The 57,671-nt window shown below is 40.6% G+C and carries 52 protein-coding genes, 1 other RNA gene and 1 pseudogene (1 of these 54 cut by a window edge); 26 read left to right on the top strand and 28 right to left on the bottom strand.

Annotation, left to right across the window (positions count from 1 at the left end):
* Nucleotides 1-16 precede the first annotated feature (16 nt).
* Nucleotides 17-2,002, bottom strand: a complete 1,986-nt coding sequence (locus tag WKR92_RS12530; protein ID WP_375558173.1) for a TonB-dependent receptor plug domain-containing protein — start codon at nucleotides 2,000-2,002, stop codon at nucleotides 17-19.
* Between the two features lie 240 nt (nucleotides 2,003-2,242).
* On the opposite strand from WKR92_RS12530, the gene clpB reads away from it, so the two are divergent.
* The 4 genes from clpB to WKR92_RS12510 all read left to right on the top strand — a co-directional run bounded on the left by clpB (nucleotide 2,243) and on the right by WKR92_RS12510 (nucleotide 10,607).
* Nucleotides 2,243-4,837: an ATP-dependent chaperone ClpB gene (gene clpB, locus WKR92_RS12525; RefSeq protein ID WP_375558172.1), complete on the top strand. Its 2,595-nt coding sequence runs from the start codon at nucleotides 2,243-2,245 to the stop codon at nucleotides 4,835-4,837.
* Between the two features lie 75 nt (nucleotides 4,838-4,912).
* A complete protein-coding gene (locus tag WKR92_RS12520) occupies nucleotides 4,913-7,402 on the top strand; it encodes an ATP-binding protein (RefSeq protein ID WP_375558171.1) in 2,490 nt (829 codons plus the stop codon).
* Nucleotides 7,403-7,483: 81 nt separating this feature from the next.
* Nucleotides 7,484-9,604, top strand: coding sequence for a ribonuclease R (rnr, locus tag WKR92_RS12515; protein ID WP_375558170.1), 2,121 nt, complete (start codon nucleotides 7,484-7,486; stop codon nucleotides 9,602-9,604).
* Nucleotides 9,605-9,632: 28 nt separating this feature from the next.
* Entirely contained in the window at nucleotides 9,633-10,607 is a 975-nt protein-coding gene (locus tag WKR92_RS12510; RefSeq protein WP_375558169.1) for a polyprenyl synthetase family protein, read from the top strand.
* Nucleotides 10,608-10,679: 72 nt separating this feature from the next.
* On the opposite strand, the gene rpmA is transcribed toward WKR92_RS12510, so the two are convergent.
* A complete protein-coding gene (rpmA, locus tag WKR92_RS12505) occupies nucleotides 10,680-11,090 on the bottom strand; it encodes a 50S ribosomal protein L27 (protein ID WP_375558168.1) in 411 nt (136 codons plus the stop codon).
* 42 nt (nucleotides 11,091-11,132) lie between these two features.
* Nucleotides 11,133-11,444 carry a 50S ribosomal protein L21 gene (gene rplU / locus WKR92_RS12500; protein WP_118194585.1) on the bottom strand — a complete coding sequence of 104 codons (312 nt, stop codon included), beginning with the start codon at nucleotides 11,442-11,444 and terminating at the stop codon, nucleotides 11,133-11,135.
* Nucleotides 11,445-11,613: 169 nt separating this feature from the next.
* Between rplU and hutH the strand changes: the two genes are divergently transcribed.
* Nucleotides 11,614-13,152 (top strand): histidine ammonia-lyase, encoded by a 1,539-nt coding sequence (gene hutH, locus WKR92_RS12495; protein ID WP_375558167.1) that lies wholly within the window; start codon nucleotides 11,614-11,616, stop codon nucleotides 13,150-13,152.
* Between the two features lie 19 nt (nucleotides 13,153-13,171).
* On the opposite strand, the gene WKR92_RS12490 is transcribed toward hutH, so the two are convergent.
* A complete protein-coding gene (locus WKR92_RS12490) occupies nucleotides 13,172-13,585 on the bottom strand; it encodes a hypothetical protein (RefSeq protein WP_375558166.1) in 414 nt (137 codons plus the stop codon).
* A gap of 170 nt (nucleotides 13,586-13,755) precedes the next feature.
* On the opposite strand from WKR92_RS12490, the gene rnpB reads away from it, so the two are divergent.
* Both rnpB and WKR92_RS12480 read left to right on the top strand, forming a co-directional pair.
* Nucleotides 13,756-14,126: RNase P RNA component class A (gene rnpB / locus WKR92_RS12485), an RNA gene on the top strand.
* Between the two features lie 76 nt (nucleotides 14,127-14,202).
* The gene (locus WKR92_RS12480) at nucleotides 14,203-15,636 is read left to right on the top strand and encodes a sigma-54-dependent transcriptional regulator (protein WP_375558165.1); all 1,434 of its coding nucleotides are present in this window, start codon (nucleotides 14,203-14,205) and stop codon (nucleotides 15,634-15,636) included.
* Nucleotides 15,637-15,648: 12 nt separating this feature from the next.
* On the opposite strand, the gene WKR92_RS12475 is transcribed toward WKR92_RS12480, so the two are convergent.
* The 3 genes from WKR92_RS12475 to WKR92_RS12465 form a co-directional block, all read right to left on the bottom strand.
* Nucleotides 15,649-16,212, bottom strand: a complete 564-nt coding sequence (locus WKR92_RS12475; RefSeq protein ID WP_375558164.1) for a YqgE/AlgH family protein — start codon at nucleotides 16,210-16,212, stop codon at nucleotides 15,649-15,651.
* An 89-nt stretch (nucleotides 16,213-16,301) separates the two neighbouring features.
* Entirely contained in the window at nucleotides 16,302-17,393 is a 1,092-nt protein-coding gene (locus tag WKR92_RS12470) for a dipeptide epimerase (protein WP_375558163.1), read from the bottom strand.
* A gap of 2 nt (nucleotides 17,394-17,395) precedes the next feature.
* On the bottom strand, nucleotides 17,396-18,613 hold the full coding sequence (locus tag WKR92_RS12465) for a C40 family peptidase (protein ID WP_375558162.1): 1,218 nt from the start codon (nucleotides 18,611-18,613) through the stop codon (nucleotides 17,396-17,398).
* Between the two features lie 54 nt (nucleotides 18,614-18,667).
* On the opposite strand from WKR92_RS12465, the gene WKR92_RS12460 reads away from it, so the two are divergent.
* Both WKR92_RS12460 and WKR92_RS12455 read left to right on the top strand, forming a co-directional pair.
* Complete coding sequence (locus tag WKR92_RS12460) at nucleotides 18,668-19,696, top strand: glycosylasparaginase (RefSeq protein WP_375558161.1); 1,029 nt, start codon at nucleotides 18,668-18,670, stop codon at nucleotides 19,694-19,696.
* Nucleotides 19,697-19,728: 32 nt separating this feature from the next.
* Nucleotides 19,729-20,451, top strand: coding sequence for a copper homeostasis protein CutC (locus WKR92_RS12455; protein ID WP_375558160.1), 723 nt, complete (start codon nucleotides 19,729-19,731; stop codon nucleotides 20,449-20,451).
* 67 nt (nucleotides 20,452-20,518) lie between these two features.
* On the opposite strand, the gene gap is transcribed toward WKR92_RS12455, so the two are convergent.
* The 3 genes from gap to pfkA are packed head-to-tail and all read right to left on the bottom strand — an operon-like array spanning nucleotide 20,519 to nucleotide 23,365.
* Complete coding sequence (gene gap, locus WKR92_RS12450) at nucleotides 20,519-21,517, bottom strand: type I glyceraldehyde-3-phosphate dehydrogenase (protein ID WP_375558159.1); 999 nt, start codon at nucleotides 21,515-21,517, stop codon at nucleotides 20,519-20,521.
* A 2-nt stretch (nucleotides 21,518-21,519) separates the two neighbouring features.
* Nucleotides 21,520-22,371, bottom strand: coding sequence for a hypothetical protein (locus WKR92_RS12445; RefSeq protein ID WP_375558158.1), 852 nt, complete (start codon nucleotides 22,369-22,371; stop codon nucleotides 21,520-21,522).
* Between the two features lie 7 nt (nucleotides 22,372-22,378).
* Nucleotides 22,379-23,365 carry a 6-phosphofructokinase gene (gene pfkA, locus WKR92_RS12440; RefSeq protein ID WP_375558157.1) on the bottom strand — a complete coding sequence of 329 codons (987 nt, stop codon included), beginning with the start codon at nucleotides 23,363-23,365 and terminating at the stop codon, nucleotides 22,379-22,381.
* A 167-nt stretch (nucleotides 23,366-23,532) separates the two neighbouring features.
* Here pfkA and WKR92_RS12435 point away from each other — a divergent pair, with 167 nt between their 5' ends.
* Nucleotides 23,533-24,228 carry an NUDIX hydrolase gene (locus WKR92_RS12435; RefSeq protein WP_375558156.1) on the top strand — a complete coding sequence of 232 codons (696 nt, stop codon included), beginning with the start codon at nucleotides 23,533-23,535 and terminating at the stop codon, nucleotides 24,226-24,228.
* Between the two features lie 118 nt (nucleotides 24,229-24,346).
* On the opposite strand, the gene WKR92_RS12430 is transcribed toward WKR92_RS12435, so the two are convergent.
* Nucleotides 24,347-25,210 (bottom strand): N-acetylglucosamine kinase, encoded by an 864-nt coding sequence (locus WKR92_RS12430; protein ID WP_375558155.1) that lies wholly within the window; start codon nucleotides 25,208-25,210, stop codon nucleotides 24,347-24,349.
* A 295-nt stretch (nucleotides 25,211-25,505) separates the two neighbouring features.
* Here WKR92_RS12430 and WKR92_RS12425 point away from each other — a divergent pair, with 295 nt between their 5' ends.
* The 6 genes from WKR92_RS12425 (at nucleotide 25,506) to WKR92_RS12400 (ending at nucleotide 31,970) form a co-directional block, all read left to right on the top strand.
* On the top strand, nucleotides 25,506-26,993 hold the full coding sequence (locus WKR92_RS12425; protein ID WP_375558154.1) for an acetyl-CoA carboxylase biotin carboxylase subunit: 1,488 nt from the start codon (nucleotides 25,506-25,508) through the stop codon (nucleotides 26,991-26,993).
* Nucleotides 26,994-27,000: 7 nt separating this feature from the next.
* Nucleotides 27,001-27,591 carry a riboflavin synthase gene (locus WKR92_RS12420; protein ID WP_375558153.1) on the top strand — a complete coding sequence of 197 codons (591 nt, stop codon included), beginning with the start codon at nucleotides 27,001-27,003 and terminating at the stop codon, nucleotides 27,589-27,591.
* 74 nt (nucleotides 27,592-27,665) lie between these two features.
* Complete coding sequence (locus WKR92_RS12415) at nucleotides 27,666-27,974, top strand: hypothetical protein (protein WP_375558152.1); 309 nt, start codon at nucleotides 27,666-27,668, stop codon at nucleotides 27,972-27,974.
* A 140-nt stretch (nucleotides 27,975-28,114) separates the two neighbouring features.
* Nucleotides 28,115-30,613, top strand: a complete 2,499-nt coding sequence (locus tag WKR92_RS12410; protein WP_375558151.1) for a penicillin acylase family protein — start codon at nucleotides 28,115-28,117, stop codon at nucleotides 30,611-30,613.
* A 4-nt stretch (nucleotides 30,614-30,617) separates the two neighbouring features.
* Nucleotides 30,618-30,974, top strand: coding sequence for a hypothetical protein (locus tag WKR92_RS12405; RefSeq protein WP_375558150.1), 357 nt, complete (start codon nucleotides 30,618-30,620; stop codon nucleotides 30,972-30,974).
* 15 nt (nucleotides 30,975-30,989) lie between these two features.
* A complete protein-coding gene (locus tag WKR92_RS12400; RefSeq protein ID WP_375558149.1) occupies nucleotides 30,990-31,970 on the top strand; it encodes a LuxE/PaaK family acyltransferase in 981 nt (326 codons plus the stop codon).
* Nucleotides 31,971-31,973: 3 nt separating this feature from the next.
* Here WKR92_RS12400 and tyrS read toward each other — a convergent pair whose 3' ends face one another.
* The 10 genes from tyrS to WKR92_RS12350 all read right to left on the bottom strand — a co-directional run bounded on the left by tyrS (nucleotide 31,974) and on the right by WKR92_RS12350 (nucleotide 42,676).
* The gene (tyrS, locus tag WKR92_RS12395; RefSeq protein WP_375558148.1) at nucleotides 31,974-33,257 is read right to left on the bottom strand and encodes a tyrosine--tRNA ligase; all 1,284 of its coding nucleotides are present in this window, start codon (nucleotides 33,255-33,257) and stop codon (nucleotides 31,974-31,976) included.
* 6 nt (nucleotides 33,258-33,263) lie between these two features.
* Nucleotides 33,264-35,216: a DNA topoisomerase (ATP-hydrolyzing) subunit B gene (gene gyrB / locus WKR92_RS12390; RefSeq protein ID WP_375558147.1), complete on the bottom strand. Its 1,953-nt coding sequence runs from the start codon at nucleotides 35,214-35,216 to the stop codon at nucleotides 33,264-33,266.
* A gap of 94 nt (nucleotides 35,217-35,310) precedes the next feature.
* Entirely contained in the window at nucleotides 35,311-35,730 is a 420-nt protein-coding gene (locus WKR92_RS12385; RefSeq protein WP_375558146.1) for a soluble adenylyl cyclase-like protein, read from the bottom strand.
* A gap of 153 nt (nucleotides 35,731-35,883) precedes the next feature.
* Entirely contained in the window at nucleotides 35,884-36,117 is a 234-nt protein-coding gene (locus WKR92_RS12380; RefSeq protein ID WP_375558145.1) for a glycosyltransferase, read from the bottom strand.
* Between the two features lie 12 nt (nucleotides 36,118-36,129).
* Nucleotides 36,130-38,928 (bottom strand): TonB-dependent receptor, encoded by a 2,799-nt coding sequence (locus tag WKR92_RS12375; RefSeq protein WP_375558144.1) that lies wholly within the window; start codon nucleotides 38,926-38,928, stop codon nucleotides 36,130-36,132.
* A 3-nt stretch (nucleotides 38,929-38,931) separates the two neighbouring features.
* The gene (locus tag WKR92_RS12370) at nucleotides 38,932-40,146 is read right to left on the bottom strand and encodes a DUF4934 domain-containing protein (RefSeq protein ID WP_375558143.1); all 1,215 of its coding nucleotides are present in this window, start codon (nucleotides 40,144-40,146) and stop codon (nucleotides 38,932-38,934) included.
* Nucleotides 40,147-40,154: 8 nt separating this feature from the next.
* Nucleotides 40,155-40,835 carry a hypothetical protein gene (locus WKR92_RS12365; RefSeq protein WP_375558142.1) on the bottom strand — a complete coding sequence of 227 codons (681 nt, stop codon included), beginning with the start codon at nucleotides 40,833-40,835 and terminating at the stop codon, nucleotides 40,155-40,157.
* Between the two features lie 272 nt (nucleotides 40,836-41,107).
* Entirely contained in the window at nucleotides 41,108-41,716 is a 609-nt protein-coding gene (locus tag WKR92_RS12360) for a hypothetical protein (protein WP_375558141.1), read from the bottom strand.
* Between the two features lie 327 nt (nucleotides 41,717-42,043).
* Nucleotides 42,044-42,280: a HigA family addiction module antitoxin gene (locus WKR92_RS12355; RefSeq protein ID WP_375558579.1), complete on the bottom strand. Its 237-nt coding sequence runs from the start codon at nucleotides 42,278-42,280 to the stop codon at nucleotides 42,044-42,046.
* Between the two features lie 6 nt (nucleotides 42,281-42,286).
* Entirely contained in the window at nucleotides 42,287-42,676 is a 390-nt protein-coding gene (locus tag WKR92_RS12350; protein ID WP_375558140.1) for a hypothetical protein, read from the bottom strand.
* A 358-nt stretch (nucleotides 42,677-43,034) separates the two neighbouring features.
* Here WKR92_RS12350 and WKR92_RS12345 point away from each other — a divergent pair, with 358 nt between their 5' ends.
* From WKR92_RS12345 to WKR92_RS12315, 7 genes and pseudogenes are all read left to right on the top strand, one after another.
* Nucleotides 43,035-43,283, top strand: a complete 249-nt coding sequence (locus tag WKR92_RS12345) for a hypothetical protein (RefSeq protein WP_375558139.1) — start codon at nucleotides 43,035-43,037, stop codon at nucleotides 43,281-43,283.
* Nucleotides 43,283-43,555, top strand: coding sequence for a type II toxin-antitoxin system RelE family toxin (locus tag WKR92_RS12340; protein ID WP_375558138.1), 273 nt, complete (start codon nucleotides 43,283-43,285; stop codon nucleotides 43,553-43,555). Before WKR92_RS12345 ends, WKR92_RS12340 begins: the two co-directional genes overlap by 1 nt.
* Nucleotides 43,556-43,647: 92 nt before the next feature.
* A complete protein-coding gene (locus WKR92_RS12335) occupies nucleotides 43,648-43,818 on the top strand; it encodes a hypothetical protein (protein ID WP_375558137.1) in 171 nt (56 codons plus the stop codon).
* A gap of 151 nt (nucleotides 43,819-43,969) precedes the next feature.
* A pseudogene (locus tag WKR92_RS12330) lies at nucleotides 43,970-44,230 on the top strand (DUF1016 N-terminal domain-containing protein); the annotation flags it as partial.
* Nucleotides 44,231-44,271: 41 nt separating this feature from the next.
* On the top strand, nucleotides 44,272-45,003 hold the full coding sequence (locus WKR92_RS12325; RefSeq protein WP_375558136.1) for an RpnC/YadD family protein: 732 nt from the start codon (nucleotides 44,272-44,274) through the stop codon (nucleotides 45,001-45,003).
* A 26-nt stretch (nucleotides 45,004-45,029) separates the two neighbouring features.
* Complete coding sequence (locus WKR92_RS12320) at nucleotides 45,030-45,203, top strand: hypothetical protein (protein WP_375558135.1); 174 nt, start codon at nucleotides 45,030-45,032, stop codon at nucleotides 45,201-45,203.
* 498 nt (nucleotides 45,204-45,701) lie between these two features.
* On the top strand, nucleotides 45,702-46,061 hold the full coding sequence (locus tag WKR92_RS12315) for a VOC family protein (protein ID WP_375558134.1): 360 nt from the start codon (nucleotides 45,702-45,704) through the stop codon (nucleotides 46,059-46,061).
* Between the two features lie 28 nt (nucleotides 46,062-46,089).
* On the opposite strand, the gene WKR92_RS12310 is transcribed toward WKR92_RS12315, so the two are convergent.
* The 3 genes from WKR92_RS12310 to WKR92_RS12300 form a co-directional block, all read right to left on the bottom strand.
* Nucleotides 46,090-46,530, bottom strand: coding sequence for a carboxymuconolactone decarboxylase family protein (locus tag WKR92_RS12310; RefSeq protein WP_375558133.1), 441 nt, complete (start codon nucleotides 46,528-46,530; stop codon nucleotides 46,090-46,092).
* Between the two features lie 85 nt (nucleotides 46,531-46,615).
* Nucleotides 46,616-47,188: a Crp/Fnr family transcriptional regulator gene (locus WKR92_RS12305; protein WP_375558132.1), complete on the bottom strand. Its 573-nt coding sequence runs from the start codon at nucleotides 47,186-47,188 to the stop codon at nucleotides 46,616-46,618.
* 524 nt (nucleotides 47,189-47,712) lie between these two features.
* Nucleotides 47,713-48,111: a hypothetical protein gene (locus WKR92_RS12300; RefSeq protein WP_375558131.1), complete on the bottom strand. Its 399-nt coding sequence runs from the start codon at nucleotides 48,109-48,111 to the stop codon at nucleotides 47,713-47,715.
* A gap of 178 nt (nucleotides 48,112-48,289) precedes the next feature.
* Between WKR92_RS12300 and WKR92_RS12295 the strand changes: the two genes are divergently transcribed.
* Entirely contained in the window at nucleotides 48,290-49,405 is a 1,116-nt protein-coding gene (locus WKR92_RS12295) for a Fic family protein (RefSeq protein ID WP_375558130.1), read from the top strand.
* Between the two features lie 146 nt (nucleotides 49,406-49,551).
* Here the strand turns inward: WKR92_RS12295 and WKR92_RS12290 are convergent, their stop codons facing one another.
* Together WKR92_RS12290 and WKR92_RS12285 are read right to left on the bottom strand one after the other, a co-directional pair.
* Nucleotides 49,552-52,131 carry a tetratricopeptide repeat protein gene (locus tag WKR92_RS12290; protein ID WP_375558129.1) on the bottom strand — a complete coding sequence of 860 codons (2,580 nt, stop codon included), beginning with the start codon at nucleotides 52,129-52,131 and terminating at the stop codon, nucleotides 49,552-49,554.
* An 83-nt stretch (nucleotides 52,132-52,214) separates the two neighbouring features.
* Nucleotides 52,215-53,141 (bottom strand): mechanosensitive ion channel family protein, encoded by a 927-nt coding sequence (locus WKR92_RS12285; protein ID WP_375558128.1) that lies wholly within the window; start codon nucleotides 53,139-53,141, stop codon nucleotides 52,215-52,217.
* Between the two features lie 96 nt (nucleotides 53,142-53,237).
* Between WKR92_RS12285 and WKR92_RS12280 the strand changes: the two genes are divergently transcribed.
* Nucleotides 53,238-53,855 (top strand): class I SAM-dependent methyltransferase, encoded by a 618-nt coding sequence (locus WKR92_RS12280; RefSeq protein ID WP_375558127.1) that lies wholly within the window; start codon nucleotides 53,238-53,240, stop codon nucleotides 53,853-53,855.
* Nucleotides 53,856-54,287: 432 nt separating this feature from the next.
* Here the strand turns inward: WKR92_RS12280 and WKR92_RS12275 are convergent, their stop codons facing one another.
* Both WKR92_RS12275 and WKR92_RS12270 read right to left on the bottom strand, forming a co-directional pair.
* Nucleotides 54,288-54,815: a DUF922 domain-containing protein gene (locus tag WKR92_RS12275; RefSeq protein ID WP_375558126.1), complete on the bottom strand. Its 528-nt coding sequence runs from the start codon at nucleotides 54,813-54,815 to the stop codon at nucleotides 54,288-54,290.
* A 1,482-nt stretch (nucleotides 54,816-56,297) separates the two neighbouring features.
* A complete protein-coding gene (locus tag WKR92_RS12270) occupies nucleotides 56,298-56,960 on the bottom strand; it encodes a tetratricopeptide repeat protein (protein WP_375558125.1) in 663 nt (220 codons plus the stop codon).
* A gap of 582 nt (nucleotides 56,961-57,542) precedes the next feature.
* Here WKR92_RS12270 and WKR92_RS12265 point away from each other — a divergent pair.
* Nucleotides 57,543-57,671: the 5' portion of a hypothetical protein gene (locus WKR92_RS12265; RefSeq protein ID WP_375558124.1), read on the top strand. Its footprint extends 78 nt past the window's final position; the window shows 129 of its 207 coding nt (coding positions 1-129); the start codon lies at nucleotides 57,543-57,545; the stop codon falls past the right edge of the window.

The following is a 57,671-nucleotide window of genomic DNA, read 5'->3' as shown; positions in this document are numbered from 1 at the left end:
TGATTATATATAGTGATTAATAAGCAATTTGTAAACCAACACGATAATGCAAGCCCGGCATCGGGTATGAACGGATAATCTGGTAATTTGTATCTGCCAGATTATTAAGTTCTAGTTGGATACGATATGTTTGTTCTCTTTTTTTCAGAGAGTAAGATGCTGCAATATTTTGGACCAGCCAATCGGTCATCAAGTTTTCCATGGTATTTGAACGTAAGCTATAACGCTCGCCAACGTATAAAACATTGTAACTAAGTGAAAAGCCTTTGTAATTGCCAGTTGCAAAAAACGCGCCACTATGTTGTGGAGTATAAGGTACCAACTGATCATAATTGGCGCCATCTGGGGTTTTATCAACGGCTTTTTGATAGGTGTAATTGACTCTGGTGTCTAAGGTTGATTTGGTACCTAACCGTACTCTGCCCAAAAAGCCAACATCCAGTCCGTCGATATCAACTTGCCCCAAGTTGACCATCGACCAACGAAATAGGCTATTGAGAGGAATGGCTGTAATCCGATCTTTGATTGCGTTGTGATACGCATCTACATTAAATTGTATCTGTTCAATAGTCCCCGGCAGTGCTTTCTGCCATGTGAGACCTATATTGTACTCATCAACAAACTCAGGCCTCAACGATGTTGAGCCGACCAGTGTATAGTACATATCATTGAATGTAGGAGCTCTGAAGATCGATTTGTGGAATACCCTTAGATATAGGTTGTTATTTGCTAATGGTTTCCAAGAAGCCGATACTGAATATCCCAGATTTTCCTTGTGCAAACTCTCCTCATGAATTTCGGTTTTCTCAGTCCAGAAGGTCGCCAACGCATTTGCATCAAGTTGTACATTTTTCCATTTCCAACGTAGAGCTGTATTCAATAGAACGGTATTTCTCGTTGGGTATGCAAAATCCCGCAGGTTGGCGTCAAGTGTCTGGCGCGTATAGTCAGCAGCAAAAGACGCCTGAAGCTGTTTAGAAAGCGTGAAGAGATTGGCGACTGATATAAAGTTTTCATGCTGCTTATATGTATTTTCTAGATAGCCATCTGAAGTTAGAAAATTAGGATCAGCGTAGTGCAGATAACTATATTGGTGTTTTGCATTTAGCAAAATTTCATATCGTGGACTGATTATTTTCTTCCATCTTCCTTGAATAAAATAATCACGCTCTTTTTGTCGCTCTTCCGAGAAGAAGCGATTATCGACCGCAGCACCAGGAAGCCCGCGATCTGCAAGATAGTGGTAAAGACTCACCTTCCATGAACTACTGTCCGCTAAAGCACCTTGCACGGCGAACTCCAGTCGCAGGGCTTCTATATCAGAATTTTCCCGTCGTACTAATGTGTCGACAATCCCACGTTGGAAATAAAAATCATACTCTCCATGAGCACTCGTATATTCGGCGTTGAAATTCGTGCTCGTCTGGGACCCCAACTTTTGTTGCCAACGAAACGATGGATTAAGCAACCCGAAACTTCCGGTTTCCAAACCCAATTTCAAATTGGTCTTGCACCCCGGTTTAAAGACAGGATCAGTCGTTACCAACTGCAAGACAGATGCTGCGGAAAAAGCCTTCGCAGGTAGCAACAAGTTATTAGGCTGGCCATGGAACAGACTAATAACTTCTATATTTTCAAGAGTAAGGCGACCGAGATCAATTTGGCCATTCTGTGCATTATTCATGCTTATTCCGTCGTACAGTATTGCAGTGTGATTAGCACCTAGGCTGCGTACATCCACAGTTTTAAGACCACCAATACCACCATAGTCTCGTACCTGTACACCTGAAAGATATTTCACAGCATCTGCGACGGTGGTACTGTTAAGATTTGACCAATCATCCGGACGAAGCGTCTGAGATGGCATAGGCGATTGTTCGGCATTTGAAAGTTGAGTCCGGTTAACATCAACCCGATTAAGCGTGTCTGCAACCTTCAACGTATCTTGCGCAAACAAGTTAAGGGTCGATATTATAAAGAATATAGATAGTATGCTCTTCAACACCATGCGGTCTGATAACGATTAAACACTTCGCCAAACTTAGATAAATCTTCCTTTATTTAGGAATTAAAATTCTCTAATGATAGCGAGTCAAAAAGAAACACTTCGTATAACAAGTACCATAGTATTGTTTATCACGACATTATTTCATGTAAAATGCTATCCAACACGTCATTTTTTCCGATTTTATAGAACATTCTACAATGGTATTTGTTTTGAAATAGATAGGAAAAAACGAATATGAACTTCAATAATTTTACTATAAAAGCACAGGAGGCTATTCAGAAAGCCTCAGAAATAACAGTCGGCAACCAACAACAAGCTATTGAACCCGCACATCTATTGAAAGCGCTATTAGTAGTCGATGAAAATGTTGTTAGTCACCTGCTAAAAAAACTTAACGCTAACATTCCACTTTTGAATGAATCCCTGGATTCATTGATTGCAGGATTTCCAAAAGTTAGTGGAAGCAATATCTATCTTGCTAACGACACGAACGCGATTATTCAAAAAGCACAATCATATTTAAAGGACTTCAATGACGAATTCGTTTCCGTAGAACATCTTCTATTGGCAATATTGAATGGCAGTAGCAAAGCATCAAGCCTTTTAAAAGATCATGGGCTGACCGACAAAGATCTAAGGAAAGCTATATCGGAACTACGTGGCAACAGTCGCGTTACGGACCAAAACGCTGAAGCGACATATAATGCTTTAAATAAATATGCACGGAACTTAAATGAATTTGCAGAGTCTGGGAAACTGGATCCAGTAATCGGTCGCGATGAGGAAATCCGACGTGTAATGCAAATCCTCTCTCGGCGGACGAAAAACAACCCGATCCTCGTGGGAGAACCGGGTGTGGGTAAAACGGCTATTGCCGAAGGAATTGCTCATCGTATCATTAAAGGCGATGTTCCTGAAAATTTAAAGAGCAAAACGGTTTACTCGCTAGATATGGGAGCTTTAATCGCTGGAGCTAAGTACAAAGGCGAATTCGAGGAACGTTTAAAATCTGTTGTAAAAGAGGTAACCAGCAGTGACGGATCAATTATCCTCTTTATTGACGAAATCCACACACTTGTAGGAGCCGGTGGTGGCGAAGGCGCCATGGATGCTGCTAATATCTTAAAACCAGCGTTGGCACGAGGTGAACTACGTGCTATTGGAGCGACTACACTCGATGAATATCAAAAATACTTTGAAAAGGACAAAGCCTTGGAACGTCGATTCCAAATTGTAATGGTTGAAGAACCGGACACTCAGGATGCCATCTCTATTCTGAGAGGCTTAAAAGAGCGCTACGAAACCCACCATAAAGTACGCATACTTGATAGTGCAATTATTGCGGCCGTGGAATTATCTCAGCGCTATATTGCCGACCGCTTTTTGCCAGATAAGGCAATTGACTTGATGGACGAGGCAGCCTCCAAGTTGAGATTAGAAATGGATTCAGTGCCGGAGGCTGTGGACGAAATAGAACGAAAAATCATGCAATTGGAGATCGAACGGGAGGCGATTAAACGCGAAAAAGATCAACACAAAGTAGAATCTTTAAGTGAAGAGATTGCTAAGTTAACGAGCGAAAGAGATTCAATTAGAGCATCTTGGCAAAGCGAGAAAAGTTTGGTTGACAGTATAAATCAAGAAATGCAAAGAATTGAAGACTATAAGCTAGAGGCCTCACAGGCTGAACGTGCGGGCGACTATGGCAAGGTTGCCGAACTACGCTATGGCCGCATTAAAGAAGCGCAAGACAACGTAACGAAGCTGAAAGCTGATCTTGAAGAATTCCAAAGCGACCATCGAATGCTAAAAGAAGAGGTCACGGCTGAAGACATCGCTAGCATAGTTGCCAGATGGACCGGCATTCCAGTTGCAAAAATGGTTGAAAGCGAGCGCGAGAAACTATTGAAACTTGAAGAAGAACTTCATAAACGAGTTGCCGGTCAGTCGGAGGCAATTGAAGCTGTCTCAGATGCGATCAGACGATCGAGGGCGGGATTAAGTGACAAAAACCGCCCAATCGGTTCGTTTATCTTTCTAGGAACTACGGGTGTGGGAAAAACTGAATTGGCGAAAGCACTCGCGGATTTTCTTTTTAACGATGAACACATGATGGTCCGAATTGACATGAGCGAATATCAGGAACGCCATTCAGTCTCTCGACTTATAGGTGCCCCTCCAGGATACGTGGGTTACGAAGAAGGCGGCCAACTTACTGAAGCTGTGCGCAGACACCCCTATTCGGTTGTACTTCTAGACGAGATTGAAAAAGCTCATCCAGATGTTTTCAATATCTTACTGCAAGTACTGGACGATGGTCATTTGACTGATAATAAAGGAAGAGTCGTTAATTTTAAAAACACGATCATCATCATGACATCTAATATTGGTTCTCACTTGATCCAAGAGAGCTTTTCGGATTTACACGAAGGTAATCGTGCTGAGGTCATCGCCAAAACACGGATGGACGTATTTGAACTTTTAAAAAAGTCGATACGACCAGAGTTTTTAAACCGTATCGATGAGGTTATCATGTTCACACCATTATCTCGGGACGAAATTGGTGAAATCGTCAAATTGCAATTTGAGAAACTTCAAAAGCAGTTAGCAGAAATGGATATCACAATAACAGCCAGCCCCGAAGCCTTAGATTGGCTTGCACAGCTAGGCTATGACCCTCAGTTTGGAGCGAGACCGCTCAAGCGTGTAATGCAGAAACGAGTACTTAATGAGTTATCAAAGGAAATTTTAGCTGGAAAGGTATCAAAGGATAGTACGATTAAATTAGACATGTTTGACCAAAAGTTTGTCTTCTTAAATGAGAGTTAAGAATATATCTATTTGTCGTAAATAGAAGCAATTAGAAAAAGGCACATTATTTGTGCCTTTTTTGGTTACCTGAGGATGAAAAATACACTAGAAAAACAGAAAACAGGCTCAAAAGTTTATTACAAAATATTCTTTATTTTTATGGCATCGGCGGTTGCTCTAGGGCTCGCCTATGTCATAAGTCGGGTTGCCTTTGACGAAATGCTCGTCAAAGTGGATAAGGTGTCGACACCTAACGAGAAACTGAGGCTAGTGAGTCGGATCTCTAGAGACATTCTTCAAGTTGACCAACTTCAGCGTGCACAAGTCTTAAATACAACTAATTATACTGGTTATGCTAAAGAATCAAATGATATACTACGTGCTCTTGATACCCTGGAAAATCTTTATTCGAGTCATGATGTGCAATCTCAAAGGATCGACTCCATTAGAATTCTGCTCAAAGAACGAGATCAATTGTTTAATTCATATGTACAGGTTCGAAAAAACTTAGTAGACAATCAGGCATTTTCTTCACAAATAAAGAACATATCATCATTAATCCAGTCAGCGCCGCAAAGTGACAGCACCATTGTAACCACAGAAAAGAAGATTACTACCCGAACTGTGGAGCCCGCGGAACAAGAAGAAGATAAATCAAACAGGGGCTTCTTGTCTAGGATCTTCGGCGGTCGGAATAAAGAGGCACCCACAACTCCTTCGGCTCCGAGAACGATTCAGGAAGAACTGGACATTCAAGTAGATACCATTAAGAATGTTCGTGCTGATAGCGCCGAAAAGAAGATAGATCAAGCAATTCAAAGTTTAGCACAACGGCAGATACAGCGAAGTTCAAATTTCGTCAATCAGGAAGCCGAACTTACAATTGCAGGAAATATCCTAGTCAGCAACATGTTCAGCATTCTTCATGAAGTGGAGAAGGAAGCCATGCTTCAAATGGAACTCGAAAATCTTGATGCAAGAAATGTAGTTAACCAAAGCGTTCAGCGGATAGCATATATCTTACTGACATTCTTTATCATATCGGTTATTCTAATTTATTTTATTTTAGATGATATGCGAAAGGGCGCAGCCTATCGTACAGAATTAGAAAGAGCAAAAAATGAGGCTGAGTATCACAGCGTCGCTAAGCAGCGTTTTCTTTCGAATATGAGTCATGAGCTGCGCACTCCCCTTCAGTCAATCATTGGTTACACCGAGCAACTAAGAAATCAACATTCAAACAATGAGAAAGTCAACGTAATCCACCAATCGTCTGAACATTTATTGCAGATTGTAAACGAAATACTGGATTACAATATGCTGAATTCAGGGAAATTTGCTTTCCAAGAAGAGGTGGTCAATATCAAAAAACTCGGACAAGAGCTAATCGACATCATGAAACCTCAAGCTGACAGGAAGAATATCGACTTGGTATTAAGCGCACAAACATTTGGAGATGGGCTTGTTATAGGTGACGCATTCCGAATTAAACAGATACTTTTCAACCTAGTGGGGAACGCAGTAAAATTCACCGACGTCGGCCAGGTTCTACTACAAATTGTTGCAACAGATTACGGTGATAAAACCGATATAAGTTTCCGTATCCAAGACACAGGGCCGGGGATTATGGAGTCAGATTTAAAAAAGATTTTCAACGAATTCGAACAGTCAACAAATGCGGGCTCTGGCGTACACTTTGGTAATGGTTTAGGGCTTACGATCGTTAAAACTCTAGTAGAAGCTATGGGTGGTGACATTAAAATAAAAAGCATTGTAGGTAAAGGCTCTGTATTTACGGTTTCCTTCAGTCTTCCTACAATGCAAGAGGCTCTTGAGACCGACCAAAAGGGACCGCTATTAACTCCGGTGTCAGCCTTTTCAGGCAACGTATGGGTTGTTGATGACGATAATTATATTTTAGACCTGTGTGATACTATCCTTCAGAAGTACGGTATCAATCATCAAGTTTTTCACTCTCCGATTGACGCCTTAGCAATGCCCAACAATGAACGGCCTGATTTCATATTAACTGACATGAGAATGCCAGGCATGACAGGCAAAGATCTTTACAAAGAGTTTAGAGAGCGTTACGGGTCTAGTGTCAAAATCATAGCGTTTACGGCTCAGGCTTTGCCAGAAGAACGAAAAGAGATCCTATCATTTGGCTTTGACGGCTTATTATTGAAACCCTTCAAGGAACTGGACTTATTGACCATTCTTGGGCTGGAGGCTGACACCGACCCGGTAAACAATGCAGCCAGTGAGCTGATCGAGACGATATTATCAAACACAGATGAACACATACGACCCAAAGTCATTAAACTATTTAAGGACGGAACAAAAAAAGACTTGGCTGAGCTGAAATCAAACGTCCTGTCAGACAATATCTATCAAACAGAGTTTTTGTTACACCGACTAGCGGGCAGAACAGCTCAAATGGGAGAAGAATCAATCGCTTTCGTGTTGAGAAAAATGGAGATAGATGCAAGAAGCGGTGAGCAACCGGGCGTTGACGAGATTGAAGAGATCGAACATAGACTTAAACAATTTATAGAGCTTTTGAACAAAGAAGAAGCTCTATAAATTTTCAAGAAAAAAAACTTTAAGAAGTGTTTGTTTTCATAACTTAGTGACCGGACGCTCTTATCATTTAATTCCCATCAAATGGCAAAAAACAACACATTTAAAAATATATTATCGCAATTAGTTACCGATGTTTTACGAACAGCTGGAAACCAAGCATTAAACTACAAACAAGTTAGCGGTAAACTCAATATCACTGACCAAGAATCAAGGCTGGGAATTCAAGACATACTTAAAGAAGGGACTAGATCTGGCCGATTCAAAGAAGTGTCAAAAGGCAAGTATATCCTCAAAGAACTACGTACAATTGTTGTTGGGAGAGTTGATATGACGAGTGATGGATCAGCTTATATAGTCACCGAAGAGTTTGACGAAGACATTTATGTACCTCCTCGCAAGGTACGAAACGCGCTAAATGGCGACATAGTTAAAATCCACGCATACGAAAGTAAGCGCGAAGGAAAAAAAGAGGGTGAAGTAATTGAAATACTTGAACGATCCAGAACAAATTTCACGGGTGTATTAAAAGTATCACCACGATTCGCATTTCTGATTACTGACGACCGAAAAATGCTTCACGATATTTTTGTTCCACTTGAAGATCTGAATGGCGCAAAGGACAACGAGAAGGTTGTGGTAAGCATAACAGACTGGCCACCAGGCAGTAAAAACCCTGTTGGTAAAGTAGAACATGTCCTCGGTTTTCAAGGTGAGAACGACGCCGAGATGAATGCCATCCTAGCTGACTTTGGTTTTCCATTGTCCTTCCCTAAAAACGTTGAAGAAGAGTCGAACGCCCTACCTGCAGAGTTGCCTAGTAAAGAAATTAAGAAAAGGAAAGACTTCAGAGATAAACTAACCTTTACTATCGACCCTTTCGATGCAAAAGATTTTGACGATGCGATCTCGTTCGATAGACTAGAGAATGGAAATTATGAAATTGGTGTTCATATCGCCGATGTAACTTATTACGTGCAACCAGACACGGCACTAGACCATGAGGCTTTTGAAAGAGGAACATCAGTATATTTGGTTGACCGGGTGATTCCTATGCTCCCAGAACGTTTATCAAACAACCTCTGCTCGCTTCGCCCTAATGAGGATAAATTTTGTTTCTCAGCAGTATTTGAGCTGGATGAAAAAGCGAATGTTCGTTCCGAATGGTTTGGAAAAACTATCATTCATTCCGACAAGCGAATGAGTTACGAAGATGCTCAAGAAGTTATTGAAGGTGGCGACAGCGACGTAAAAGAACAACTTCTCACCTTGAACCAATTGGCTCATACAATGAGGGCTAAGCGATTTAAAAACGGCGCAATCAGTTTTGAAAGTGTTGAAACTAAATTTCACTTGGATGAAAACGGCAAACCAATTGGTGTGTATGTAAGAGAAAGAAAAGACGCTCATAAACTCATCGAAGACTTTATGCTATTAGCAAATAAGCGCGTAGCTGAATTCATTGGAAAGAAAGGAAAAGGTAAAAAGAAACTCCCGTTTGTATACCGATCGCATGATGTTCCAAATGAAAGTAGCTTGAGTAATTTCACCCAATTTGCATCTCGTTTTGGTTACAAAATAAACACCAACACAAGTAAGGAGACTGCTCATTCGCTGAACAAACTCATGTCAGACATTGAAGGTAAAAAAGAGCAAAATGTATTGACGCAACTGGCAATTCGCTCTATGGCCAAAGCCGTCTATACCACAAAGTCGAGCAGCCACTATGGTTTAGGATTTGATTATTATACACATTTCACTTCGCCTATCCGCCGTTATCCCGACATGATGGTCCACAGACTCTTAGAGCACTACCTCGCTGATGGAGCAGCGGTAAATGAAGAAGCGTATGAAAAAATGGCTACCCACGCTTCACAAATGGAGAAACGGGCGGCTGACGCAGAACGGGCTTCAGTAAAATATAAACAAGCTGAATACTTACAAGATCAGATTGGAACAGAGTACATGGGCATTGTTTCGGGCGTTACCGAATGGGGCATGTATGTTGAGATCGAAGAGAATAAATGTGAAGGGATGATTAGACTGCGTGACATGCGGGATGATTTCTATTCGCTTGATGAGAAAAACTACGCAATTATTGGCCAGAGAAAGAAAAAGAAATATCAACTTGGAGATGAAGTTCGGGTGAAAGTGAAACACGTTGATCTCATGAAAAGACAGATTGACTTTATCTTACTATCATAAAATCAGTAATTTTACAACAAGAAACAACATGCAGTCTATCAAAGCATATCAAGATATAATTCACGACGGTCTCACTTCGTTTCAATTTCCAGAAAAACCCAAAGATTTATATGAGCCGATAAGTTATTTGCTGTCGATCGGCGGTAAGCGAATCCGACCAACACTAACGCTCCTGGCCGCTGAGATGTTTGGAGCTCACTCCACTCAAGCCCTATCCTCCGCCTTAGCGGTTGAGGTGTTTCATAATTTTAGCTTAATGCATGATGATATTATGGATAAAGCACCGTTGCGACGTGGTCAGGACACAGTTCATATTAAGTGGAACGCCAACACTGCTATCCTGTCAGGCGACTTTATGCTGATCCACTCATATACCCTCTTAGCGAAGAACCCGCCAGAATTGATTCCACCCTTGCTTGAAGTATTTAACAAGACAGCTGCCGAGGTTTGTATCGGGCAGCAGTTGGATATGGATTTCGAAAGAACATTACAGGTCGAAATCAAAGACTATATAGAAATGATTCGCTTGAAAACGGCTGTCTTGATTGGTGCTTCTTTGCAGCTCGGAGCTATAACAGCGAATGCGGAACCAGAGCAGGCCATGCTCTTATACGAATTTGGCGTTAACTTAGGTATTGCGTTTCAGTTACAAGATGACTTTTTAGATGCTTACGGCGACCCGCAGCACTTTGGAAAACAATTGGGTGGAGACATTTTAGAAAACAAGAAGACCTATTTGCTTTTAAAAGCTTTAGAACTGGCGACGGATGAAGATCGAGACGAAATAGTATCGTGGTTACAGAAAATCGAATATGATCCTGATCAAAAGATTAATACAATCATGAGAATCTTTAATAAATTGGAGGTTCAGAACAACATAAAGGACGAAATACAGCAGTACACACAACTAGCCTATCAAGCTTTGGAGAGAGTCGACATAGATACCGGGAAAAAGGCTCCTCTATTGAAGCTTAGTGAAGAACTACTAAATAGAACTAAATAGAAAACAAGGACACAAAATAGAAAAGGCACAATCTCATATGAAATTGTGCCTTTTTACTTATATCGGTCAAACTTATTCTGCTTTTGCCTCGGCTTCAGCAGATTCAGCTTTTTTCTTTTCTGCTTTTGGAGCTTTTGGCTTAGCTTCTGCTTTTGCTTCTTTCTCCTTTGCTTTTACTTCTTTCTTTTCTGCTTTTGGTTTTTCAGGAGTTTCAGCAACTACTTCACTCTCAAAAGGGATAACAGAAACATATGATTTATTGTCGGCTTTCTTTTTAAAGACAACTGTCCCGTCAACCATTGCAAAGATAGTATGATCCTTACCTAGTCCAACGTTTTTATCTGGATGGTGTTTAGTACCACGTTGACGTACAATGATATTACCTGCAGTCGCGTCTTGTCCGCCAAAAATTTTAATTCCTAATCTTTTACTATGCGATTCACGTCCGTTTTTAGAACTACCCGCACCTTTCTTATGTGCCATTTTCTATTTCTTTAATGGTAAAATTACCTGTTATACAATCAATTACAAAGAAATACCAGTGATTTCTATCTTAGTGAATTGTTGGCGGTGACCATTTTTCTTTTTATAACCTTTACGGCGTTTCTTTTTGAAAACGATTACCTTATCTCCCTTTAAATGTGACAAAATCTTAGCTGAAACCTTAGCACCTTTTAACGAAGGAGTTCCTACGCTAAATTTGCCACCATCTTCTGCTAACAATACATTGTCAAATTCAATACTAGCGCCCTCTTCTCCTTGTAAACGGTGTACAAAGATTTGCTGGTCTTTTGCAACTTTAAATTGCTTTCCTGCTATATCTACTATTGCGTACATTGTTAAATAATTTGATTTTTATTAATAAATTTTGAAGCGCAAAGCTATGAATAATTTAATTCTAGTCAAAATAATATTTCCTTGTTTTTTATTTAACACCTTAGCTATTGCCCCATATTCGGCATACTCATTATTTTTTTTTAATATTGAACGGATTAAATCTTGACTTATGGCCACCGATTTTAAATTTGGAATTGATACATTAACGATCGCAGACGTTGACGCATTAACCGAAGGGCGCTTACAGGGCAGCATCGACAAACAAGCTATGAGTAACATTCATGCTAGCTGTCGCTATGTAGACGAAATTGTAGATGACAGAAGTGTTGTATATGGTATAAATACGGGTTTTGGGCCACTTTGTGATACTTTAATCTCGCCGTCGGAGACAACACAGCTACAACATAATCTTTTAATGAGCCATTCTGTTGGGGTCGGAGAATTGCTTTCTTCTAAGCTATCGAAGACCATGCTCATTCTCAAGCTGCACGCTTTATGCTTGGGCTATTCAGGCATCCGACCACAGACGGTTGAACGGATCTTGTGGATGATCAATAATGACATCTGTCCGTGTGTGCCCGAAAAAGGTTCAGTAGGCGCATCAGGAGACCTCGCCCCTTTGGCACATCTATTTTTACCACTTATTGGCTTAGGAGAAGTGTTTTATAAAGGAGACAAGATCCCAACGGATAAACTTTTGAAAAACCTGAATGTCGAAGCTTTACGCCTTCACCCCAAAGAAGGTCTCGCATTGATAAACGGAACCCAATTTATCGCGGCACATGCTGTTGTCGGACTGAACAGATTAAAAAACATTCTAGATTCAGCCGATATAATTGGAGCAATGTCCCTCGATGGTCTCATGGGATCAATAAGACCCTTAGATGCGCGTTTGCATGCAATTCGACCTTTTAAGGGCAATCAAAAAGTTGCTCAACGACTCAGAAACATTTTACAGGGCTCTGATATAAACAATGCACATCTAGATTGCAGCCGCGTACAAGACCCCTACTCTATTAGATGTATGCCTCAGGTGCATGGTGCTTCCCGAACTGCTTATATGCATCTCCTCGAACTCACAGAAATCGAAATCAACTCTGTAACTGATAATCCCATTATTCTTGGCTCGCACGATACGATCAGCGGTGGGAATTTCCATGGACAGCCACTAGCGGTACCACTAGATTATGCTTCGGTCGCCGCTGCTGAATTAGGAAATATCTCAGATCGGCGCAGCTACTTGATCATTGAAGGCCGGTACGGGTTACCAAAATTACTCATTGAAGACGCAGGATTAAATTCCGGCTTTATGATTCCTCAATATAGCTCGGCGGCTTTAGTTTCAGAAAACAAAGGCCTCTGTTTTCCTGCGAGTGCAGACAGCATCCCCACGTCACTGGGGCAAGAAGACCATGTATCCATGGGCTCCATCGGAGGACGCAAGTTTAACCAAATCATTAGTAATGTAGAATTCATTCTAGCAATTGAACTATTATATGCGGCCCAATCTATTGACTTTAGGAGACCATTGCGTTCTTCGAAAATCCTTGAAGCCTGCCATCACGAAATCAGGAAAATCGTGCCATTTGCAACTGAAGATCGAGTATACGCAAACGACATCAACGCCTTACACGAATTAATTTCAAGCAAAAAACTGGTTATGACCAGCCAACAAGCGGCCGAAACTGCCGGCATTACCTTAGATTAAGATTTTGATGGGGTTATCGCTAGCGGTCCTGTGCGTCGTTAATTAGACGCTGAACCTCTTCTATGAAGGTCTTAGCTGCATCGTGGAGTTTGGGGTTACCGTTATAGTTTACATCAAGAAGCAACGTTTTAGTCTTTTCTTTATAATTGAACTCGACGTAATAATGAACTGAATTCTGTGCATCGCTCGGATTATTGGTTTGTGTCATATCATCTGGGAAGTTCCAAAAACCCAATGATGCAGCTTTATGATGGATATAAATGAAGTCGTCTTTATTCAAATGAACTTTAGATGTCACTAGGGAATCGTGCGTATTAACATATTTATAAATACCCGTCCGAGAATCAAATTCATTTACTAAGTCATCTCCGATTCCATACTTAAAAACAATTGATTCCAACTCGTATGAACGATATGGAGCATTTTTAATCATATTGCTGTAGTAGTAAACACAGTAAATAAGGAAAGATCCAAAGATTGACAGACCCAGAAAAATAACCTTCGCTCGCTTGCTCATATTACTAAAGAAATTAACGTTTGCGCAAAAGTACTTATTTATTAGATAATTTTAATAATTCGTATCTTTGCATCTGTAAATAATAAAAAGCAAGCCATACTGTCGCCATAATAACTTTATGGAGGAAAGTCCGGGCAACATAGGGTATCTCGCTTCCTAACGGGAAGACAATTATTATTGATGGAAAGTGCCACAGAAAATAAACCGTCTTGGAAACAAGATAAGGGTGAAAACGAGAGGTAAGAGCTCCCGGCTTTGTATGGTGACATGCATCGCGGTAAACCCCGAGAGTTGAAAGACCAAATAGGTTTCGAAATGAGAGTTGCCCGCTCTCTTTGTTTAAGACAAATTTGAAACGGGTAGGTCGTTTGAGCTCATCAGCAATGGTGAGTCTAGATAAATGACAGTAATGAATTTAACTTCATCACAGAATCCGGCTTATCGGTTTGCTTTTTATTTTTACATGTTAGTTGTAATAGTTACCTATTATCTTTATTCTTGTATAGATTTGAACGACACAATTATTCACATAAATGCCAAGCAAGAAAAACAGTACTAAGATTTTAATCATCGATGATGAAAGAGCTATCCGCAGCACTTTACGAGAAATATTAGAATACGAAAACTACGTTGTCATTGACGTAGACAATGGAATCGATGGTTTAGAGATCATTAAGAAGGATACTATTAATTTAGTATTATGTGACATAAAAATGAGTCGAATGGACGGCATGGAAGTGCTATCTGATGCACTCAAAATCAAACCCGATCTTCCGTTTATTATGATTTCTGGTCATGGCACGGTCGAAACTGCCGTGGAAGCTAGTAAAAAGGGTGCTTTTGACTTCATATCTAAACCACCTGATTTAAATCGTTTGTTGATCACGGTTCGGAATGCGCTAGAGAGAAGCACCTTAGTCACTGAAACGAAAGTTTTAAAACGTAAGGCTAGTAAAACTCGCGAAATTCTTGGTGACTCAGAGCCGATTACCCGTATTAAGGAAACCATTGAAAGAGTAGCTCCTACCGATGCCCGTGTACTGATAACAGGTGCCAATGGTAGCGGTAAAGAATTAGTAGCCCGCTGGTTACATGAAAAATCTAACCGTGCCAATGCACCGCTTATTGAAGTTAACTGTGCAGCAATACCGTCTGAGCTAATTGAAAGTGAACTCTTTGGTCATGAAAAAGGCTCCTTTACATCGGCCGTAAAACAACGTATCGGGAAATTCGAACAAGCTGACAATGGAACCTTGTTTCTCGACGAAATCGGGGATATGAGCCTATCAGCACAAGCAAAAGTTCTTCGCGCTTTACAGGAAAATAAAATAACTCGAGTTGGTGGTGAGAAGGAAATCGAAGTAAATGTACGTGTTATCGCTGCTACGAACAAGGATTTATTAGCCGAGATCGAGAACAATACATTTCGGATGGATTTATACCATAGGTTAAGTGTCATATTGATACATGTTCCCCCTTTGATAGAACGTAGTGATGATATACCCATTATCGCCAAAGAATTTTGTGCAGAAATATGTGCAGAGTATGGCATGCCCGAAAAAAAGTTTGAACCGGCTGCAATCAACGCGCTAAAAACCATGCCTTGGACGGGTAATATCCGCGAATTGAGAAATATGGTTGAACGGCTGATCATATTAAGCGACAAGGTAATAACACACAAAGACATTGTTACGTATGCGAATCCGGCCGCGATAAGCAGTTCGAATGGTCACAACGGAAACAATCGTGCAGAAGAATCACAAAATGGACATCCGGTATCAGCAGAATTAGATTATGACCGTTTTGAATCGTTTCAAGACTACAAAGATCAAACCGAGAAAAATTTCATAAAGTATAAGCTTGAGAAAAATTCGTGGAATGTTTCAAAAACTGCAGATGATATTGAAATCCAACGTAGCCATCTCTACAGTAAGATAGAAAAATACGGATTAAAAAGGGAAAGTTAAAAGTTAGGAATATCAATTCCACATGGGGTTCTTAGGAAATTGTGCCACGTGAGCATATTTCGGTCCTAGATTAACCACCGCTTCTTTCCATAGATTCTCTTCATCATCAACAAATATGATATCTGGATGGTAGGAATTGCTTACCATCCAGGTATTTTCTCTAAGTTCTTGACCCAGCTGCCCAGCTGTCCAACCCGAATATCCTAAAAAGAATTTAACTTCGTCTTGCTGAATTTGATCGTTTTCAATTAATAGCTTCAGACTTTCGAAATTTCCTCCCCAATAAACACCTTCACCTAAGTCGATCCCACTATTCAACTTATCATAACACTTATGAACAAACTGAATAGAATCTTGTCCAACTGGACCGCCGATAAAAAGACGGAAGTCAGCGTCATATATATCGTCCATTACATCACTTAATACCAAGTTGGACGGCTGATTAAGCACCCACCCCATACTTCCCTGGTCATTATGCTCCGCGAGCAATACTACAGAGCGATTGAAATTAGGATCTAACATGAATGGCTCTGACACCAATAAACTTCTTGTTTGAGGTTGATTTTTATTAAGCATATTCGTTCAAATTTACATGTAGGTTAAAACAGGCACCACAACTTACCCATACTAAGCATCAATAATCTAGCCATTTTAATAGCTGACTATCAATTTTTTGCAAAGTCAATTCCAATTCCAGGACGTTCCGATAACATAATCTTCCCTTGGTCAACCCACATACCATCATAGACGTCGTTCCCTATTAAGAGCGCCCCATCTAAGTCAGCCCAATCAACTACTGGTGCTAATTGTGCTGCGGCGCTAATCGCACACGACGTTTCTGTCATACAGCCCAGCATCACTTTCAAATCATATTCTTTCGCTAATTCCACCATTCTGTGGGCTTCTCTCAGACCAGTACATTTCATCAATTTGATATTAATGCCATTATATACACCATTAATTTTTGAAACATCAGAAAGACGTTGAACCGCTTCATCTGCGATAGTCGGCAATGGACTCCTCTCGGTCAACCACGCATTGTCATCTATCGCTTCCTTAGGCATAGGCTGCTCGATAAAAACCACGCCTCGTTCTGCCAACCAATGCGCCATCTCTAGAGCCTCTTCTTTATTTTTCCAACCTTGATTCACATCAACACAAATCGGTGTGTTCGTTGCTTCTCGGATGGTTTCAATCATGCTCTTATCACTATCTAAACCTAACTTTACCTTAAGAATTTTATACGCTGACGCTTCCTTCACTTTCTCGCGAACCACATCAGGTGTATCAATGCCAATCGTAAATGATGTGTCAGGTGTATTCTTCGGGTTAAGCCCCCATATCTTATACCAGGGCTGTTGCATTAATTTACCTAACAAATCGTGGAGAGCTATATCCAACGATGCTTTTGCAGCCGTGTTCTTCTGCATTATTCGATCGACATAGCACAAGATATCTTCAGTTAAAAACGGATTCGAAAAGGGAGATAAATCGACCCGATTCAAAAAGTCTAATACCGTATCGTGACTTTCTCCTAAATAAAAAGGCATGGACGCTTCGCCGTAACCGATCACATCTTCGTACTCCAAAGCCACCAATACCACAGGAGTTGATGTCCTAGAGCCACTAGCGACGGTGAAAACATGATTTAATTTTAACGAGTAGGGTTTGTAATGAAGTGTAAACTTTCCCATTTTACGAGAAACAGCATCGTCAAAAAAAGACGACAGGCCTTTATTGTTCAAATGTATTGGCATCTTTAATATCCTTGTTTGTCTTCCAAAGCATGGCTCGCTATGAAATTTTCATTACCTAAATAGCGTCTCGCTCCTACTATCGTAAGCGATTGACTATCATAATTATCTGCAGCCGGGTCAAAGCTATTAATACGTACAATACCTGCTGCATGAATAAATTCACCATTATCCATGTAAATGGCAACATGAGTAATCGGTTGCCTTGGATTCGTTTCTTTAGATGCAGAGAAAAATATTAAATCACCTTTTTTAAGATTATCGATCGCCTTTTTCACATCCAGGTCGCCGTTAGTCATCACATCAAGTTCTTCTCCTTGACGATACTGCTGTGATGCATCACGAGGAATAATCAACCCATTCATAAAATAACTTGTCTTAGTAAAGCCACTGCAGTCAACCCCTTTAATCGAAGTCCCACCCCACAAATAAGGCACTCCTACCATTCTCTTCGCAACCTCAAGAACACCATCCGCTTCAGGTTTTATCATTGCTTTCCAGTCGTTATAATCCGTTAGTTGACTACTTTTTACAAAACCCTCTCTACCGTCTGGATATTTCAATCGCCAATAAGCGCCATTTTTCTCTACAACCATTAAAATATTCCCGAGCACTAAATCCGATACGCGACTCGATTCCACATCGGCTTCTTTATAAGCATGTCCATAGTCAGCAATAAAAATTGCTCTCTCTGACGTTGACCAATCATTTAGCTCGTTCTCAGTTTTCAACTCCACACCATAATGATCTACATATGCTAGATAGCCCTCTGGCGTACGAATGAGGTAATATCCGCCAAGTTTTTTCAATACATCAACCGGTGTACCTAATAAAGTCTGAGTAGCCATCTCGGCGGAATGGCTGGGGCGAGTACGTAGATTTGCAACCGAAAGGTTAATTAGCCCCTTCACATGTCCTTTCAAATTATCGTCCGGCAATAATTTAACCGTAAATGGCAGACCTGAAGCCTTCTTTTGATCTTGAATATAAGTCAAAATATCAGTCGAGGAAGTCTCTATAATATATTCACCTTCCTGACTGTCATTGTCATATACTGACAAATAAACGTCGCGTCCATCAGGAGCATAGGTCTCCTTGATTTCCAGGACAAAGTCCTGCCATTTGCTAAAGCTTTCCGTGTCCTTCACATTCACCCAATTTTGGGCAAAAAGTGTATTACCGATCATAATCAATATACTGATAAAAAGAAATTTATATCTCATGGATTTCATACCGCAATCTACAAAATAATTGACTGTTTTCCGTATCTTCACCCTATGATTAATCGCAGAGCATTTCTAAAATCCGGCCTTGTTGGCTCACTATCAATAGGTTCATTTACAAGTCTCAGTTCAATGGCACCTTTTAACTACCCAAATCGTTCTAAAAAAAATGCACCCATTGTTATATCAACGTGGGACTTTGGCGTAGCTGCTAATTTAGCTGCCTGGGAGGTATTAAAAAATGGAGGACGAGCATTGGATGCAGTTGAACAAGGGGTGATGGTACCAGAAGCAGATCTAAAAAACCAAACCGTCGGGAAAGGAGGCTTCCCCGACCGCGATGGCTATGTCACCTTAGACGCTTGCATCATGGATGAATTTGGGAACTGTGGTTCAGTTGCTGCCGTTGAAAACATAACCCACGTAATCTCAGTCGCACGACAGGTTATGGAAAAAACACCGCACGTAATGCTTGTCGGCGTCGGCGCCCGCCAATTTGCTTTAGAGAATGGTTTCAAGGAAGAAAATCTATTGACTCCAGAATCAGAAAAAGCTTGGAAAGAATGGTTAAAGGAGGGCGAATATAAACCTATCATCAATATTGAAAACCAACGGTTTTCACCAAATAAACTACCAGGTAATCAGTACAACCATGATACAATCGGCATGTTGGCATTGGATGCCAACGGCAATCTATCAGGAGCCTGCACCACCAGTGGTATGGCTTTCAAAATGAGAGGTCGTGTTGGCGATAGCCCTATCATCGGGGCAGGTTTATATGTCGACAACGAAATTGGTGGAGCTACTGCGACGGGCGTAGGCGAGGAAGTAATCCGAACCGTTGGAAGCTTTCTGGTAGTTGAGCTAATGCGTCAAGGATACAGCCCAGAAGACGCGTGTAAAGAGGCCGTCGAGCGTATTATCAAGAAGAAGCCAGAAAAGGCCAAGGAGATTCAGGTAGGTTTCCTAGCACTCAATAAAAATGGCGAATATGGATCTTATGCCCTTCAACAAGGATTTAGTTATGCCGTATGTAATCAAGAAAAACAAGACACGCTCATCAAAGGAAAAAGCATTTACTAAGCAGAATACGCTAAGATAGCCCGACTACGATCATGAAGAAATTAGAAATATGCGCTAGTTCGTTCGCCTCCGCAATAATCGCTCAAAAAGCTGGTGCAGACCGCATCGAACTTTGTGAGAACCTGAGTGAGGGTGGCACAACTCCTTCCTATGGCACTCTTAAACTCACGAAGCAGCACATAAATATCGACACCTATGTACTTATCCGCCCTCGCAGCGGAGATTTTCTTTACACCGACGCTGAATTTGAAATAATCAAGCAAGATATTCTTATCTGCAAGAATCTTGGGTTCAGTGGCATAGTGATTGGCATCCTTCTTCCTGACGGAAGCATTGATGTCAAACGAACCCGGGAACTTGTTGAATTAGCCAGACCAATGGGCGTCACCTTCCACCGTGCTTTTGATGCATGCAACGACCCGGAGATAGCACTAGAAGACGTCATAGAAACCGGTTGCGATCGTATCCTCACTTCTGGCTTAAAGAATACTGTCATCGAAGGCTCGGCGACGTTGAAGCAACTTATCGAACAAGCGAACGATCGCATTACCATTATGCCAGGCTCCGGAGTTAAATCAACGAATATTAAATTCTTGAAAGAGTTGATTCCGGCAAGCGAATGGCATGCCTCGGCAAAATCCACATTAGAATCAAAGATGGACTACCATAACCCCGATATTGAAAACATGGGTGACGCTATATTTCAGAGCAGTGAGGAAGAAATTAAATCCCTGCTTCTGAAACTGAATGAGTAAGACAAAATTTCATAAAACAAAAAAGCGCAGACAAGTCTGCGCTTTTTTGTTTTATGAAATTGCTTCCTTAAGAAAGTTTACCAACTTCTTGAACCAAATCAATTAATTTATTGGAATATCCCCACTCATTATCATACCAAGCAACTACTTTTACAAAGTTATCATTCAGTGCAATACCTGCTTTTGCGTCAAAAATACTTGTGCGAGGATCTCCTTTAAAGTCTTCTGAAACTACGTCTTCCTCAGTGTACCCAACCACACCCTTTAGTTCGCCTTCAGAAGCGTCCTTAAATGCCTTCTTAATTTGCTCATAGCTTGTTGGTTTTTCCAAGCGAACAGTCAAGTCAACTACAGAAACATCCGCTACTGGTACACGGAAAGACATGCCTGTCAATTTACCTTGAATTTCAGGTATTACTAATCCTACTGCCTTTGCAGCTCCAGTAGACGAAGGAATGATGTTCTGATAAGCTCCTCTTCCACCTCTCCAATCTTTTTGCGAAGGCCCGTCAACTGTTTTTTGTGTAGCAGTAACCGCATGCACAGTAGTCATCAAGCCCTCAACAATACCAAAGTTATCATTCAATACCTTTACCATTGGTGCTAAACAGTTTGTCGTACAAGACGCGTTAGAAACAATTTTCTGATCAGCTTTCAATTCTTTGTGGTTAACACCAACGACAAATGTTGGCGTATCATCTTTTGCCGGAGCAGAAAGAACTACTTTCTTTGCGCCTGCATCAATATGTTTTTGAGCCAATTCCTGAGTCAAAAAGAAACCAGTACATTCCAAAATCACTTCAGCACCAATTTCATCCCATTTCAGATTTGCGGGATCTTTTTCTGCAGTAACACGTACTGTTTTTCCATTTACAATAAGGTTTCCGTCTTTCTCTTCAACGGTACCATCGAATCTTCCGTGTGTAGAATCATACTTTAGCATATATGCTAAATAATCAGGAGATACCAAATCATTGATACCAACAACTTCAATGTCATCTCTTTTTATCGCAGCTCTAAAAGCTAAGCGTCCGATTCTTCCAAATCCGTTAATTCCAATTTTCATTTTTACTTGTTTTTATTTAAATAATAATTCAATAGATTATGAATAGGCTCTCTAATAACAGCGCCTACCTTAAAATCATGGCTTTCAGCCACTTCCTTCAACCATTCCTGATAGTCATAAGCCACACTACCCGTAAAATTCACGCTCAAATCGGGATGCTTCTGCTTAAAAGGAAGGAAATATTTTGTAAACATGAGGTTAAATCCACTTTTAATTAAATTTTGGAAGTACTCATGCTCCCTATTCTCAAAAATAAACTCCGAAAACGAGCTCAAAAACAAGATAGGGTTCGGGTGTCGATAAACTTTCTCTAGAATCAATTTACGATCAAGAGAATATTTTTCATCGAAACTCGCAATCAAATCAGCTGGCATCAGCTTCGTTATATAATCTTGCAACAAATTTCTTCCCAACCAGTTTGCAGAACCTTCATCTGCCAATATATAGCCTAAGCCGTAATTGTTAGGTAGCACCCGTCTACCATTAAAGTAACCAGCATTTGATCCACTCCCTATGATACCAACCAAGCCGGCATGATCACCACAAGTTGCCAAGGCGGCTGCCTTTAAATCATGTGCTACATACACTTTGCCAAAGCGGAAGAAAGAATTAAACGCTTTGGAAACAATTTCAGCATTATCTTTCGAAGACGCCCCCGCACCGAAGAAGTAAATTCTTTTTATTTTTTCCGCATAGTTAATCAGTGTATTATTCTTATTTAATAATTGCTCGATTTTAGTTTCATCGTTGTGATGAGGGTTAATTCCAACGGTTTTAAAACCGGCCAGCACCTTCCCTTTCTCTGCAAGGCGCCAATCTGCTAGTCGTGAACCACTAAAAACAACAGCAATCATACACTTTCTATATCGCTAGCACATTAGATAATTCAATCATATCATCCGCTAGTTTAAACGCTTTGTTATTAATAGACTCTTCAATATTGATATCACTGATCTTATTACCGCGTAATCCCACTACTCGTCTCGACTTACCAGCCAACAACAAATTTACTGCAGCAAAACCTAAACGACTTGCCAATACCCTATCAAAGCTAGACGGCGCACCGCCACGTTGCAGATGCCCTAATATCGTTACCTTCGTATCGTAAAAGTCAAATTTACTTTTTACACGCTTCGCAACATTATAGGCACCACCATTCATCTCCCCTTCGGCGATAATCACAATTGTCGACGTTTTCTTGCCGTCTGCAGCTTTCTCCAGTTGTCCTATCAGATCATCAATTGCGGTTCCTGTCTCAGGCATCAATATTGCCTCCGCCCCCCCTGCAATTCCAGAGTTTAACGCTATACAACCTGAATCCCTACCCATCACTTCTACAAAAAACAGACGATCGTGTGATGCCGCCGTATCTCTAATTTTGTCAATTGCCTCAATGACGGTGTTACATGCCGTATCAAAACCTAAGGTAAAATCAGATCCATATAAGTCGTTGTCAATTGTCCCCGGAATACCAATTACCGGTATATCGAACTCTCTAGAGAAAACCTCAATCCCAGTAAACGTACCATCCCCTCCTATGCCTACCAAGGCATCAATTCCTTCAGCTTTAATATTCTCATATGCTAACTTTCTTCCTTCAGGTGTTCTAAAGTCCGCACAGCGAGCCGTTTTAAGTATGGTGCCTCCTAACTGAATTATATTGCTGACTGACCGGCTATTCATATCAATAAATTGATTGGAAATCATCCCCTGATAACCCTGAAGAATCCCAGTCACTTTCAAATCATTATATAGCGCTGTTCTTACCACTGCCCGAATGCAGGCATTCATCCCTGGTGCATCGCCACCAGACGTAAAAACTCCGATTCTATTTATCTTTCTCGCCAAAATAGGTTTTCTTTACTTTTTAATTTATAATATTACGAATATAACGTGTATTTTCTACACTATCATAAAAAATTGTATTTTTTTTTACATTTTTGTAGATAGTTATAGCAAAAGTTGCTATAACAAACTTAGATATTTTTTTTAAAAACGGAATAAATACGACTATTTTGCAAGCACATTTACCACACCTTCAATCTATATTTACGGCAGATTGTGTAATTTTCGGTTTCGATGAAGGTGAAATCAAAGTATTACTCGTTGAACGAAACGAATATCCTTACAAAGACTGGTGGGGTTTACCCGGTTTCTTTGTAGAAAAAGATGAAACCATAGACGACGCTGTTGAGCGAATTCTCTATGAGCATACCGGTTTGCGGAACATCTTCATGGAACAACTATACACCTTCGGAGATTTAAAAAGACATCCGCAAGGCCGTGTTATCACAGTTGCTTACTACGCGCTACTGCGCCTAAAAAATACCCTAGCGCTAAAACCACATTCTGATTATGTAAAACGAGCAGAATGGCGCCCTATCAATGAGCTTCCCGAATTAGCATTTGACCACAACAATATCATAACTAAAAGTTTAGAAAAGATTCGTAGTAAGCTTAAAAACAGCAGTATTGCCTTCGAGTTATTGCCTGAGAAATTCACACTAACACAATTACAAAAGGTATACGAAGCGATATCCGGCCACACACTTGACAAACGGAATTTCAGGAAGAAGATGCTGAACTACAACATATTAAAAGAGCTGGATGAAAAGCAGCGCGGTGTATCGTATCGGGCAGCCCGACTCTATAAATTTGACAAACGTCAATACGCGAAGGTTTTCCGAAACGAACTCTCATTCGGAAAATAAACGGATACTTACCTCCATACAAACAACCTATTACAAGCAAGCTAATATAAAAAAGCGAGCGGTCATTGTGCAAATGACCGCTCGCTTTCTCTCGTCTTATATTTGGGAATGTTATATTTTATTCCGTTACTCCTTTAGCTTTCTCAATGTGGTATTTCACCAAATCGTCTATAGGTGAGCGGATAATTCTGCCTGTCGTCATTCCGAATTCCTGAGCAGTTTCTTCCAATACATTTCTAAAGTTATACCCTACAGAACCTATGCAATTGAAGCTATAATCTTTATAGTTCGGATATTTAGAAACCAGATTCGTAAAAAAGTCAACGAAGGAGATCTTAACGATTCCTCTTAGGTATTCAAGATTAACAGCACAATCATACGCAAACTTACTAAAGCTAGCACAGAAACGGTTAGCCAATGGTTGCGTATATACCCGATCCATCACCTCATCCGGTGTAATCTTATACGTATTCCAAAACTCCTGTCTTACATTTTCCGGCATCAAACCTCTCACATAGTCAGTCAATAGTTTTTTTCCGATATAGCAACCGCTTCCTTCATCACCTAAAATGTAAGCTGCCGAATCAATATTCATAGCTACATCTTCACCGTCGTAGATGCAAGTATTGGTTCCAGTGCCTAAAATTGCAGCAAAACCGGCCTCCGTTCCTAATAACGCTCGCGCAGCAGCCAACAAATCGTGCCCTACGGCAATCTTCGCTTTCGTAAAAAAATGACTGAACGCATCTTTGATAATCTGCGCTTTTTCTTCATTATGTACGCCCGCACCATAGTAATGAACTTCGGAAATATCTTCCAAGACCAAATCTTCAGGTAAACCCTTTTTCAAAGAGCTCTGAATGTATTCTTGACTCACAAAGTAAGGATTATAACCTTCTGTGTTAAAATAGATTTTCTTTCCAGAGCTGTCTATGAGACACCAATTTGTTTTTGTCGACCCGCCGTCTGCAATAATGATCATATTAGAATAGTAATTATCTGTTTTTCAAGTTAGCAAAAAAATTAAAATTTGCACAAAATACAGCTTTCTTGATTTTTTACAAATTTTAATTTTTTTATTTTTCGCCGTTTCGGCGCATCTTCTTCGAGGAAACGCCATTTACAGCCTGTAAGATACCTTTTCCAATGTTAATAAAAAATAAACCCAAAGTGTACTTTTTACAATATACACCAACTTTTGTATTATTTTCCTAATTTTATAACAAAGCGTTCAATCTAAAAACACTCGTTCCGTATATCGGCATATTCATATTCCTATGAAAAAAATCCTAGTTGCCAATCGTGGTGAAATTGCCATTCGCATAATGCGTTCTGCGCACGAGATGGGTATTGCTACAGTCGCCGTCTTTTCCGATGCTGATCGGTCTGCCCTGCATGTTCAGTATGCTGATGAAGCCATCTATTTAGGAGAATCGACTGCATCCGAGTCTTATCTGTCCATTCAAAAAATCATTGAAGCTTGCAAACGCACACAAGCCGATGCCGTTCACCCCGGTTATGGCTTCTTATCTGAGAATCCTCATTTTGCGCGTACGTTAGAACAAGAAGGAATTAAACTAATTGGCCCTTCAGCGGAAGCTATGGAGACAATGGGTAACAAGCTTTCGGCCAAGGCGCTCGCATTGAAGCATCAGATACCGCTCATTAAAGGCACAACCCACGCTATTTCCGATGTAGATGAAGCTATGCGACAGGCAACCGACATCGGTTTTCCTATCCTTATTAAAGCAGCTGCGGGTGGCGGTGGCAAAGGAATGCGAATTGTAAACAAACCAGATGACTTTTTAGACGAGCTTAAACTAGCCATCTCCGAAGCCAATTCCGCTTTTGGAGACGGATCCGTATTTTTAGAACGTTATATCTCGTCCCCAAAGCACGTTGAAATTCAGGTGTTAGCTGATGAACACGGCAATAGCGTGTATTTATTTGAGCGCGAATGCTCTATACAACGCCGGCACCAAAAGGTAATTGAGGAGGCTCCATGTGTCGTTCTCCCATCCGGTGTGCGTGAAAGAATGGGAAAATGCGCCCTTGAACTCGTAAGAGCCTGTCAGTATACCGGTGCGGGAACCGTAGAATTCATCGTCGACCAACAGCTCGACTTCTATTTTTTAGAAATGAACACACGGCTACAAGTAGAGCACCCCATTACCGAGTTAATTACCGGTATTGATCTTGTCAAAGAGCAGATAAAAATAGCCCGAGGGAAAACCCTATCTTTGACCCAACAGCAACTTCAGATCCGCGGACATGCTATCGAGTTGAGAATCTATGCTGAAGATCCGGAAAACAACTTTTTACCAGACACCGGTACCCTTCATAGCTACAGTCTCCCGTCGGGTCCAAGCATCCGAGTAGACAATGCATACGAAATGGGCATGGAGGTGCCAGTGTATTATGATCCAATGATCGCAAAACTAAGCGTTTGGGGAAACGATCGTAACGAAGCTATACAACGAATGAAACGTGCTATTAAGGAATACAAAATCAGCGGTATCAAACATACCCTTCATTTTGGAAACTTCGTGCTTGATCATCCCAGCTTCCAAGACGGCAGCTACAATACCAATTTCGTTGCCACCTACTACCATCCTGAAGAACAGGAAGGCGAACTGAAAGACGCAGAAATCGCAGCTCTAATGGCAAATCATATTTTCAAGAAAGAACATCGTCCAATGGAAACAAGCTCAATCACAGGAATACAGAAAAATCAATCCAATTGGCGAAAGAAACGTATAATATAAAGACACTATGTTTACAGGCATCATCGAAACCGTTGGAACGGTTAAAGAGATTACAACTGAAGGCACCAACCTTCATTTTACTATTAACTCCACATTATCTAAAGAACTGAAAATAGATCAGAGTATCTCTCACAATGGCGTTTGTCTGACCGTCGTCAAGGTTGACGGCGACCAGCACATCGTTACCGCCGTACATGAAACTCTAAAAAAGAGCACACTCGGGAATTTAAAAGTTGGCGATCAAGTCAACCTAGAGCGCTGCACGCCTATTGGCGGACGGCTCGATGGGCATATCGTACAAGGCCACGTAGACCAAAAGGCCGTGTGTATAGAGAAAAAGGACGAAAACGGAAGTTGGTTATTCACCTTCCAATACGATCCATTGTTAGGCAATGTAACTGTCGAAAAAGGCTCAATAAGCATCAATGGTGTCAGCCTCACCGTCTTTAATTCCAAGGATGACAGGTTCACAGTCACCATCATTCCCTACACGTATGACCACACTAGTTTTAATCAAATCAACGTGGACACCGAGGTCAATCTCGAGTTTGATATTGTTGGCAAATACGTAGCCCGGCTCTTGGCAGCTCGGGGCTAAACAAACAATTTTATAAGCACGCTGTTTTTAAACTATATAAATTGAAGTAAAGGTTTAAAAAAATGACATAGTGTATGGACAAGTTAAAAAAGTTTGAATTGATGGAAAAGATTGTCCGTCAATTAGAAGATCTGAAACACAGCCAACAGGCTATTATCGAAAAAATCGGCCGACTCGAAGTTGACAATTTTGAGTTAAATGACAAAAAGTTAGAAAATGCCTTATCAGACATGCATCAACGGACGGCCGATAACTTTGATTCAATCGAAGATTTGTTATCTAGCTTTTCCGATAAAACGGAAAACTACGGTGAAAAAAATCAAGTCGACAAGCTCAAGGAGCAACAAGATATCGATAATCGCAATTCCGGAAATCAAGATTAATCTTCAGTCATTTTATAAATGAATAATCATTAAAGAGAAGGCCGATTTATCGCGTCCTTCTTTTTTTGTATAGGGACGTTTTTTACTTAATATCAGAAATATTACATATCTTTAAAAAGATTATAGCCCTAAATTATTGAATGAAACGATTGGCTTTTTTTAAGTTAATTCTATTTAGCTCCCTTGCTTTCGTCAGCGTCTACCTATTAAATCGGAAATTAGGAGATACTCCCCCACTCGGCAAGTTTCTAAACCCCTTTACCGGGTTTTGGCAAAACGCAGAGCCTGTTGATCCGCACAACTTCTCCTTAGAGGATGAATCACTACAAAGTGAAGTGACCATCTTGATTGATGATCAGGGTATTCCACATATATTTGCTCAAAACGACCACGATCTTTATTTCGCTCAGGGATATGTTACCGCCAAAGACCGCCTATGGCAGTTAGACTTCCAGACGCGCTATGCTGCCGGTCGTTTATCTGAAGTTGTGGGCGAAAAGGCACTCGACTTAGATCGCTACCAGCGGCGAATGGGGATGACCTATGGAGCGGAGAACATGCTAACAGAAGCTAATAAAGACCCTCAGACCAAAGCTATTTTAGAGGCCTATACAGCTGGGATCAATGCCTATATCAACCAACTGGATGCAGCCGACTACCCTCTTGAGTTTAAAATACTCGACTACAAGCCTGAAGTCTGGAAACCACTCAACTCCGCTCTGCTATTAAAGCTCATGTCGGCAACTTTGGCACGCGGAACCAACGAGTTAGCTCTCAGTAATACTCTAAATGAATACGGTGAGAAAGTTGTAGAGGACCTCTTCCCTAACTACCCCTTTATCGAAGATCCTATAATTCCTGAAGCTACCGATTGGAAATTCGAAACAGATAGCAGTAGCGCTGCTTCTATTACGAGTGCTCCCAAAATCGTAAAGAATGGAGCAGATAACATAAACTCGAAAAATGAAAGTTCCAAATGGCTTACATCGCGTTTGCTAACCGCAATCAAACCAGAAAATATAGGAAGTAACAACTGGACTGTCAATGGCAATAAATCCGCTACCGGCTTTCCTATTTTGGCCAACGACCCGCACCTTGACCTCACTTTACCATCTATTTGGTACCAAATCCAACTTCACAGTCCGAACGTCAATGTCTATGGAGCTTCTATTCCCGGCGCGCCAAACGTCATCGTCGGATTCAATAAAAACATCGCTTGGGGAGTCACCAATGTCGGCTCTGATGTACTCGACTGGTACAAAGTGACCTTCCGAGACGATAGCTATGAGGAATATAAACAAAACGACCATTGGCGGAAAACCAAGAAGCGAATCGAAGAAATTAAAATACGTGGTGAACGAGCCTACTATGATACAGTCTACTATACCCACCAAGGACCGATAAGCTATTTAAAAAACACCAAACCCGAAAGTCTGCCAATGACGGCCAATATTCCAGAGGGTTATGCGCTCAATTGGGTTGCTCACCTCCCTTCCAATGAAATCAGAACATTCTATGAGCTCAATATGGCTCGCAATTATCAAGATTACCGTCACGCTCTCTCCCATTTCGTTGCCCCGGCACAGAATTTTGTTTACGCAGACCGCACAGGCGATATCGCCATCACACCCAACGGGCTCTTTCCTATGAAAGAAAAGCGTCAAGGCAAGTTTTTACTAGATGGAGCTGATCCAAGTAATGAATGGAAGCAACGGATCCCCTATGAGAGAAACCCAACCGCCTATAATCCTGTCCAGAATTACTTAAGTTCAGCAAACCAATGGCCGGTCGACCAGAGTTATCCTTACTATCTAGGTTGGGAATTTGCTCCTAGTGAACGTGCGCGACGAATTAATTCCCAATTAGAAGGGATGACAAATGCCAATCTGCAATCATTTCGGTCGCTTCAAAATGACACCTATAGCATGCTTGCCGAAAGTCTTACGGACACACTCGTTCATATTCTAACGCGGGCTCAGGATTTTAATGATATTGAAAACAAAGCACTAGTGAGTCTTAAAGACTGGAACTATCGTTACGTACCCACTTCCATAGCCGCCAGTATTTTTGAAAGCTTTTATAATAGAATATATGATAACCTTTGGAAAGAATATTTTGGTCAAGCTAAGCCCCTGATGCGCTATCCCAGTCGCGACCGAACCGTTCACCTCCTTCTCCATGAACCTAAGTCGCCTTGGTACTCTACTCCAAGTCAAGAAAGAACTCGCAGCGACGTCATCATTAGTAGTTTCAAAGAGGCTGTCCAAGAATTGACCGAAAAACACGGTGACATGGATCATTGGGAATGGAGTAAAGTTAAAGGAACCCATGTCCCCCATCTAGCTGCCATTCCCGGTTTAGGATCCCGAATCCTCAACGTCGGCGGCTCCAAGCATACTGTTAATGCCATGAGCGAAGACAACGGCCCATCTTGGCGTATGATCGTCCTACTTGGCGACACGCCGCGGGCCTATGGCGTGCTGCCAGGCGGCGCTTCTGGCAACCCGGGTAGTCCTTTTTACGACAACCAGATCAGCGTTTGGGAAAAAGGCGAGCTCGTCGAACTCCTACTATTAGACAAACGCAGTCGCAATCAAGATCACATCATCAGTCAAATCAAGCTCATACCTACCAATTAAAGCAATGATCCTATTCCTTCTCATATTAATACTATCCTGCCTATTGCAGCTTTTATTCCCCTGGTGGGTTATTGCACCAGTGGCCTTCGTTTGCTGCCTGCTGAAAGCACGAAATGCGTTTTCTGCATTCGTTATAGCCTTTTTAGCAGTATTCGTGCTCTGGTTTGCAACTGCCGCAATCCTCAGTATTCAAAACAATCATATCCTCGCTACACGCATCAGCCAAATGTTCGGCTTAGGAAGCGGTGCCTACAGTTGGGTGTTGTTAGCTCTACTCACCTCCGTTATTGGAGGACTTGTCGCAGGCTTTGCAGGTATCAGTGGATTCCTAATCAAAAGATTAAGCAGCCGAAAATATTAATACCTTTGTGTATTGATGACAAACAACGAAGCAATTTTCCGGATCAGTAATGATATTGAGTTCAAGGAGCTCGCTCTTGATATATTTCACGAACAGGCTAGAACTTGCAACATCTATGCAGACTATTTGTCGGCACTAAAGTTCGAATCAAAATACGTAACTCAACTGACAGATATCCCGTTCCTTCCTATTGAATTCTTTAAAAGCCACCAAGTTATCAAAGAAGGAAAAAACGCAGAAACCATCTTTTCCAGTTCCGGGACCACAGGCACGCAGACCAGTAAGCATTACGTGAGCGACCTATCCATCTATGAAAAAAGCTTTCGTCAAGCATTTCAGTACTTTTATGGCGACTTGTCCGATACAGCCGTTCTTGCGCTTTTACCCTCTTACCTGGAACGTACCGGATCTTCGCTAATCTACATGGTAGATGACCTTATCAAAACTAGCGGTCGGTCGGAAAGCGGTTATTTCTTATATAACCACGAAGAACTTTACAATACACTTCTAAACCTACAAAATCGGCATACCCGCACCATCCTGTTTGGTGTCACCTATGCTCTTCTAGATTTCATCGAAAGCTATCAGCTCAATTTTCCCGAACTGATCATTATGGAAACAGGAGGCATGAAAGGAAAGCGAAAAGAAATGATTCGTGAAGAGTTACATAAAGACCTATGCCAGGGTTTCGGCGTCACACAAGTCCACGCCGAATATGGGATGACCGAATTGCTTTCTCAAGCCTATTCCAAGGGAAGTGGTTTATTCGAATGTCCCCGTTGGATGAAGGTTTTCATTCGAGATCTAAATGACCCCTTCAGCTATCAGCCGACAGGCAGCACCGGTGGCATCAATATCATAGACCTAGCCAATATCAATTCATGCTCCTTCATTTCAACACAAGATCTTGGACGCAAAAACGGCCAAGAACAATTTGAAGTTCTCGGCCGTTTTGATCAAAGTGATATTCGCGGTTGCAACCTTTTAGTACAATAAGCACTATTCTGCAATCAATAAGAAATAATTTTTCTTTCCGCGCTGTGCTATAATATATTTATCGTTAATCAACCATTCGCCGTTGATCACGTGTACAGGATCGTTCACTTTCTGTTTATTCACTGAAACGCCACCACCTTGAACCATTTTTTTCGCTTCCCCTTTTGATGAGAACACGGAAGCCGATGCGGCTAGCAAATCAACCACATTAATACCTCGGTTCAGCTCCTCTCTTGAAATAGTAAAGGCTGGAACACCTTCAAAAACCTCCAGTACGCCAGCATCATCCAACTTATTTAAAAACTCAAGAGAACCATTTCCAAACAATAGCTCAGATGTCTTTATTGCCGTCTCGTAAGCCTCCTCACTGTGCGTTCGGATAGTAATATCCTCAGCAAGCGCCTTTTGTACGACGCGCAAATGCGGAGCTTGATCATGTTCAGCGATAATTGAATCAATCTCCTCTTTCGATTTTAGCGTAAATATTTTAATCCAGTTTTTCGCATCCTCATCACTCGCATTCAGCCAAAACTGATAATATTTAAAGGGCGATGTTTTTGCCGGATCCAACCATACGGCGCCTCCCTCTGTTTTTCCAAACTTCGTACCGTCTGTTTTCTTGATCAGCTGCGTTGTCAGCCCAAAAGCCGAGCCACTGCCCATCCGTCTAATCAGCTCCGTTCCAGTAACAATATTCCCCCACTGGTCTGACCCACCCATCTGCATCAAAAGATTCTTATTCTTCCACAGATAGAAAAAATCGTAACCTTGAATCAACTGATAAGAAAACTCCGTAAATGAAATACCCGTTTCCCCTTCAATTCTCTTCTTCACCGAATCTTTTGCCATCATATAATTTACCGTAATATGTTTGCCCACATCACGAATAAAATCAAGAAAGCTAAAATCTTTAAACCAATCGAAATTATTTACCATTTCAGCCTGGTTACCTTCAGATCCAAACTCAAGAAATTTTTTCAACTGCTTTTGCAGGCAAGCCACATTATGTTGTAAAGTCTCCTCATCCAGCAAATTCCGTTCGGCCGATTTCCCAGACGGGTCACCTACCATCCCAGTAGCACCACCCACCAACGCCACCGGTTTATGTCCCGCACGCTGAAAGTGGATTAGCGTCATGATTTGCGTAAGGTGCCCCACATGCAGCGAGTCACCTGTAGGGTCAAAGCCGATATAGCCGGCCGTCAATTCTTTATTCAATTGCTCTTCTGTACCCGGTATCATGTCCTGCAACATACCGCGCCAACGTAATTCTTCTATAAAATTCATTCTGATTTAGGTATCTATTTTAGCGTACCTTGCATTCTTTTCAATAAACTCTCTTCGTGGAGCCACCTCATCACCCATCAACATCGAGAAGATACGGTCACATTCAGCTGCATTCTCAATCGTCACCTGACGCAAAGTCCTCGTTTCCGGATTCATCGTTGTAGTCCAAAGCTGTTCTGCGTTCATCTCACCCAGACCTTTGTAGCGTTGAATACTTACACTCTCCTCTTTTCCGGCACCCTTCAGACGCTGAACAGCCGCAGCTCGTTGATCATCACTCCACGCATATTCAAATTCTTTACCTTTCTTAACAAGGTATAGAGGTGGGTAGGCCAAATACAAATATCCTCTTTCAATCAACTCCTTCATGTATCTGAAGAAGAATGTCAAAATCAGCGTATCAATATGCGCACCGTCCACGTCCGCATCCGTCATGATGATAATACGGTGGTATCTGAGTTTACTAAGGTTGAGTGCCTTAGCATCCTCCTCCGTTCCTATGCTCACCCCAAGCGCGGTAAACATATTCTTAATCTCGTCACTCTCGTAAATCTTGTGCTCCATCGCCTTTTCCACGTTGAGGATTTTACCTCTCAACGGAAGGATGGCCTGAAACTCACGGTTCCGACCCTGCTTAGCCGTACCACCTGCCGAGTCACCCTCAACAAGGTAAATCTCACACTTTGCCGGATCATTATTAGCACAGTCTGCCAATTTACCTGGCAAACCGCTACCACTCATCACACTCTTCCGCTGAACCATGTCGCGGGCTTTTCTAGCCGCCGCACGAGCCGTCGCCGCCAACACCACTTTATTCACTATGGTCTTAGCTTCCTTCGGATTCTCCTCTAGATAGATACCCAAAATCTCACCAACAGCCTGATCCACTGCACCCATCACCTCACTATTACCAAGCTTGGTCTTCGTCTGCCCTTCAAACTGTGGCTCCTGAACCTTCACTGAGATGACAGCGGTTAAGCCTTCTCTGAAGTCATCACCAGAGATGTCCACCTTCACATTCTTCAGCAAGCCAGACTTTTCAGCATATGATTTCAGCGTACGCGTCAATCCCCTACGGAATCCCGCTACGTGCGTACCTCCCTCAATCGTGTTAATATTATTCACATAAGAATGAACATTCTCAGTATAAGTATCATTGTATTGCAGTGCAAGTTCTACCGGCACACCAGCTTTCACACCGTCCACATGTATCGGCTCTGGAATAAGCGGATGGCGAGTACCATCCAGATATTTCACAAATTCACTTAAACCACCTTCGGAAAAGAATTCTTCATTTCTGAACGATCCATCTTCTTGATCTTCACGTTCATCAACAAGCTTCAGTCGGATTCCTTTGTTCAAATAAGCCAACTCACGTAACCTATTCGCCAGTGTGTCGTAATTATAAGAAGTTGTTATTGTAAAAATTTCAGGGTCAGGATGAAAAGTGATAATCGTACCCGTCCTATCCGTTTCATCAACTACAGTAACCGGATACAGAGGCTTGCCCTTCTCGTACTCTTGCTTGAAAACTTGCCCTTCGCGGTGCACTTCAGCAATCATCAAACTAGATAAAGCATTCACACAAGACACACCCACACCGTGCAAACCACCAGACACTTTATACGTATCCTTATCAAATTTACCACCAGCATGCAAAACCGTCATAACCACCTCAAGGGCAGAACGCTTTTCCTTCGTGTGCATCGCAGTAGGGATTCCCCTACCGTTATCTTCAACTGAAATCGAATTGTCTGGATGAATGGTTACTAAGATATCTGTACAATGACCGGCGAGAGCCTCATCAATCGAGTTGTCAACAACTTCGTAAACCAAATGGTGTAAACCCTTTACTCCTGTATCTCCAATATACATGGAAGGGCGCTTTCTAACAGCCTCCAAACCCTCTAGTACCTGGATATTATCGGCTGAGTAGTTATTCTTATTTTCTTCGCTCATTTAATTGATTTTACAATTCACAAATTTACGAAAAATACACGACTTTTCGTAACGAATATCCAATCAAAATGCGCGCAGTAATAGCTTTTCGAAGCTACTTCATCGTATAGTAAAATTTCCGTCCATGCTTCTCAGCATCAATCAGGTTATTTTTCAATAAATACGACAGCCTTACACCAAGTGCATTCTGCAATTTCACGACATCCTGATCCGGTTGCTCCTCCAAAAGGACTTCCAATATATCCTCCTTGTAGGCCGATTTTAATTTGGTCAGTGCATAGCTGATCCGCTCATCAAACCTGCCATGCGGTTTAAATTCCTGAACGGCTTCTAACTTTCTGGTAGAAGGTTGAACATCGCGTGTAATCTTTTTCGCTGTCGTCGTCCCTGACAAGACAATATTTGAGCTTTCAATTACGCTAATCGTGTTTTCAACCTTTTTAAGTTCTTCTTTTAAGAGCTGCTGACGCTCCCTTAAAAATTCGATTACTTGTTTTTCGTTTATGTTTTGCATAATTCCAATCTTAATTATTCGTTCAAATATAATTAATATTATTTATAAAAACACAAATCGCAAATTTTATAGTGAAAAAGCCTTCAAAGCCTCTGTTCCTAGGTCTCTCCGATCAACCTGGTTGAAACAAAGGATCATTAAAACATAATTAACTTAAAAGTTCTCTTCTAATAGTTTAACAATTTTGATATTCCCAGTTCTATTTTGTTTTAGTAGCCTCAACGTGTTATCACTACTACCGTCATCAATAAACAAAATAAAACTATTTTCACTGATTACTTTTTCGACAACCAGAGCTTTAAAAGCTGCGTTCAAAGCTGAAATTGTATCTTTAATAATTTCTTCCTCATTAAAACATGGTACTATAATGGCTAAGTTTGGTGTCATTTTATTCATCATTTAATTTCTTCCGAACTTTCTCGGATAATAAGCGACTGAAAACAAGAAATATTGAGGAAGAACATTCACTGTACCCGTGGTTACATAATTACCAGCCCCCGACTGAATAATGCCTTGATTTTGTCTTAGCAGATCTAGGGCAGAGAATTTGATTTCTAAGTTATTCTCTTTGAGTAGCCGTTGAATAACACTCGCATTCCAAATAAAATTCGTGTAGCGGTCATACGTGGACGAGGTATTCCTCGAAATAAAATTACTGTTAACCGTCAAACGTTTGGTAGCATTCCAACTAGCACTTAGTCCCGTTGACGATTGAAGGTTTCTAAAGTTCTGGTTGTTTTCATTGCCGACCTCGCCCGACTTAAACAAATCGAACTTCTGGTTGACAGTAGCTGACAGCCTATTACTAAACTTATAACCTAAGATAGCATTTTGGCTCGTGTAAAAGTTACTCATATCCTTCAAATCGCTGTTGACATAACGCGGCTCTTTTGTGATGCCGGCTAGAAAGTTATATTGTAATTGAAAGGTATGGTTACGGATAGAAACGGCTTTATTAAACTCTCCTGATGCTCTAATAAAATAGCCGCCGTCTTGGTTCACGGTATAATGGTCCACCCTACCAAACTCATCGTAGACACTGCTGTCTACCATATTGTCACGGACGTAGCCTCCATTTACCGCGATATTGTAATTAAAGATATTATTTGCCAAGTGGCTAAAATGGTAGTGATTAAAGGAAATCGTCCTTTTTATAGCAGGGCGAAGATCAGGATTGCCTCTCCTGACATACCAAATATTGATATTGTCAACCAAAGGTACTAGCTGGTCTACCGTCGGGAAGTCGATATCAGAATCATAGCTCAACGAAAAGTTCTTCAGATAATGATTGAATTGCTGATTTCGGTAATTGACACTAACCTCGGGCGTAAAATATACATAGGAAGTGCTAAAGTTCTGAAATGCTTTGTCAGATCGATTTTTCTGCGAGAACAGATGGGCTTTCGGGACGATACTTACTGTAAAAGCTTTCTGATAACGATTATATAAAGATTTAGAAAAGACTCTTTGGATACTAAATTCAGGTATCGCATGTATCCGATTTAAATCGCTTTGGTTGCTAAGACTTTCATTCAAAATGAACCCTCCGGAGACAAAGTCTTTCACCTGGCGATCTTCCCGGTCGGTATTCATATACAATTTATTATTAAACGCGAGCGATATATTGGGAAGGTTGTTCGTTCCGAAAAATATATTTTTCAAATTAGTCAAAGAGAGTGAAATTTCATGCCGGCGGCTATTGAGTTCCAGGTCATAGAGCCTCGTCTCGTTCTGAACGGTCGCACTGTCCGATGAACGAAATTCGTTATCGAGCTCCCGATCCCTTAAAGACTCTTTTGCAGAAAAGCGATAGTCAATTTTAACCCCAAGCGACCTGGCACGTCCTGAAACTTTTTTCAGGTCGTAACCAGCTTCTAAAAGCAGGTTACTGGAGTTATAGCTCTCCGTCTCAGACAACAGGCTGCTGCTTTCGACTGAATTGACCAAAGCATTACTGGTTTCAAGGCTATGGCTGCCCGTCTCTCTATGTGTAATATGGGGGGCGACATAAAACGCGCGCCTTTCATTCTCATTGTCATATCTGGAGTTCAGACGATGACTCCGATCGAATCGTGTTTCGTCAACATTACGAAAGCGATCCAAGTTCTCATTACCATCCAAAGCAACCGTCGTCCGACTGTCGGTCTCCTTCGTCAGATCTTCGTCCTGATAAAAATAATCAACCACTAGACCTTCCTTTCTCAAATCCGAAGGCGATTCCATGAAATCGTGCTGTAAAGAAAGACCCGCCGTATGCTGCTCCGTTATGCCATTCTGGAAAAAATCGGGATGGAGTTCTATATTTGCTCCTACCCCTTTAAAGGATGCATTTCGCAGCAACATCTCCACATCACGAACGGTTTTATTGTTGTTGTTCGTCGAACCCACGACACTGATCTGCGTTCGGGGTGAAAACATACTGATCGATCCGTCCCCTTCGTACTTGTTTTCCGTGCCAACTCCACCTCCTACTTTCCCAAAATAGCCGTATTTTTTATTTTTCTTTAGCTTTAAGTTCACCTCCATAATGGAGTCAACCGGATTGCTCGTACTCGCTGAATTATATACCTGTACTTTCTCGATTGCGTTCTTTGGAATATTCTGTGTGGCTATTTTAGGGTCTGAACCGAAGAAAGGTTTACCGTCGACTAGCAAAGTATGGACTTTTCTGCCATTGACAGTTATTTCTCCGTCACCCCAAACGGTTACCCCCGGTAATTGGTGCAGAAGATCCTCTACGACCGCATTGGGGTCCAGCTTAAAAGCATCCGCATTAAACTCAAGGGTATCTCCATTCATCTGGATAGGTGGTATGGTAACAGCTACTTCCTCAAGCTCATTGGAGGCCATTTCCAGATACAGCTTGGCCAAATCTTTTGACTTCGTTGACGACGGTATATCGAAGCCATGTTCAAGACTTTTGTAGCCTACATGGGTGGCGACTAGCGTCAACGGAACACCTGTCGGCAAGCCATTATATTCAAACTCACCAAAGTTGTTGGTCAAACTATATCCAATAAGGCTGGTATCTGCTGCCATATATACCGCGACGGTGGCCGACTGCAGCACATGGTTGTGAACAGAATCCATCAGTACACCCTTCACCGCACCGTCGTGTACAAACGGATCACGGCTTTGCCCGTAAGCGTTCATCGCAAGCAGCGAAATAACAAACAATGCGACCGTTCTTACTAACACTTTTTATAAACCCTCTTTTAATTTCATCTGAATAATCACCGGATTATCATTTCTAGATCCAGCAGTGAAATATTGGGTAAGCACGTCATTGTAAACAGGGTTCCGTCTTTTATTTTCCCTATATTCCATGAACATGTAAGACGAAGAGATCGACGTATAGAAATGCTCTTGATCAGCGGCTTGCACCTTCGCCACGATATTATAAACAGGCAGATAACTATTGGATGAATCAGGTTGGATATGCCTGTATGATAAGAGAGTCCCCGTCTTTAAGTGATAAATCAGGTCTCGCTTTTTATCAACATGATCAAAATTGGCAGTATGGAACAGAAGGTAGTCGTCTATCCGGTAAAGGTGACTGAGACTGTAAACGACGGACGGGTTACTTTTTATAAATTCCTCGCGACGGTTGTCATATTCTGTGTTCGTCAAAAAGTCTTTAGGCAACGAATATGACATGGGCAATACGAAATTATATTTGGCTACAATACCTCCGGAATCAAGTTCTATAACCTCATATTGATAGAATTCTTTGGACAGCACCTTTGTGCCATCACCAAAAGGATACAGGTTATTATCATCCGACCACCTATCATCCGAAGGCAGATAGAAATTGTGCGGGAAATATTTTTTGCCGAGCGCACCATCGGGTTCAATATATGTCAAGGCGTACGTTGTGTCTTTATCCCCTGCTTCATCGGGCGGCGAATCGTACGCAATCAACCTTCCGGATCCGATGCTTATAAATTCACTTATGTTCGCCTCTACCTTCTGTTCTCTCAGAAAATTGCCGTCCACATCGAAAACATAAAGAAACCCAGCATATTCACCAAAACTGCTGTATGTGATGATCTCCTTGCGGACTTGGTCGACTGAAATGACCTGAAACATAGTACTGGGATAGGACGGCTTCTTCCGTTTGGGGATGCGGTCGATCTTTGCATGAAAGGTTCCGTCCTTTTCAAAAATAAGGATTGCATTACCAACCCTATCCAGAATGACGTAGTATTGATCAGTGACAAGCAGCTGGTCAATTTTATTGAACAGGCTGACTTTGTTGCTTTCCAGCGGAATATAGTTTACCTCCTCAAACACTTCTGACACTGTCGCGCCACGGGCATTCGGTATATCGATTCTTAAAGTTTGAGTAACTATTTCTTCTTGTGCGAGGGAAGTTAGGTAGAACGTTAATAGAAGAATAGTTCCAAATATTTTCATTGCAATTTCTAGTTTAACAAGTTCGCCAATGAAACCTCATTAGCTGTATTCTTTCTCAGAGGAATGAGGAAACCTAGATAGCACTGCGTCCCATCCGAAAAGAAAGCTACCTCTGCGCGATCCTTATACTTATCGTGGAGCACATTCTCGACCTTCCAGATTTCATTCCCTCCTTTTTTATTGCTGACGGATATTTTTTCTGGGATTAGTCGATATATAAGCTTCCCGTCGTATTCGATCTTTACAATATCATCCCCTTTCAGATTCAGGTACATATTCTTAATAGTTGGCACTGAATCCTTTGTTATCATAATATCGTAATAGCCAGCCTTAACGCCTTTGTAAATCTGACCTATTGCCCGTGAGTTTTGCGTCTCCGTTAAGGTTACAGGCAAAGGGTCATCGAGAGCCTTCGTTGCGTACTTCCATACAATGATCCTAAATTTGTTGCCTGCATCTTTATAAGTAAAAACTGAATAAGGTTCCTGATATTCATTGAAAGACGTATTATCTGACCGTAGACTATCCTGAATATCTTCCTTAAACAGGTCTCGATATAATGTCGTCTTTTCTGACCGAACATCCGGATTATCTATCAGGTTTTTACCCGCTTTAAATACACCAGAAAGAAGAGCAACTATACATAAGAGAAAGACAGCTGCAGATATTACAAAAAGGTTTTTTCGCATGAATACTTTTATTTAGGTTATTTGCCCAAGCTAACAGCTTGGATCGGCTAGTTTAAATAAAGATCCCATTACAGGGTATTTATTTGAACATCACCTTAAAGGTAAGAATTTAATCCAAAAATATATTGACTTTACTACTTCTAATTATAAATACAAATATCAATAACATAATCACTTTCGTTTTGATTGTACATGCATACCTAACAATTTCCTGTTCAACCATCCAATTTTAGGCTCTCAGAGCTGTGCGGGAGTGCACTGACAATTATTTTCTATTTTAACAAGTTCGCCAATGAAACCTTATTAGGTGAATTTCTGATTAATGGAAATAGAAAACCTAGATAGCACTGCGTCCCATCCGAAAAGAAAGCTACTTCCGCGCGATCCTTATACTTATCGTGGAGCACATTTTCGATCTTCCAGATTTCATTCCCCTCTTTTTTATTGCTGACAGTTATTTCCTCTGGGATTAATCGATATATAAGCATCTTATCATCTTCGATTTTTACGACATCGTCCCCTTCCAGATTCAAGTACATGTTCCTAATAGTTGGCACCGAATCCTTTGTTATCATAATATCGTAATAGCCAGCCTTAACGCCTTGATAAACCTGACTTCCCAAATCCAGCGAATACTGTGTTTCTGTTAAAATCACAGATAGAGGATCGTCAAGAGCCTTCGTTGCATACTTCCATATAATGATCTTGAATCTATTTCCATCTTCTTTGTAAGTGAAAATGGAAAAAGGTTCGCGATAATCGTAGAAGAAAGTGTTATCTGAACGTAAACTGTCCTGTACACTGTCCGTGAATAGTTTCCGGTATAACGTTGTTTTCTCGGCACGAACTTCAGGGCTAACGATTGAATCTCTAACTAACATAAATATGCTGGAAAGAATAGAGATCACTTCTAACAGGATTATTGCTAAACATATTATAAAAAGATGTTGACGCATGAATAACTTTTAAGGTTATTTGCCCAAGCTAACAGCTAGGATTAACATCGCATGTTTTTTCATAATTGCTTTTTAGTTTTATTTATTGGCTAATTTAAATAAAGTCCCTTTACAGGGTATTTATTTGAACATCACCTTAAAGGTAAGGAATTAATCCCAAAACACGTTAGCTTTACTATTTGTAATTATATATTCACTGGTTGGCAACTGGCTCTTCTGCACCGCCTGATTCAGTGCCTTGTCGGCGGGTTTCTACGTTTGGCGGGTACTCGTACGAATATCATAATCATCCTGAATTCCGAGCCAAAATTTGACCGAATTTCCAAAGAAACGGCTCAGACGAATTGCTGTATCTGCCGTAATTCGACGTTGGGCATTTATGATTTGCGATATACGGATTTGGGGAATTCCAGTTTTCTTGGCCAAACGATAGGCAGTAATCTTCATTGGCACAAGGAACTCCTCATTTAATATTTCACCAGGATGTATATTGAACTATGGAGTTAATTTAATAATAGTTTTCTTTTTATCTATACCTTTTAAATTAGCATTCGGAAGTCTGATACTAATATCTTTTTCAGGGTCATAATGATTGGGTATTTTGATAGAATTATCTCCGTAATAAGCATTGGGCAAATTAATTGGGTTAGCTTCTTTTTTATTGATTGCACTATCTACTATAACAACCTCGTCATCTTTTACTTTGGATTGGTTTAAAATAGCATCAATAATCTGTCGTTTTTCGTAACCTTCCAAATCTACTAAATCGGAATGAAGAGCCGTCCCTTTTTTATTAATCACTTTTCCTTTTACTGCTAATTCTTGGGCGTTAAGTGTTACGCAAGTAAATAAAATGATAACACCGGAGAGTATAGTCTGTTTCATAAGAAGGTCGTTATAATCAACTCAAATATAATGATTTATATTATTCAAAACAATATTTGTATCAACGAAGCATTCATTACCGAGTGTGCCACATCGTAACTATCATATTCAAAGAATTGCTAGCGATAGATCTACCCATGCAGACAGTCTGAAATGAAAGATCCCCAAACGGGGAGAATGGGGATCTTTACTAACCAATTATAAACCTAAATTATGATACTACAAATATCGCATTAATGGGATAAAAAAGTGTAATGAGACTGTCATATGACGTTTAAACAACTAACTGAAACGATGGAGAGTATATCGTGTATATAAGATATATTGTGTATATTTTAATCAAGAGAATTATATGAAAATGAGAAAAAACATCGACATCGACGAAAAGGTTCTGACTAAACTAAAATTGCTGTCTGCATTTGAAGAAACGAGCGTTAAAGCTATTATGGAAAAAGCTGTTTCTTTTTATGTAGAATATAAAGAAAAAGAACGCTTAAAAGCATTGTCCGACGAAGAAAAGGAAGATTTGGGCTTGCTGTTGCTTATGCAACAGTCTGACAGAACCCAAGTGGTAAGCCGTGAGGAAGTAATGGACAATTTGAACTGATGGAAATTGTTTTTTTACGAAGCTTTTTAGTCGATATTAAAAAACTCAATGATAAAAAATTGAAAACCAAAATCAAGGAATTTATCGTTGAGCTTGAAGATTCTGAAAGTTTGGAGGAGCTTTCCAATGTTAAAAAATTAAAAGGGTTTTCTTCTGCTTATCAATGGAGAGTTGCCGATTATCGATTAGGGTTTTATAAAGATGATGGCGTCATTGAATTGGCTCGATTTGTAAAGAGAAATGACATATATAAGGTGTTCCCTAAAGATTAATATAGAACCTCAGATCAGCCTTCAAAGGTAATGAAGAAAAAAAAGAACGAACGATTGAAGAACTGAATGCTTTTTTAAAAGACAAATACGATGTGAAGAAGCTTTCAAAGCTCGAAGACGACACCGTAATGGAATATTTCATGAAGATCTCTGGTGATGATGCGAGCGAATTTATTGAAGATTTTTTTGAACACTTTGATATCTACGTAGAAGAATTCAATTATCGTAGAAGAATTCAATTATCGGGAGCATGTTTCTCCTGAGGGGTTAATGTTCATTCTCAAAAGGTTCAGACCTAAAAATTTTCGACCGGTTAAATACAAACATCTTAAGCGGTGTCTAGAAACTGGAAAATGGGAGTATTTCGATTGATCGTTACCTAACTTTTTTTTATAATCTTTCAAAGAAGAGCAACAAGGAGAAGTCAGAGCTGCTTATGGAGAAGGGATTATAAAAGAGCTTTCTCAAGTATTAGGTGAAGAACTGGGTAAAGGCTTTTCGGTTGCTAATCTCGAAAACTTCAGAAAATTCTATCTTACTTTTCCGGCCAATCAAAGACCCTACGCACTGCGTAGGGAATTAACATGGACACATTATCGCCTGATAATGAGGGTGCAAAACGAGAAAGCAGCTGACGTAGAATTAAAGCAAAAACAAGTCGACTACAATTGCTAAATTTATTAGTATTTAAACTGAAGATTTCGTATCTTTAGCACATGACCAATCACCGAACACCAAAGCCCCGTCGGCAGAACGATGAACTGCTGAAGGGCGCATTCGAGGAGAACTTTCAAGATTTCCTGCGGTTCCTCTATCCAGATGCGGATACGATTTTTGACCTTGAAAGAGGCTTCCAGTTTATGGACAAGGAACTGCTGGAGATAATCCCAAACCGTGAGAAGAAAAAGGGGAAGCGGATAGCCGACCTGTTGGCAAAGGTTTACCTGAAGGACGGCTCGGAGAAATGGATCCTCATCCATACCGAGATCGAGGGAGGCAGCCAGGAGGATTTTGCCTTCAGAATTTTTCAGTATTACTACCGTTTGCTCGATCGTTACAGAGTCCCGGTGGAGACCATTGCTGTTTTTACTGGCGACCGGAACCAAAGACGCCCATCCGAATATAGCAATCGGGCGATCAAGACTCAGATCCAATTCAATTACGAGGCATACCACATCTTCGATCACGGTGAGGAAGAACTCTTGGCAAAGGACAATATCTTTGGATTGATTGTCCTCGCCTGCCAGAAGGCATTGCTTGAAGGCAAAATACCAGATCGGGAATTGGGCGAGGACAGGTTGACGATAGCCAAGGCGCTGCTGAGGCATGATTATGACAAGGACCGCATCATCAGTTTTCTGGCTTTTCTCAAAAACTTTTTGTATATTAACGATGAAAAAATTAACAGTATCTTTGATGAACAAATCATCCAGTCCGCAGGAGGGTAATCAAAAAACAGGAACGGCAAGAGGGATTGCTGAAAGGACGGCAAGAAGGATTGCAAAAGGGTGCCGAGCAAGAAAGACGGGAGATTATCAACAACCTTTTAAAACAGACAGATTTTGATGACGCCATGATTGCATCGTTAACGGGTGCCACAGTATCTTTGGTAAAAAAGACCCGCGACGAACTAGAAAAGAAAGAATAAAGGTTAGACAGACCTGCTATTATTTGGTGATAGCCATTTCTTGAGAAAGAGATGGCTGTTTTTTTGAAGCATAACAATATACCTGCGTCTTCGCCCTAACTAGGTGAAGAAAACTAAAATGCAATCTTATGACCAGTTTTCAATCTATTTATTTTATAACTGGCTGTAAAATGACTGGTAAATACGGCTGAAAATTGTTTCGAGAAAGCATTTGTTTCATCGAAAACAGCTACTATTAGCAAATCAATACACGTCAATGTGGCACTGAATCTAATTTACGGCTCCAATTGTGATCTCCGTATGGACTGTCCTCGCCTTAAACATCGAAAAATAGGGGACGATGGGGAAACTCATAATGATTACGTATCTTAGTACTAACAGTACCCATCTTGCATACCATAAGAACTGCAGATGGGTCATTTTTTTATAACTATGTAATATCTCTCCCTCATTTGATCTATAAATCATTATATTGAAACAACACACAGGTAAAGAAAAATGAAAATTAAACGCATTGTAGCGAACATTCACACAGACGAACTTAAGGCAGTCGAAAGATTTTACGGTGACGTACTTGGACTCAATGTGTTGATGGATCATGACTGGATCAAGACATACGGTACGGAAACTAAAATGACCGTACAAATTAGCTTTGCCAATGAAGGTGGTTCAGGTACCTCCACTCCTGATTTGTCCATCGAGGTGGATGACGTTGATGCGGCTTACACTCAAATGAAAGAAGCCGGATTTCCAATTGAATACGGTCCGGTTAATGAACCTTGGGGAGTACGACGCTTCTATGTGCGTGATCCCTTCGGTAAACTAGTGAATATCCTTTCTCATTCGTCGGAGGGTTAGCCCCTTATCTCTCTATTTCCACAGGCGATCAGTCAGGCTGCACAAGCGTAGCGATACACATCCTGTTCCAGCCATTAATCGTGATAATAGCCACCATAATCTGGGCGAGTTGGTTATCGCTAAAAAGTGATTTTGCTTTTTGATAAGTCTCGTCTGACACCCCACCGTTGGCTATCAAGGTCATTTCCTCTGTTAAAGCCAAAACAGCCCTCTCCTCTTCCGAATAAAGTCCTTCAACCTCTCTCCAGGCATTCAAAAGATAAATCCTTTTCTCAGTTTCGCCCAATTTACGAGCATCCAATGTATGCATGTTGATGCAATACGCACAGCCATTAATCTGAGAAGCCCTAATCTTGATCAATTCTTTCATTATACCATTTATGTCAACAGTCGCCATGTAGCTCTCCAGACCTGCTAAGGCTTTATAGGCGGCTGGTTCAAGTTCGGGAATATTAATTCTTTTTTCCATTTCGTTTTTCATTTATAATTTACTTAATAAATCAAAGGTAAATCCAAGACACTTAAAAAAACTTAAACTGGTTTAAGAAATTAATTCAGGATTGTTTTCTCCGCAGTTCGCTCAGGTACTCCGGCGTAATCCGCAGATAAGAAGCCAGCATATATTGGGGAATACGTTGAACGAAGTCAGGATATGAACTCACAAAATGACGATAATTTTCCTCTTTCGAATAAATTTGGAAAAACCTGACACGCATTTGCGTTGCAGCATAAGCGCGCTGCATCATGAGTCGAAAATAACGTTCCAATTGTGGTAATTGCTCAAACAATTGTTCTTGTTTATGATGTTCAATACAAACAATAGTAGAAGTCTCTATAGCCTGAATAAAAAAGGGAGAACTATGTTGCTTTGTTAAGCTCATATAATCAGCTATCCACCAGTTTTCCAGTGCAAACTGAGTGGTCTGTTCAACTCCCTTGTCATTGATGAAAAACATTCTGAGTAAACCTTCTTCCACAAAGTAATTAGCCTTACAGGTCTGTCCTTCTTTGAGCAAAAAATCTTTCTTTTCGACCTTCAACTGCCTTACATTATGCAAAAGTAGCTCTACCTCATCCTCACTCAAGGAAATATATCTTCTAAGATGGGAGATGAAGTTTTGACACATTTGAACGCTCTCTATAATTCAAAGCTAACTCTTACTTAAACCACAGCAAAGCATTGGATCGCTCACTCTCTATCTGGTTTTCGTAATCCGCGTATCGTCTAAGCAAAACAGCATATTCGGATAGATGCTGTTGAAGTAATTGCAATTCCATAGTTAGGTTAATAATAATCAGGACTAAGATACATAATTATGCTTTATAGTGAAATGCAATTTCACTTGTGATGCCGGTCTTAATGGCACCAATCTTTGTTATTATTCTTAAACATGCTTTCGTTTTCGGAGTTGTAGTGGAAAACTGCAACGCCTTCGGGACATAGCGAATTTCAAGACGAGCTTTCAAAGTACAAGCAAGGGAAAGGCTCGGTGCAGTTTCCACTTGATCAGCCAGTTCCCTACCAATTGATTGAACGCATTGTAAAGTTCAGGATAGCCGAAAACAACGAAAAGAAATAAACGAAAAAAAATAATAGCTGGTTAGTAGCAACCAACGATCCCTTAATCCTGATATCCTTCTCAACAAGAAACTATGGATTTAATTTAAGAATGGTTCTCTTTTCATTTATGCCTTCTAAATTAGCATTGGGCAGCCTGATACTAATATCTTTTTCAGGATCATAATGATTGGGTATTTTGATAGAATCATCTCCCTGATAAGCATTGGACAAGTTAATTGGGTTGGCTTCCTTTTTATTGATTAAACTATTTACCATAGCAACCTCGTCATCTTCTACTTTGGATTTGTTTAAGATAGCATCAATAATCTGTCGTTTTTCAAAATCTTCCAAATCTACTAAAGCAGAATGAAGAGCTGCCTCGTTCTTATTAGTCGCTTTTTCTGTTACTGCTAGCTCTTGGGCGTTAAGTGTTACGCAAGTAAATAAAATAATAATACCGGAGTGTAACCATGAAATGAAAAAAATCACCTTTTAATGCCTATAAAATGATACACCTTAAATTTAAGGTTCAAACTAACAAATACCTTAAAATATTGTTCTTTTTAAGTTAAATCCTGTATATTCTACCATGCTTGATGTACAAAACACAACTCACCTTAAATATATATAAATTTTAATGTCATCCATATTTTTATTACGTTTGTGCATGGCTTACAAAATAAACCCTGATCGCAATGCTCCATGGAATGAACTTCCAGAACTTCCCATTTCCCCCGAAATATACCAGACAATTCCGATATACGAACAGTTGGGAAAAGCTAAGGCCGCATTAGGTCGCCTACAAGGGCGCAGTATCGTCATACCCAATCAAGGCTTACTTATAAACTCCATTAGCTTGCAGGAGGCCAAAGCATCCAGTGCTATTGAAAATATTTTCACGACAGATGATGAACTTTATAGAGCCTATAGTCACAATCAAAATAAGCAACTCACCGGCCCAGCAAAAGAAGTCCTCAATTACAGAGAAGCACTTTGGGAAGGTTTCAACTATTTAAATGAAGACCAGCAATTTGATATAGATTATTTCGAAAAAATGTACCAGGTGGTCACTGGATATAATGACGGAGTCAGACCACCTGTCGCACAGATTTATATAAAAGAAGGTGGAAGTGGGCCAAACGCAGGTAAAGCGTTTTATACACCTCCTCGAGGCGCTGGCATTGTACAAGCCAAAATGGTCAACCTAATAAACTTTTTGAACGATGATAATAGCTATTCTATAGACCCATTATTAAAAATGGCCATAAGCCATTTCCAATTTGAAGCAATACATCCTTTCCGAGATGGCAATGGCCGAACCGGCCGTATATTTAATATACATTATCTGACCAAAAAAGGATTACTTGACTATCCGATACTATATTTAAGCCGCTATATCTTGGAAAGTAAAGAGGAATATTACGGAGGACTGTCGGGTGTCACACAGCGCGGTAATTGGGAAAAATGGTTAATCTATATGCTCAAAGCTATTGAGGCAACAGCTAACATGACTTATAATAAAATCAATGATATTGTCGGCGCAAAAGATGCCATTTTACAGCATATACAGACCGAAACAGATTTCAGCCGACCAGAAATCTTAGTAAACGCACTATTTAGCCAACCTTTTACTCGGGTTAAACATTTGCAAAATGATTATGCCGAAAATACAGTCAGAAAATATTTAGATAGACTTACTGATATGGGTATCCTAGAAAAACGTATAGTATCAGGAAGTGCATACTACCTCAATTTAGAACTTCACCGTATTCTCGCCGAATAATCGTATCTTCCAAAAAGGTCCTAAATGATTTAGTTATTTAAAACAATACTTACTGTGGCTAATAAATTATCATAATGACGACTAAAGTTACTAACGCAAAAGATAACTATTCCAATTAACTTATTAAAAAACGATATATCCCACTACTATTTCAACTTCTGTAAACGTTCCTTTGCTGAAGGAATGACATCGTCATCTCCTTCATAATTTTCGATGATGCTCTCCAGTGTACTCTTCGCTTGAAAGGTATCGCCTTTGCCGGAATAGGCATCAGCAAGCAGAACAAAACTCTTCGCTACCCAATAGTCATTCGACCCCATGTTGTTGATTACATCAAAGGCAGATTTTAGAGCTTCGTCATATTTTTTGCTGTCATACTGCATTTGTCCTATCCGGTACCGTGCCTCCGCACTGGCTGCCGATTGGCTCTTCTGCGCCGCCTGATTCAGTGCCTCCATGGCCGGCTCTACGTTTCCTTCCTGAAACATGATTTTCGCCTCGTATAAATAAGCCTTGGCAATTTCTGCGTCGGTCGACTGATCGTAATTCTTTACCAACATTGCATAATCGGCCGCCTGTGCCAAGTCGCCCATCTCGAAATAGCAAACCATCAGGTTACTTACCGCATAGCCATAATGCACTTTATATTCTGAAGTAAGCTCTAGCTTTTTAAGGTGTACAATGGCTTCGTTATATTCTTCCAAGTCTATGTATAAAGCAGCCACCGTCAGCAAGGTATTCTCCGTATACTGACTCGTCCAGTCGTTCAAAATGATATTCAGATCGTGCAACGCCTCCTCCGGGTGCCCGGTATGGTACAAACTTACACCGCGAATATAACGGGCATGTTTTTCCTGTCTGGGTTTCGGAAACTTATCAAAATACGCGTTAATTGCTTCCACGGCGGCTCCATATGCCCTTCTGGAAAATAAGGAATTGGCCACCTGGAACGCCATGTTATCCTGCTCCGCGGGACTCAAATCACTGAGATTAACGTTGGTCGCGTAATTAATATAGCTCGTCGTATCGCCCTCATCCAAGTATATGTTTTCAATGGAGCGCAATGCTGCCGCTGCTTCGGCAGTCGCCGTGTGTTCCTCTACCACCCGTTGAAAGGTGGCCTTTGCGGCTTCATTGTCGCGTTTATTGTACTGGACCAACCCGATGGTCATCAACGCCCGGGGGACATAGCTGCTACGGGGATATTGTTCGATCATCTTCTGCAACCCTTCGATGGCAGTATCATAATCGCCCTCCGTGAAAGACGTGTATGGGATCTCAAATGCCACGTCATCTGCATAATTAGAGCCGGGAAATTTCTCAACAACAGACCGCATGATGCTAAGTTTCGTCTCATTATCACCCTGCAATCCATAGATAATGCCTCGCTGGAACAGCGCATAGTCTTGATTGGGCGCTTGACTGTCTATCAGCTGGTCATAGTATTGATTGGCTCGGCCATAATCACCCACGGCCAAATACGAATCTCCCAAACGCGCGGTCACGTCATGAAGTACATTTTCCTCAATCGCACTTCCCTCGCCAGCCAAAAAGCGTTCAAAATAATCAGCTGCCATACCAAAGCTGTTATTGCGGAATGCCGCATAGGCCAGACCATAGTTCGCATAATTGTATACATCGGTATTTCGAGCAATGGGCAGCTTCAGGAACCGGGAAAAGTTTTCAACGGCCTCACCGTACTTTCGGACTTCATACATAGCCTCCGCTTTCCAGTATGTGGCCAGCGCCCCCATTTTTTTATCAATCGGGAACTTTTCCGATCGCATGAACATAGAGATACTATTTTCGAAAGCACGTTCGTTATAAAACTCTAGTCCACGATAATACGTTGCCTTTTGATAGATTACATCAGCTTCCGGCTCCCTGTTTTCAAACATTTCGAGTAGACTTACCCCTGCATGGAAATTACTCGTGCCCAACAAGATATCGGCAGATAGTGTTTCTTTGGTCTCTGTTTCTTCATCATCAGGATCACTATCCGCATATTCCTGAGCCATATATTCTTGAACGACTTTCAGAGCAGCCTGGACAGAGTCCATTTCATACAAGATTTTGGCATAGTTATACAGCCCGTCCATTTTCAATATCGGATCAAAATCCAGTGTAGATGCTTTAGCAAAGGCATTTCGCGCTCCCTCCTTATCATCGGTTTCCAGAGCAATATGACCTAAAGTAATGATCGCACTCTGATAAAAAGCATCCGTTGCCTCCACCTTATTCATAATAGAGGTTGCCCTTTCGTATTCATGTGCTTGGTAGGCCAGTGACCCGATCCGGTAATTATCGATATTGTTGCGTGCAGCGTCAGGGTGCCGTTTCAGCACAATGCCATAATAAGCTGGTTTGTATCGGTGCAATCCAAAATATGTGGCAGCGGCGATCTGACGCAGTTCAATATTAAGCGCTTCCCGATCAAAATTCATATCCGGACTCCGTCGGATCTTTACAGCATCAGCCAGTATCGGCCGGTATTCACGTACGACGTCCATGGATTCCATGAAAGGTTGCCCTGGCGTGGGTTGCTCACTGGGTTGCACGCCTGGTTGCTGCTGCTCTTCCAGCGGCTCCTGTTGTTCTTGTTGCTGTCCCTCTTGTTGTTCCTGCTGCTCTTGTTCCTGTGCATATCCCGTGACTACCAGGACCGCAAAGATGCTCGTAAGCACGTATTTCAAATAATTAAAACCGATTCGTTCTTTCAATATCATTCTGTTTCCGTATTGTTCTGTATTCTGTCAACTCTGGCGTATGATCAAAATTCATTCCACAGATATAAATGAGATTTTCACACCTACCTCCTACTTCCCTCCGGAAACTGCACTCGTTCAGGTACGCGGTTCAGCAGAGTTAAAGCACTCTTTAATATGCGGTTTCTCTTGATTGTCGTATTCATCGGTTCTACTGGATAAGCGATAACCGCCTCCAGCCAAGCATAGGTATTCACTCTAAAATGTACAGCTGCCTGCCATTTATCAGCGCTTTCTGTCAGCTCGGGATAATGTTCCTTAAAGTCCATCGCAGCAGCCTCCAACAGACAATCTTCTACATATTTCAAATCACTGGTATAGGCTATTTGCATAGCTGTCTCATCGTATATAAAAGGAATCATCGGCCCCGAATAATTAATCAATTCCGATTTAAGGATCAGACTATTGGGAAAATAAACAATTCTTCCACTCCGGCGGTCGTGTTGCAGGTAATCTCCGGCACATTCAAGAATCGCAGTATCAAGGTAATTTACCTCGACAACATCCCCTCTGAAACCATTGAGCTGGATGCGGTCACCTATCTTATAAGGTCTCCGAAAAACAATATAAAGCCAGGCAATAAAAGAAGCTATGGGCGCTTGCAGAGCAAAACCTAATACCAATGAAATCAAACCAAAACTGACCGCAATGGCATAAAGGTTCTGGAAAAGAAAGGCTATGATGACGATAAGAATCAAAACGGAAGTTATCAGCCGGGCGATACTCTGTAGATTGTGCCGATCTCCCTCACTTGTACTACGTTGATGAATAATATTTTCAACAAACCTCCCTATGAATAATATAATCGTAACGATTGCAAGACTCAGCATTAGCTTCTGAACAAAAGGACGATAACGTGCTATTGTATCAAAAAACTCCAACTCCACAACATATCTTATGAGCAAAAATACACATGCCACAACAATATATCCTAGATAAGAGGATATGAAAGAGGATTTTTTATTTTCCATAGACTCAAAAATAAGAGAAAATTGGAGAGTTCGTATATTTATATATATCGCAACAATGTAGCAACTGTTATATTATCTCCTATCTTTGCAGATACTATGACAGAATTTTGGGAAGAAGCATTCCGGGACAAACAGGAAATGTGGGGCTTTGAACCCGCACCATCCGCAATACTCACAAAGGACTTATTTGTAGAAAAAGGCATAAAAAGCATGCTCATTCCCGGCATTGGCTACGGGCGTAATGCTCAGATTTTCAGAGAGAACGATATTGAAGTAACGGGCATTGAGATATCAGAGACGGCGATAGAACTCGCCAGAAAACATTATGGGACGGACATGACTATTCATCACGGTTCTGTAAGCGATATGCCCTTCGACAATAACCGATATGATGGAATCTTTTGCTATGCTTTAATTCACTTACTTGGTCGCGAGGAAAGAACCAAACTGATAGCGGACTGCTATGATCAGTTAACGGAAAATGGCTATATGATTTTTACCGCCATCACCAAAGAGGCCAAAACCTATGGACAGGGAAAGCAACTAAGCAAAGACCGTTTTGAAATGTTCGGTGGAGTAAAGATGTTCTTTTATGACAGGGAATCCATACAGAAAGAGTTTGGCAAATATGGCTTAGTTGAGGTCAAAGAAGTGACCGAAAATTTTCCTTTCTTCTGGATTAAGTGTTTTAAATCAAAAAAAAATCCAACTTAAATCTTAGCTTCGTAATTAAATAAAAAGTAGCAAGTGTTTTTTATGAACTCGCAGTGACATCTGCGATAGTGCTTTGTAACTTGGTCTGCTCGAGGGTAAAATTGGGGTAGAACCCGTACCTATCAAATCCGCATTTTTACGCAAAAATGCGGGACTAATGCGGGATGGTTGCGTCCAAAATCTATTATCATCCAAACCGAGTCTAAACCAAGCTCAGCAGCACATTACTTGTGTCATGGCTTAGACATTATACAGGATTTGTAAAGGACTTGTCCAGCGTGTTTCCGCTGCGCCTATGGGGTTCTCCCGTTGTGCGCATATTCACAGGGGCATTCTAGCGGGGTCTCTGCTGAGCCATAATAAGCGTACCGCGTAAAATTATCGAAGCAGGAGTTTATTTTGTCATCGGCACTGACCGCATCATAAATCTTTTCATTTTAGCTGCCACTTAAACCAACTATTCCATATCTCTTGTTGTTCGCTATCCGAACCATGCCGCGTTTCTCGTTCATAGGCAAGGTATTCGTTATGATGTTTCCTAAGCAATTCATGGAATTTAGATCTGACCTCTTCTTTCCAGTTCTCCGTGAACTTATACTTCAACATATCTTTTTCAATACTATTGGCGGCAATATGGGCTAGGTAAAAATGTCCTTGCTCGTGTTCGAGCATTTTCGCTTCATCTTTGGGTTTTACTTTTTCATGATCCCAAAAACTTTCGTTCTTCTGCATTTCCACTGTTGTCCGGATTCCAACTCTATAAAATCTACGCTTTTTGATTACAGTGTCGATGTGATAGTAGATCCTACTATTGATATAAATAGGCATCCTAGCATCTTCAGGCACCTCGGCCTCGAAGTCGCTTACCTCAATTAAAGGGATATCTTCCCATTTATGCTGGGCGGAAGCAACGCTGGAAATACAGAAAAAAAGCAAAGACAGAATAAAAGTTTTGTTCATGTTTATTTGGTGTTGGGTTTATAAAATCAAAGTACAATTACGTCGAATTGGGAATTGAGGTGTGCCTTTAATTTGTCGTACCTCTTTATATATAATTGAGAGATAACAAATCGACTATTTTGTGTATTTATAATCGTAACTTCATTAGGTAAACCATAAGCACTAAAAAGTTTGTCGACTTTAATCGTTTCGATATCATCCGGGTATATCGTATGTTTTTTGAAAAATCGATATATGACGATTTCTTTAGACGAATAGACACGAATATATAAAAACTTTTTATAGAATTCCTCCCAGATAAACACGACGATATTGAAAAGAAATAATGTAGTAATTACCCACGCAGGTATTTTTACGCGACCATCTGCTAAATGTATACCGGTATCGAACACTCCAAAGTGGTACAGCAAATTTCGAATAACGATTGCGCCGCAGCCGATAAAGCAGATCACCGGAAGTAAAATAGTATATTTTGGATAAAATGTCTGTTGTTCAGCCCTCATTTATTCTTTAGGTATTATGACGATTAAACTTCGTCATAATAATAGTTTATCAATTATAATAAAAAGAATCAACGCCAACGGAAGTAGGTAGAAAAAACCCAATACATACGATAAATAAAAATATCGCGTGCAGTTCGATAACCTGTTGAAGTCACTTAAAATTTCATAATCATCTATTTTATCATACTTGGCATCTGAGTGGTACGAGAATAAAAAAGCAAACCCTAATATTATAAAACCTAAAGACAAGTAGAAAGGATGCCAACCTGTAAGGGAATATACCAGGTATGTCAAGCTCATACTCAGCATTGCGATGGTTGTCCTAGTTACTCTTATGCCCCAGGTGGATGTAGCATACTTTCTCCAAATCTTGCTTTGGACCCACATCGCAGCGCCTTCGATATTATAAAAGAAAGAATGAGTGAATTTAAACATATTATTAACGTTCCTTTTAGTTCAGGTCCATGCTCCAAAAGCAATTTTGTTCCATATCAAGGCAAAAGCAAAGGGTGAAACGAATGAAAAAATCACAAACGTCCAAGCAATTGTTTTCCCTGTTTTACTATTTACGAACTGAGCATCTTTATAACGGTTGTAAACCTCCAAATATCTTTTCCGGAAAACAAAAAACAAATAGTACAACAACGAGTAAAAAACAAGAATTGACATCCAAGTATTTTTGCCTAGAATCGGAAGCCTAGCAGTAGGGTTTAAAAAAGCATGTACAACATCAATTCCCAAAATAGTTAAACAAACAAACGATACAACCATGATCCCCCACACAGTAAGTAGTGGTATATCATTTCTATATTCCCCATGTTTATAATATGAATTATATATAACGTAAAATAATTTGTTCATCATTATTCAAGTTCGTCTCAAGCTCCCGACTCAGTTCATCCAAGTTTAATTTTAATCATTTTTTTATTAGTCAATAATGTGCTGACATGCGTTTTAAACAAAAATCCTTATAGATATTTTAGTGTATATGATCCAAGTATTCTTCCCTTGACATCGTGGATATTTGGTTAATAGCATATTCGGTGTAGCCGTTTCCAGGATAAACCTCCTGAATTTTATGTAATAAACGTAGGGCCTCCGACGTGTCGTTTTTAATAATAAAAAGGTTGTAAGCTCTGGTCACAACTTGCTCCACCCCTGCCTTATCTATCGTACTATCGATCAACAGTGGAGGTTGGTTGTCCAACCATTCTCCTATTATAATATACTCTTTTTCGGCTAATTCTTTTTTGCCCTGTATTGTATACAAATTGGCTCTCTTTAGTCGAAAGTCATGATCACCAGGATTGTTTCTGATCCATTCGGTACACAATTTCTCAGCGTCGGCATACCGATCCAGTAATTGAAGTGAATTGTAGTAATTCAAATACGAGATACGATTTGTGGAGTCTTCAGCAATGGAGGCTCTGTACAGGCCAACCGCACTTTCTAAAGAATCTTTGGGCCATTCGCCACTAACTACTTTCATTTGTATAGCTGTCGCAGCATCGTTGAGTTCGATTGATCGTTTGCTGTAAATCTGTTCCTCTGACTTGTTATTCAGGTTGCAACTAATCAGTAGTGAAAAGACTGTAAGTAATGATACAAGATAAGATATTTTGGCTAGTTGTAGTTTGTTCATATGGTTAGTTATAAAATTTCGAGTAATGATTAAACCTAGTCGTCATAACAATTTATATAAGACAATAACGAGGATCAATACTATTGGTAGTAAAACGCAGAATCCAAATACATACGCTAAATACAAATAGCGGGTAGATTTCGACAGCTTATTGAAGTCACTTAATATTTCATTCTCATTTTTTTATTATACCGCCTATCTGAGTAATATGAAAACACGGGCATGATTAAAAAAAGCAAAAAACCTATAATCCAATAAAAAGAAGGCCAGCCTATGATCAAATCAACGAGAAACATGAAGGTCATAATAAGAACAAAGCTTGTCGTTTCTATTATGTGATGCCCCCAAGTAGATGTAGTGTACTTCCTCCATATTTTAGCTTCCGCATATATTGCAGCACCCTCAAGATTATAAAAGAAAGAGTGAGTAAACTTAAATATTTTCAATAGTAAATAATTAGTTCATCAAATTTAAAATACGTTTTATAAAATTCAAAGTTTTTCATATTCATTTAAAATTAACGAAAGGATATACCGTATATTTGACCAGCAACTGGTACAACTGACAGGAGGAACTATCAATATGGGTGTAATAGATGTAATAAAAAAACACGAAAGGCAAGAGGGTCTGCAGAAAGGATTACAGCAGGGTGCAGAACAGAAAGCGATCGGTGTGGTTAAAAACCTGATCAAAGAGCTGGGGCTAGCCGAT

The organism is Albibacterium profundi (assembly GCF_042159835.1).
Lineage (GTDB): Bacteria > Bacteroidota > Bacteroidia > Sphingobacteriales > Sphingobacteriaceae > Albibacterium > Albibacterium profundi.
The sequence above is the reverse complement of the archived record's forward strand: the minus strand, read 5'-3'. Positions and strand labels throughout refer to the sequence as shown.

Excerpts from the sequence above, each read along its gene's own strand:
- WKR92_RS12325 (WP_375558136.1), top strand. The coding sequence starts at position 44,272 with ATGACCAATCACCGAACACCAAAGCCCCGTCGGCAGAACGATGAACTG.
- WKR92_RS12455 (WP_375558160.1), top strand. The coding sequence starts at position 19,729 with ATGAAGAAATTAGAAATATGCGCTAGTTCGTTCGCCTCCGCAATAATC.
- WKR92_RS12445 (WP_375558158.1), bottom strand. The coding sequence starts at position 22,371 with ATGATTGCTGTTGTTTTTAGTGGTTCACGACTAGCAGATTGGCGCCTT.
- WKR92_RS12400 (WP_375558149.1), top strand. The coding sequence starts at position 30,990 with ATGACAAACAACGAAGCAATTTTCCGGATCAGTAATGATATTGAGTTC.
- WKR92_RS12470 (WP_375558163.1), bottom strand. The coding sequence starts at position 17,393 with ATGCCAATACATTTGAACAATAAAGGCCTGTCGTCTTTTTTTGACGAT.
- WKR92_RS12360 (WP_375558141.1), bottom strand. The coding sequence starts at position 41,716 with ATGTTAGTTAGAGATTCAATCGTTAGCCCTGAAGTTCGTGCCGAGAAA.
- hutH (WP_375558167.1), top strand. The coding sequence starts at position 11,614 with ATGGCCACCGATTTTAAATTTGGAATTGATACATTAACGATCGCAGAC.
- rpmA (WP_375558168.1), bottom strand. The coding sequence starts at position 11,090 with ATGGCACATAAGAAAGGTGCGGGTAGTTCTAAAAACGGACGTGAATCG.
- WKR92_RS12295 (WP_375558130.1), top strand. The coding sequence starts at position 48,290 with ATGGCTTACAAAATAAACCCTGATCGCAATGCTCCATGGAATGAACTT.
- tyrS (WP_375558148.1), bottom strand. The coding sequence starts at position 33,257 with ATGAATTTTATAGAAGAATTACGTTGGCGCGGTATGTTGCAGGACATG.
- WKR92_RS12305 (WP_375558132.1), bottom strand. The coding sequence starts at position 47,188 with ATGTGTCAAAACTTCATCTCCCATCTTAGAAGATATATTTCCTTGAGT.
- gap (WP_375558159.1), bottom strand. The coding sequence starts at position 21,517 with ATGAAAATTGGAATTAACGGATTTGGAAGAATCGGACGCTTAGCTTTT.
- clpB (WP_375558172.1), top strand. The coding sequence starts at position 2,243 with ATGAACTTCAATAATTTTACTATAAAAGCACAGGAGGCTATTCAGAAA.
- WKR92_RS12430 (WP_375558155.1), bottom strand. The coding sequence starts at position 25,210 with ATGATCATTATTGCAGACGGCGGGTCGACAAAAACAAATTGGTGTCTC.
- WKR92_RS12290 (WP_375558129.1), bottom strand. The coding sequence starts at position 52,131 with ATGATATTGAAAGAACGAATCGGTTTTAATTATTTGAAATACGTGCTT.
- WKR92_RS12310 (WP_375558133.1), bottom strand. The coding sequence starts at position 46,530 with ATGGAAAAAAGAATTAATATTCCCGAACTTGAACCAGCCGCCTATAAA.
- WKR92_RS12345 (WP_375558139.1), top strand. The coding sequence starts at position 43,035 with ATGAGAAAAAACATCGACATCGACGAAAAGGTTCTGACTAAACTAAAA.
- WKR92_RS12475 (WP_375558164.1), bottom strand. The coding sequence starts at position 16,212 with ATGCTTAATAAAAATCAACCTCAAACAAGAAGTTTATTGGTGTCAGAG.
- WKR92_RS12315 (WP_375558134.1), top strand. The coding sequence starts at position 45,702 with ATGAAAATTAAACGCATTGTAGCGAACATTCACACAGACGAACTTAAG.
- WKR92_RS12490 (WP_375558166.1), bottom strand. The coding sequence starts at position 13,585 with ATGATTAAAAATGCTCCATATCGTTCATACGAGTTGGAATCAATTGTT.
- WKR92_RS12280 (WP_375558127.1), top strand. The coding sequence starts at position 53,238 with ATGACAGAATTTTGGGAAGAAGCATTCCGGGACAAACAGGAAATGTGG.
- WKR92_RS12410 (WP_375558151.1), top strand. The coding sequence starts at position 28,115 with ATGAAACGATTGGCTTTTTTTAAGTTAATTCTATTTAGCTCCCTTGCT.
- WKR92_RS12270 (WP_375558125.1), bottom strand. The coding sequence starts at position 56,960 with ATGAACAAACTACAACTAGCCAAAATATCTTATCTTGTATCATTACTT.
- WKR92_RS12365 (WP_375558142.1), bottom strand. The coding sequence starts at position 40,835 with ATGCGAAAAAACCTTTTTGTAATATCTGCAGCTGTCTTTCTCTTATGT.
- WKR92_RS12385 (WP_375558146.1), bottom strand. The coding sequence starts at position 35,730 with ATGCAAAACATAAACGAAAAACAAGTAATCGAATTTTTAAGGGAGCGT.
- WKR92_RS12425 (WP_375558154.1), top strand. The coding sequence starts at position 25,506 with ATGAAAAAAATCCTAGTTGCCAATCGTGGTGAAATTGCCATTCGCATA.
- WKR92_RS12370 (WP_375558143.1), bottom strand. The coding sequence starts at position 40,146 with ATGAAAATATTTGGAACTATTCTTCTATTAACGTTCTACCTAACTTCC.
- WKR92_RS12420 (WP_375558153.1), top strand. The coding sequence starts at position 27,001 with ATGTTTACAGGCATCATCGAAACCGTTGGAACGGTTAAAGAGATTACA.
- WKR92_RS12480 (WP_375558165.1), top strand. The coding sequence starts at position 14,203 with ATGCCAAGCAAGAAAAACAGTACTAAGATTTTAATCATCGATGATGAA.
- WKR92_RS12380 (WP_375558145.1), bottom strand. The coding sequence starts at position 36,117 with ATGACACCAAACTTAGCCATTATAGTACCATGTTTTAATGAGGAAGAA.
- WKR92_RS12520 (WP_375558171.1), top strand. The coding sequence starts at position 4,913 with ATGAAAAATACACTAGAAAAACAGAAAACAGGCTCAAAAGTTTATTAC.
- WKR92_RS12285 (WP_375558128.1), bottom strand. The coding sequence starts at position 53,141 with ATGGAAAATAAAAAATCCTCTTTCATATCCTCTTATCTAGGATATATT.
- rnr (WP_375558170.1), top strand. The coding sequence starts at position 7,484 with ATGGCAAAAAACAACACATTTAAAAATATATTATCGCAATTAGTTACC.
- WKR92_RS12460 (WP_375558161.1), top strand. The coding sequence starts at position 18,668 with ATGATTAATCGCAGAGCATTTCTAAAATCCGGCCTTGTTGGCTCACTA.
- WKR92_RS12510 (WP_375558169.1), top strand. The coding sequence starts at position 9,633 with ATGCAGTCTATCAAAGCATATCAAGATATAATTCACGACGGTCTCACT.
- WKR92_RS12350 (WP_375558140.1), bottom strand. The coding sequence starts at position 42,676 with ATGAAACAGACTATACTCTCCGGTGTTATCATTTTATTTACTTGCGTA.
- WKR92_RS12340 (WP_375558138.1), top strand. The coding sequence starts at position 43,283 with ATGGAAATTGTTTTTTTACGAAGCTTTTTAGTCGATATTAAAAAACTC.
- gyrB (WP_375558147.1), bottom strand. The coding sequence starts at position 35,216 with ATGAGCGAAGAAAATAAGAATAACTACTCAGCCGATAATATCCAGGTA.
- WKR92_RS12275 (WP_375558126.1), bottom strand. The coding sequence starts at position 54,815 with ATGAACAAAACTTTTATTCTGTCTTTGCTTTTTTTCTGTATTTCCAGC.
- rplU (WP_118194585.1), bottom strand. The coding sequence starts at position 11,444 with ATGTACGCAATAGTAGATATAGCAGGAAAGCAATTTAAAGTTGCAAAA.
- WKR92_RS12415 (WP_375558152.1), top strand. The coding sequence starts at position 27,666 with ATGGACAAGTTAAAAAAGTTTGAATTGATGGAAAAGATTGTCCGTCAA.
- WKR92_RS12465 (WP_375558162.1), bottom strand. The coding sequence starts at position 18,613 with ATGAGATATAAATTTCTTTTTATCAGTATATTGATTATGATCGGTAAT.
- WKR92_RS12405 (WP_375558150.1), top strand. The coding sequence starts at position 30,618 with ATGATCCTATTCCTTCTCATATTAATACTATCCTGCCTATTGCAGCTT.